At 69.5% G+C, this 55,477-nt stretch carries 53 protein-coding genes and 1 other RNA gene (2 of these 54 only partly in view); 27 read left to right on the plus strand and 27 right to left on the minus strand.

Annotated elements, in window-relative coordinates; translation table 11 throughout:
* Together dnaE and A4W93_RS08130 are read left to right on the plus strand one after the other, a co-directional pair.
* A protein-coding gene (gene dnaE / locus A4W93_RS08125; RefSeq protein ID WP_085750140.1) for a DNA polymerase III subunit alpha crosses the window boundary here: on the plus strand, positions 1 to 3,069 show its 3' portion. The gene continues 435 nt to the left of window position 1, outside the view; 3,069 of the gene's 3,504 nt are visible here — the last part of the coding sequence; its start codon lies beyond the left edge, outside the window; it ends in the stop codon at positions 3,067 to 3,069.
* A 139-nt stretch (positions 3,070 to 3,208) separates the two neighbouring features.
* Positions 3,209 to 3,694, plus strand: coding sequence for a hypothetical protein (locus A4W93_RS08130; protein ID WP_407081703.1), 486 nt, complete (start codon positions 3,209 to 3,211; stop codon positions 3,692 to 3,694).
* Between the two features lie 67 nt (positions 3,695 to 3,761).
* Here the strand turns inward: A4W93_RS08130 and A4W93_RS08135 are convergent, their stop codons facing one another.
* A complete protein-coding gene (locus A4W93_RS08135; RefSeq protein ID WP_085750141.1) occupies positions 3,762 to 4,496 on the minus strand; it encodes a GntR family transcriptional regulator in 735 nt (244 codons plus the stop codon).
* Between the two features lie 131 nt (positions 4,497 to 4,627).
* Here A4W93_RS08135 and A4W93_RS08140 point away from each other — a divergent pair, with 131 nt between their 5' ends.
* From A4W93_RS08140 to A4W93_RS08165, 6 genes are all read left to right on the plus strand, one after another.
* Positions 4,628 to 6,016 carry an NAD(P)H-dependent oxidoreductase gene (locus A4W93_RS08140; RefSeq protein WP_085750142.1) on the plus strand — a complete coding sequence of 463 codons (1,389 nt, stop codon included), beginning with the start codon at positions 4,628 to 4,630 and terminating at the stop codon, positions 6,014 to 6,016.
* A gap of 67 nt (positions 6,017 to 6,083) precedes the next feature.
* Entirely contained in the window at positions 6,084 to 7,085 is a 1,002-nt protein-coding gene (locus A4W93_RS08145) for a Bug family tripartite tricarboxylate transporter substrate binding protein (RefSeq protein WP_085750143.1), read from the plus strand.
* 14 nt (positions 7,086 to 7,099) lie between these two features.
* Complete coding sequence (locus A4W93_RS08150; protein WP_085750144.1) at positions 7,100 to 7,573, plus strand: tripartite tricarboxylate transporter TctB family protein; 474 nt, start codon at positions 7,100 to 7,102, stop codon at positions 7,571 to 7,573.
* A gap of 12 nt (positions 7,574 to 7,585) precedes the next feature.
* Positions 7,586 to 9,091 (plus strand): tripartite tricarboxylate transporter permease, encoded by a 1,506-nt coding sequence (locus tag A4W93_RS08155; RefSeq protein ID WP_085750145.1) that lies wholly within the window; start codon positions 7,586 to 7,588, stop codon positions 9,089 to 9,091.
* Between the two features lie 27 nt (positions 9,092 to 9,118).
* A complete protein-coding gene (gene otnK, locus A4W93_RS08160) occupies positions 9,119 to 10,366 on the plus strand; it encodes a 3-oxo-tetronate kinase (protein WP_085750146.1) in 1,248 nt (415 codons plus the stop codon).
* A complete protein-coding gene (locus A4W93_RS08165) occupies positions 10,366 to 11,049 on the plus strand; it encodes a class II aldolase/adducin family protein (RefSeq protein WP_085750147.1) in 684 nt (227 codons plus the stop codon). Before otnK ends, A4W93_RS08165 begins: the two co-directional genes overlap by 1 nt.
* 3 nt (positions 11,050 to 11,052) lie before the next feature.
* Here A4W93_RS08165 and A4W93_RS08170 read toward each other — a convergent pair whose 3' ends face one another.
* Complete coding sequence (locus A4W93_RS08170; protein WP_237357724.1) at positions 11,053 to 12,018, minus strand: GlxA family transcriptional regulator; 966 nt, start codon at positions 12,016 to 12,018, stop codon at positions 11,053 to 11,055.
* Positions 12,019 to 12,088: 70 nt separating this feature from the next.
* Between A4W93_RS08170 and A4W93_RS08175 the strand changes: the two genes are divergently transcribed.
* Complete coding sequence (locus A4W93_RS08175) at positions 12,089 to 13,204, plus strand: DJ-1/PfpI family protein (protein WP_085750149.1); 1,116 nt, start codon at positions 12,089 to 12,091, stop codon at positions 13,202 to 13,204.
* On the opposite strand, the gene A4W93_RS08180 is transcribed toward A4W93_RS08175, so the two are convergent.
* Genes A4W93_RS08180 through A4W93_RS08190 form a run of 3 tightly spaced genes read right to left on the minus strand, consistent with a single transcriptional unit; the run spans position 13,205 to position 14,958 of the window.
* Positions 13,205 to 13,897 carry a flagellar basal body L-ring protein FlgH gene (locus A4W93_RS08180; RefSeq protein ID WP_085750150.1) on the minus strand — a complete coding sequence of 231 codons (693 nt, stop codon included), beginning with the start codon at positions 13,895 to 13,897 and terminating at the stop codon, positions 13,205 to 13,207.
* Positions 13,898 to 13,927: 30 nt separating this feature from the next.
* Positions 13,928 to 14,470 (minus strand): hypothetical protein, encoded by a 543-nt coding sequence (locus A4W93_RS08185; protein ID WP_085750151.1) that lies wholly within the window; start codon positions 14,468 to 14,470, stop codon positions 13,928 to 13,930.
* A gap of 8 nt (positions 14,471 to 14,478) precedes the next feature.
* The gene (locus A4W93_RS08190) at positions 14,479 to 14,958 is read right to left on the minus strand and encodes a hypothetical protein (protein WP_085750152.1); all 480 of its coding nucleotides are present in this window, start codon (positions 14,956 to 14,958) and stop codon (positions 14,479 to 14,481) included.
* A gap of 186 nt (positions 14,959 to 15,144) precedes the next feature.
* Here A4W93_RS08190 and A4W93_RS08195 point away from each other — a divergent pair, with 186 nt between their 5' ends.
* From A4W93_RS08195 to A4W93_RS08205, 3 genes are all read left to right on the plus strand, one after another.
* On the plus strand, positions 15,145 to 15,885 hold the full coding sequence (locus tag A4W93_RS08195) for a response regulator (protein ID WP_085750153.1): 741 nt from the start codon (positions 15,145 to 15,147) through the stop codon (positions 15,883 to 15,885).
* On the plus strand, positions 15,882 to 17,024 hold the full coding sequence (locus A4W93_RS08200; protein WP_085750154.1) for a sensor histidine kinase: 1,143 nt from the start codon (positions 15,882 to 15,884) through the stop codon (positions 17,022 to 17,024). The genes A4W93_RS08195 and A4W93_RS08200 overlap by 4 nt, the downstream gene beginning before the upstream one ends.
* 77 nt (positions 17,025 to 17,101) lie before the next feature.
* Positions 17,102 to 18,376 (plus strand): patatin-like phospholipase family protein, encoded by a 1,275-nt coding sequence (locus tag A4W93_RS08205; RefSeq protein ID WP_085750155.1) that lies wholly within the window; start codon positions 17,102 to 17,104, stop codon positions 18,374 to 18,376.
* A 21-nt stretch (positions 18,377 to 18,397) separates the two neighbouring features.
* Here A4W93_RS08205 and A4W93_RS08210 read toward each other — a convergent pair whose 3' ends face one another.
* The 13 genes from A4W93_RS08210 to gyrA all read right to left on the minus strand — a co-directional run bounded on the left by A4W93_RS08210 (position 18,398) and on the right by gyrA (position 33,231).
* On the minus strand, positions 18,398 to 18,763 hold the full coding sequence (locus tag A4W93_RS08210; RefSeq protein WP_085750156.1) for a ComEA family DNA-binding protein: 366 nt from the start codon (positions 18,761 to 18,763) through the stop codon (positions 18,398 to 18,400).
* 151 nt (positions 18,764 to 18,914) lie between these two features.
* Positions 18,915 to 19,910 carry an ADP-glyceromanno-heptose 6-epimerase gene (rfaD, locus tag A4W93_RS08215; protein ID WP_085750157.1) on the minus strand — a complete coding sequence of 332 codons (996 nt, stop codon included), beginning with the start codon at positions 19,908 to 19,910 and terminating at the stop codon, positions 18,915 to 18,917.
* Positions 19,907 to 20,863, minus strand: a complete 957-nt coding sequence (gene rfaE1, locus A4W93_RS08220; protein WP_085750158.1) for a D-glycero-beta-D-manno-heptose-7-phosphate kinase — start codon at positions 20,861 to 20,863, stop codon at positions 19,907 to 19,909. Before rfaE1 ends, rfaD begins: the two co-directional genes overlap by 4 nt.
* 1 nt (position 20,864) lies before the next feature.
* The gene (gene lapB / locus A4W93_RS08225; RefSeq protein ID WP_085750159.1) at positions 20,865 to 22,022 is read right to left on the minus strand and encodes a lipopolysaccharide assembly protein LapB; all 1,158 of its coding nucleotides are present in this window, start codon (positions 22,020 to 22,022) and stop codon (positions 20,865 to 20,867) included.
* Entirely contained in the window at positions 22,012 to 22,332 is a 321-nt protein-coding gene (locus A4W93_RS08230) for a LapA family protein (RefSeq protein ID WP_085750160.1), read from the minus strand. Before A4W93_RS08230 ends, lapB begins: the two co-directional genes overlap by 11 nt.
* A 72-nt stretch (positions 22,333 to 22,404) precedes the next feature.
* Positions 22,405 to 22,800, minus strand: a complete 396-nt coding sequence (locus A4W93_RS08235; RefSeq protein ID WP_237357725.1) for an integration host factor subunit beta — start codon at positions 22,798 to 22,800, stop codon at positions 22,405 to 22,407.
* A 47-nt stretch (positions 22,801 to 22,847) separates the two neighbouring features.
* Positions 22,848 to 24,566: a 30S ribosomal protein S1 gene (rpsA, locus tag A4W93_RS08240; protein WP_085750161.1), complete on the minus strand. Its 1,719-nt coding sequence runs from the start codon at positions 24,564 to 24,566 to the stop codon at positions 22,848 to 22,850.
* Positions 24,567 to 24,710: 144 nt separating this feature from the next.
* Positions 24,711 to 26,723, minus strand: a complete 2,013-nt coding sequence (locus A4W93_RS08245; RefSeq protein WP_085750162.1) for a bifunctional 3-phosphoshikimate 1-carboxyvinyltransferase/cytidylate kinase — start codon at positions 26,721 to 26,723, stop codon at positions 24,711 to 24,713.
* A 58-nt stretch (positions 26,724 to 26,781) separates the two neighbouring features.
* Entirely contained in the window at positions 26,782 to 27,666 is an 885-nt protein-coding gene (locus tag A4W93_RS08250; RefSeq protein ID WP_085750163.1) for a prephenate dehydrogenase, read from the minus strand.
* Between the two features lie 56 nt (positions 27,667 to 27,722).
* Positions 27,723 to 28,829 (minus strand): prephenate dehydratase, encoded by a 1,107-nt coding sequence (gene pheA / locus A4W93_RS08255; protein WP_085750164.1) that lies wholly within the window; start codon positions 28,827 to 28,829, stop codon positions 27,723 to 27,725.
* A complete protein-coding gene (serC, locus tag A4W93_RS08260) occupies positions 28,822 to 29,928 on the minus strand; it encodes a 3-phosphoserine/phosphohydroxythreonine transaminase (protein ID WP_085750165.1) in 1,107 nt (368 codons plus the stop codon). The genes pheA and serC overlap by 8 nt, the downstream gene beginning before the upstream one ends.
* A gap of 43 nt (positions 29,929 to 29,971) precedes the next feature.
* Complete coding sequence (locus A4W93_RS08265; protein ID WP_085750166.1) at positions 29,972 to 30,607, minus strand: hypothetical protein; 636 nt, start codon at positions 30,605 to 30,607, stop codon at positions 29,972 to 29,974.
* The gene (gyrA, locus tag A4W93_RS08270; RefSeq protein WP_085750167.1) at positions 30,604 to 33,231 is read right to left on the minus strand and encodes a DNA gyrase subunit A; all 2,628 of its coding nucleotides are present in this window, start codon (positions 33,229 to 33,231) and stop codon (positions 30,604 to 30,606) included. Before gyrA ends, A4W93_RS08265 begins: the two co-directional genes overlap by 4 nt.
* Before the next feature lie 269 nt (positions 33,232 to 33,500).
* Here gyrA and ompA point away from each other — a divergent pair, with 269 nt between their 5' ends.
* The 5 genes from ompA to A4W93_RS08295 all read left to right on the plus strand — a co-directional run bounded on the left by ompA (position 33,501) and on the right by A4W93_RS08295 (position 37,030).
* Complete coding sequence (gene ompA, locus A4W93_RS08275) at positions 33,501 to 34,154, plus strand: outer membrane protein OmpA (protein ID WP_085750168.1); 654 nt, start codon at positions 33,501 to 33,503, stop codon at positions 34,152 to 34,154.
* Positions 34,155 to 34,259: 105 nt separating this feature from the next.
* A complete protein-coding gene (ubiG, locus tag A4W93_RS08280) occupies positions 34,260 to 34,961 on the plus strand; it encodes a bifunctional 2-polyprenyl-6-hydroxyphenol methylase/3-demethylubiquinol 3-O-methyltransferase UbiG (RefSeq protein WP_085750169.1) in 702 nt (233 codons plus the stop codon).
* Positions 34,958 to 35,626: a phosphoglycolate phosphatase gene (gph, locus tag A4W93_RS08285; RefSeq protein WP_085750170.1), complete on the plus strand. Its 669-nt coding sequence runs from the start codon at positions 34,958 to 34,960 to the stop codon at positions 35,624 to 35,626. Before ubiG ends, gph begins: the two co-directional genes overlap by 4 nt.
* Before the next feature lie 15 nt (positions 35,627 to 35,641).
* Positions 35,642 to 36,012, plus strand: a transfer-messenger RNA (tmRNA) gene (ssrA, locus tag A4W93_RS08290).
* A 94-nt stretch (positions 36,013 to 36,106) separates the two neighbouring features.
* The gene (locus A4W93_RS08295) at positions 36,107 to 37,030 is read left to right on the plus strand and encodes a class I SAM-dependent methyltransferase (protein ID WP_085750171.1); all 924 of its coding nucleotides are present in this window, start codon (positions 36,107 to 36,109) and stop codon (positions 37,028 to 37,030) included.
* 12 nt (positions 37,031 to 37,042) lie between these two features.
* On the opposite strand, the gene A4W93_RS08300 is transcribed toward A4W93_RS08295, so the two are convergent.
* A complete protein-coding gene (locus A4W93_RS08300) occupies positions 37,043 to 37,369 on the minus strand; it encodes a hypothetical protein (RefSeq protein WP_085750172.1) in 327 nt (108 codons plus the stop codon).
* Positions 37,370 to 37,485: 116 nt separating this feature from the next.
* Here A4W93_RS08300 and A4W93_RS08305 point away from each other — a divergent pair, with 116 nt between their 5' ends.
* Complete coding sequence (locus tag A4W93_RS08305) at positions 37,486 to 37,812, plus strand: hypothetical protein (protein WP_085750173.1); 327 nt, start codon at positions 37,486 to 37,488, stop codon at positions 37,810 to 37,812.
* Here A4W93_RS08305 and A4W93_RS08310 read toward each other — a convergent pair.
* Genes A4W93_RS08310 through A4W93_RS08325 form a run of 4 tightly spaced genes read right to left on the minus strand, consistent with a single transcriptional unit; the run spans position 37,785 to position 42,355 of the window.
* A complete protein-coding gene (locus A4W93_RS08310; protein ID WP_085750174.1) occupies positions 37,785 to 38,603 on the minus strand; it encodes a YkgJ family cysteine cluster protein in 819 nt (272 codons plus the stop codon). The two genes, A4W93_RS08305 and A4W93_RS08310, sit on opposite strands and share 28 nt — an antisense overlap.
* Positions 38,600 to 39,385, minus strand: coding sequence for a MetQ/NlpA family ABC transporter substrate-binding protein (locus A4W93_RS08315; protein ID WP_085750175.1), 786 nt, complete (start codon positions 39,383 to 39,385; stop codon positions 38,600 to 38,602). Before A4W93_RS08315 ends, A4W93_RS08310 begins: the two co-directional genes overlap by 4 nt.
* Positions 39,382 to 40,356: a formylglycine-generating enzyme family protein gene (locus tag A4W93_RS08320; RefSeq protein WP_237357786.1), complete on the minus strand. Its 975-nt coding sequence runs from the start codon at positions 40,354 to 40,356 to the stop codon at positions 39,382 to 39,384. The genes A4W93_RS08315 and A4W93_RS08320 overlap by 4 nt, the downstream gene beginning before the upstream one ends.
* A 58-nt stretch (positions 40,357 to 40,414) precedes the next feature.
* Complete coding sequence (locus A4W93_RS08325) at positions 40,415 to 42,355, minus strand: arylsulfatase (RefSeq protein WP_085754083.1); 1,941 nt, start codon at positions 42,353 to 42,355, stop codon at positions 40,415 to 40,417.
* A 210-nt stretch (positions 42,356 to 42,565) separates the two neighbouring features.
* Between A4W93_RS08325 and A4W93_RS30020 the strand changes: the two genes are divergently transcribed.
* The gene (locus A4W93_RS30020; protein ID WP_169726522.1) at positions 42,566 to 42,736 is read left to right on the plus strand and encodes a hypothetical protein; all 171 of its coding nucleotides are present in this window, start codon (positions 42,566 to 42,568) and stop codon (positions 42,734 to 42,736) included.
* On the opposite strand, the gene A4W93_RS08330 is transcribed toward A4W93_RS30020, so the two are convergent.
* Together A4W93_RS08330 and A4W93_RS08335 are read right to left on the minus strand one after the other, a co-directional pair.
* On the minus strand, positions 42,733 to 44,400 hold the full coding sequence (locus tag A4W93_RS08330; protein ID WP_085750177.1) for a Na/Pi cotransporter family protein: 1,668 nt from the start codon (positions 44,398 to 44,400) through the stop codon (positions 42,733 to 42,735). The genes A4W93_RS30020 and A4W93_RS08330 overlap by 4 nt on opposite strands.
* Before the next feature lie 91 nt (positions 44,401 to 44,491).
* Complete coding sequence (locus A4W93_RS08335; protein WP_085750178.1) at positions 44,492 to 45,697, minus strand: GGDEF domain-containing protein; 1,206 nt, start codon at positions 45,695 to 45,697, stop codon at positions 44,492 to 44,494.
* A gap of 137 nt (positions 45,698 to 45,834) precedes the next feature.
* On the opposite strand from A4W93_RS08335, the gene A4W93_RS08340 reads away from it, so the two are divergent.
* From A4W93_RS08340 to ntrC, 7 genes are all read left to right on the plus strand, one after another.
* Positions 45,835 to 46,647 carry a TIGR00266 family protein gene (locus tag A4W93_RS08340; protein ID WP_085750179.1) on the plus strand — a complete coding sequence of 271 codons (813 nt, stop codon included), beginning with the start codon at positions 45,835 to 45,837 and terminating at the stop codon, positions 46,645 to 46,647.
* 43 nt (positions 46,648 to 46,690) lie between these two features.
* Positions 46,691 to 47,572: an EI24 domain-containing protein gene (locus A4W93_RS08345; RefSeq protein WP_085750180.1), complete on the plus strand. Its 882-nt coding sequence runs from the start codon at positions 46,691 to 46,693 to the stop codon at positions 47,570 to 47,572.
* Positions 47,573 to 47,579: 7 nt separating this feature from the next.
* Positions 47,580 to 48,398, plus strand: coding sequence for a competence/damage-inducible protein A (locus A4W93_RS08350; protein WP_085750181.1), 819 nt, complete (start codon positions 47,580 to 47,582; stop codon positions 48,396 to 48,398).
* Between the two features lie 263 nt (positions 48,399 to 48,661).
* Entirely contained in the window at positions 48,662 to 50,077 is a 1,416-nt protein-coding gene (glnA, locus tag A4W93_RS08355; protein ID WP_085750182.1) for a type I glutamate--ammonia ligase, read from the plus strand.
* 208 nt (positions 50,078 to 50,285) lie between these two features.
* Positions 50,286 to 50,816 carry a hypothetical protein gene (locus A4W93_RS08360; protein WP_085750183.1) on the plus strand — a complete coding sequence of 177 codons (531 nt, stop codon included), beginning with the start codon at positions 50,286 to 50,288 and terminating at the stop codon, positions 50,814 to 50,816.
* Complete coding sequence (glnL, locus tag A4W93_RS08365) at positions 50,813 to 51,910, plus strand: nitrogen regulation protein NR(II) (protein WP_085750184.1); 1,098 nt, start codon at positions 50,813 to 50,815, stop codon at positions 51,908 to 51,910. Before A4W93_RS08360 ends, glnL begins: the two co-directional genes overlap by 4 nt.
* Positions 51,911 to 51,953: 43 nt before the next feature.
* Complete coding sequence (gene ntrC, locus A4W93_RS08370; RefSeq protein WP_085750185.1) at positions 51,954 to 53,507, plus strand: nitrogen regulation protein NR(I); 1,554 nt, start codon at positions 51,954 to 51,956, stop codon at positions 53,505 to 53,507.
* Positions 53,508 to 53,599: 92 nt separating this feature from the next.
* On the opposite strand, the gene xth is transcribed toward ntrC, so the two are convergent.
* Positions 53,600 to 54,376, minus strand: coding sequence for an exodeoxyribonuclease III (gene xth, locus A4W93_RS08375; RefSeq protein ID WP_085750186.1), 777 nt, complete (start codon positions 54,374 to 54,376; stop codon positions 53,600 to 53,602).
* Between the two features lie 115 nt (positions 54,377 to 54,491).
* On the opposite strand from xth, the gene cysC reads away from it, so the two are divergent.
* Positions 54,492 to 55,088 (plus strand): adenylyl-sulfate kinase, encoded by a 597-nt coding sequence (gene cysC, locus A4W93_RS08380; protein WP_085750187.1) that lies wholly within the window; start codon positions 54,492 to 54,494, stop codon positions 55,086 to 55,088.
* On the opposite strand, the gene A4W93_RS08385 is transcribed toward cysC, so the two are convergent.
* Positions 55,060 to 55,477, minus strand: partial view of a Crp/Fnr family transcriptional regulator gene (locus tag A4W93_RS08385; RefSeq protein ID WP_085750188.1) — the 3' portion only. It continues 176 nt past the right edge of the window; only the last 418 of its 594 coding nucleotides appear in the window; the start codon falls outside the window, past its right edge; its stop codon occupies positions 55,060 to 55,062. The genes cysC and A4W93_RS08385 overlap by 29 nt on opposite strands.

Consider the following 55,477-nt stretch of genomic DNA (forward strand, 5'->3'; position numbering starts at 1 on the left):
GACACCGAACGTGCGAAGGCCATCGCCACGCGCCTGTCCGACCTGTTCCCCCAGCGCTTCTACATCGAGCTGCAGCGTGCCGGCCTGCCGGGCCACGAGCCGCACGTGCGCGCCGCGGTGCCGCTGGCGGCCGAACTCGGCCTGCCGGTCGTGGCCACGCACCCGCTGCAGTTCCAGACGCCGGAGGACTTCGAGGCCCACGAGGCCCGCACCTGCATCGCCGAGGGCGAGACGCTCACGAACCCGCGCCGCGTCAAGAAGTTCACGCGCGACCAGCACTTCAAGACGCAGGCCGAGATGGAGGCGCTGTTCGCGGACGTGCCCACGGCCATCCGGAACACCGTCGAGATCGCCAAGCGCTGCAGCCTGACGCTCGTGCTCGGCAAGCCGCGCCTGCCGGACTTCCCGGTGCCCGAGGTCGAGGGCCGCCTGATGGAGCCGGAAGAGTACTTCCGCTACGTCTCGCACGAGGGCCTGAAGGAGCGGATGATCCACCTGTTCCCGGACCCCGCCAAACGCGAGGCCGAGAACCCCCGGTATGTCGAGCGGCTCGACTTCGAGATCAACACGATCCTGAAGATGGGCTTCCCCGGCTACTTCCTGATCGTGGCGGACTTCATCATCTGGGCGAAAGGCCACGGTTGTCCCGTGGGGCCGGGCCGGGGTTCCGGCGCCGGCTCGCTCGTGGCCTACGCGCTCAAGATCACCGACCTCGACCCGCTGCGCTACAACCTGCTGTTCGAACGCTTCCTGAACCCGGAGCGGGTGTCGATGCCCGACTTCGACATCGACTTCTGCCAGGGCAACCGCGACCGCGTCATCGACTACGTGAAGGACAAGTACGGCCGCGAGGCCGTCAGCCAGATCGCCACGTTCGGCACCATGGCGGCGAAGGCCGCGCTGCGGGACGTGGGCCGCGTGCTCGGCATGGGCTACGGCCACGTCGACGGTGTCGCGAAGCTCGTGCCGGCGCCGCCCGGCAAGACCGTGACGCTCAAGCGCCCCGGCGACAAGCCCGACCCCGGCATCATCTACGCGCGCACCGAGGCGCCCGAGATCGAGCAGCGCGAGAAGAACGAGGAAGAGGTCGCCGAACTGCTGGCGCTGGCCGAACGCGTCGAGGGCATGGTGCGCAACATCGGCATGCACGCGGGGGGCGTGCTGATCGCCCCGGGCAAGATCACCGACTTCTGCCCGCTCTACATGCAGCCCGGCAGCGACAGCGCCGTGAGCCAGTACGACAAGGACGACGTGGAGGCCATCGGCCTCGTGAAGTTCGACTTCCTGGGCCTCGCCACGCTGACCATCCTCGAACTCGCGAAGGACTACATCCGCGCGCGCCGGCCCAAGCAGGAGAACTTCGCGTTCGAGAACATCCCGCTGAACGACCGCGCGTCGTACCAGCTGATGAGCGAGGGCAAGACGGTCGCCGTGTTCCAGCTGGAATCGTCCGGCATGCAGCGCATGCTGAAGGATGCGAAGCCCAGCGTGTTCGAGGACATCATCGCGCTGGTGGCGCTGTACCGCCCGGGCCCGATGGACCTGATCCCGAGCTTCTGCGCCCGCAAGCACGGGCGCGAGGAGGTCGAGTACCCGCACCCGCTGATGAAGTCGGTGCTGGAGGAGACCTACGGCATCATGGTCTACCAGGAGCAGGTGATGCAGGTGGCCCAGATCGTCGGGGGCTACTCGCTCGGCGGCGCCGACCTGCTGCGCCGCGCGATGGGCAAGAAGAAGCTCGAGGAGATGGTGGCGCACCGCGCGACCTTCGCCGAGGGCGCGGGCAAGCAGGGCATCGAGGAGCCCAAGGCCAACGAGATCTTCGACCTGATGGAGAAGTTCGCGGGCTACGGCTTCAACAAATCGCACGCCGCGGCCTACGCGCTGCTCGCGTACCACACCGCGTACCTGAAGGCGCACTACCTCGCCGAATTCACCGCGGCCAACATGAGCGTCGCGCTCGACGACACCGACAAGCTCAAGATCTTCCACGACGACGCCGTCAAGCTCGGTCTCACGTTCGAGCCGCCCAACATCAACACCTGCAACTACCGCTTCGAACCGGTGGCCGACAAGGTGGTGCGCTACGGCCTCGGGGCCGTGAAGGGCACGGGCCAGAGCGCGGTCGAGGCCATCATCGAGGCCCGCGCCGAAGGCGGTCCGTTCAAGAGCATCTTCGACTTCGCCGCGCGCGTGGACCGCAGCCGCATCAACAAGCGCACCGTCGAGGCGCTCATCAAGGCCGGCGCGTTCGACCTGCTGCACCCGGAGCGCTCCCAGGTCGTCGCGAGCATCGGCCTCGCGTTCGAATACGCCGACACCCAGGCCGCGCACGCGGACCAGGGCGGCCTGTTCGACTTCGACGACTCGCACGGCGCGTCCACCACCGAACCCGACCTCGTCGAGGCCAAGCCGTGGAGCATCAAGGAGCGGCTGAGCCTCGAGAAGATCGCGCTCGGCTTCTACCTGTCGGGCCACCTGTTCGACCAGAGCGGATCCGAGGTGCGCAAGTTCGCGCGCCGCGAGATCGCCGACCTGATCGACACGCGCGAGCCGCAGGTGCTCGCGGGCATCGTGGGTGACCTGCGCGTCATCAACGGCCAGCGTGGCCGTGTCGCGATCTTCAAGCTCGACGACAAGAGCGAGATGATCGAGGCGGTGGCCAACGAGGAACTGCTCAACGCGAACAAGGACCTGCTGAAGGACGACGAGCTGATCATCGTGCTCGGCAAGGCGCAGCCCGACCGCTTCTCGGGCGGCATGCGCCTGAACGTGCAGCAGGTGTGGGACCTGCCCACCGCGCGGTGCCGCTTCGGCAAGTACCTGCGCGTCGAGGTCAACGGCAGCGTGCCGCCGGTGACCGAGGTGCTGCGCGACCACCCGAGCCGGCGCGTGGAAACGGAAGAGGGCACCGTGACGCAGGGCCTGCCGGTGCGGCTCGTGCTGCACCGCGAGGGCGCGTCCGGCGAACTGGACCTCGGGGACGAGGGGCGGTTCTATCCGTCGGATGCGGCGCTCGAGCGGTGGCTCGAGGGCAGCCACGGAAAGTCCACCGTCGTCTACGACTGAACTGGCCGCACGTGCACAGTGCACACGTCGGCTGACGACTGTGCACATTGTGAAAGTGATTGAAAGCACGTCATCGCCCCCCGAACTCTTGCCGTTGTGGAGGTGTCGTACCTGACATGAAGTTGAAGGAGAAAACCGAATGATGAAGAAGATCCTGATGGCCGCCGGCCTGGCCGCGGTCAGCCTGCACAGCATGGCGAGTCCCAACGTGGGTGTGTCCGTGAGCGTCGGCCAGCCGGGCTTCTACGGCCGCATCGACATCGGCAACGCGCCGCCCGCCGCGGTGATCTACCCGCAGCCCGTGATCATCCAGCAGCCGCCGGTCATCGTCGCGCACCGCCCGCCGATCTACCTGCGCGTGCCGCCGGGCCACCAGAAGAACTGGCGCAAGTACTGCGGCCGCTACGAGGCCTGCGGCCAGCCGGTGTACTTCGTGCGCGACGACTGGTACCGCGACCACTACCGCCGCCCTGCGCCGCCGCCGCGCGTGGTCTACCGGGAGGATCGCCGCGACTGGCGCGACGATCGCCACGATGACCGGCACGACCGCCATGATCGGCATGACCACCGCGACGACCGTGGCCATCACGGCAACGGTCATGGCAAGGGCCACGGCCGCGACTGATCGCATCGCACGTTCCCATGCAAAAGGGCGGCCTTCGGGCCGCCCTTGTCGTTGGTGCGCCGCGCCCTCAGGCCGGCGATGCCGAGCGTGCCCGGCGCGGGCGTTTCGCCTCGCCCGCCGTGTCGCCCCCCACCGCACCGAGCTCCTGCTCGAGCACCTTGCGCGACACGGCCCAGCCGCTGCGGTGGTGTTGGCGCAGGATCTCGCGCAGCATCGGGCCCGCGCGCTTGCGCAGTGCGTCGAGGATGTGCTCGTGCTCGCGCACGGCTTCCTGCCAGCGCTCGTTCTTGCGGTTGCCCGCGTAGCGGTAGCGCCGGATGCGCGCGCACTCGGCCGCGTAGATGCGTGACAGCACCGGGTTGCGCGCCGCGTCCACCACGCGCTGGTGGATGGCCTGGTTCAGCACGAAGTAGGTCATCAGCTCGCCGTCGTGGTGGGCCTGCACCATGTCCTTGTGGAGCTTCTCCACCTCGGCGACCTCGGCGTCGGTGATGAACTCGCACGCGGGTTCGGCGGCCATGGTCTCCAGGCCGATCAGCACCTCGATGGAGGCGGCCACGTCCGTCACCGACAGCGCGGTGACCACCGCCCCGCGGTTCGGCTCGATGGTCACGAGCCCCTCGGCTTCCAGGATCTTGAAGGCCTCCCGCAGCGGCGTGCGCGAGATGCCCTCGAGCTGTTCGCTCATCAGCCGCTCGGAAATGCGCTGCCCCGGCGTCAGGGCGCCGGAGACGATCAGTTCGCGCACGCGGCGCGCGGCGAGCAGGGTGCGTTTGCCACGGTCCTGGCCGTTGGAGTTCATGGGGGCATCGGTCACGGATTGCATTCAAAGCGAAGGATACACGGTCCCGGGTTAGGGGTTCTACGGAGTTGGATGGTGTGGATTGCATGCAAAATCGCGCCAACCCCTTCCCCGATCTTCATTCCCCCGCCATGAATCACCTGACCTATTTCGCGTCCGCCACTCGCCCCGCCGAGACCTGTGTCGTGGGCAGCGGCGGGTTCGGCCGCAGTTTCCTGGCCCAGGCGCGGCGCATTCCGCTGGTCAACGCACGGGTCGCGGTGGACCGTGAAGCCGCCATCGCGGTGGCCGCATTGCATTCAATCGGCATTCCGGCGGAGCAGATCGCCGTCTGCACGACCCGCACCGAAGCCGTGGCCGCCTGGGACCGCGGCCAGTACATCGCCGCCGCCGACGTCGCCCTCCTCACCGACCTCCCGCTCGACCTGCTGATCGAGGCCACGGGCCATCCCGAAGCGGGTGCCCGCCACGCGCGCCTCGCGATCGAGGCCGGCTGGCACGTGGCGCTGGCGTCCAAGGAAGTCGACAGTGTCATCGGCCCCGAACTCGCCCGCCAGGCCCAGGCCCGCGGCAAGGTGGTCACGCCGGTCGACGGCGACCAGCCATCGCTGCTGATCGGCCTGATCACGTGGGCGCAGACGCTGGGCCTCGAGATCGTCGCTGCCGGCAAGTCGAGCGAATACGACTTCGTGTTCGACGCCGCCGCCGAGTCGATCGACAGCAACGGCCGCACGGCGGCGGTGCCCGGCTTCGGCGCGTTGTGGGACCTGGCCGATGGCCACGTGCCCTCGCTCGCCGCCGCCCGGTCCACGGCATGCGCGGCGCTGCCGCAGCGCGCGGTGCCCGACCTGTGCGAACTGCAGGTCGTCGCCAACAGCACGGGCCTCGCGCCCGACACCCCGGCGCTGCACGCTCCCATCGCCCGCATCACCGAAGTCCCGACGATGTTCGCGCCGGTGTCGGAAGGCGGCATCATGGAAAAGGCCGCGTCGCTCGACGTGTTCCACTGCCTGCGCGCGCCGGGCGAGGTGAGCCTCGCCGGGGGTGTGTTCGTGATCGTGCGGTGCGATGATGCGGAGACGTGGGACCTGCTCCTGGGCAAGGGCCACGTGCTGAGCCGCGATGGCCGCCGCGCCATGATGTACATCCCTCGTCACCTGCTGGGCCTGGAAGCCGCCACGAGTGTGCTCGACGCGGTGGTGCACGCGCGCTCCACCGGCGCCCAGCAGCCGCGCCCGACCCTCGACCTCGTCGTGCGCGCCACGCGGAACCTGCTGGCCGGCAGCGTGCTCGAAATGGGGGGGCACCACCACAGCATCGACGGCACGGCCGCCGAACTGGTGCCCGCCGCGCCGCTCGGCGCCGGCGTGCCGGTGCCGTTCTACCTCGCCGCGAACCGGCGCCTCGTGCGCGACGTGGCCGCGGGCCAGGCCATCTGCTTCGACGACATCGAGGTCGAGGCCCACTCCGAACTCCTCGCGCTGCGCCGCCAGCAGGACGCCGCCTTCTTCCCCGGGTGACGACGCACCCGCGCCTCGCTCTCCGACCCGGCCCCGGCCGGTCACTCTCCCTGGAACAGGAACCGACATGACCTTCTCCCGATTCGCCCCCTTCGCCGCCATCGCCCTGGCCGCGACCTCGCTGTCCGCCACCGCGGCGGGCTGGCAGCCGAACCGCCCGGTCGAGTTCATCGTCACGGCCGGCCCCGGCGGCGGCACCGACCAGTTCGCCCGCGTGATCCAGTCGGTGGTGCAGAAGTACAAGCTGATGCCGGTGTCGGTCATCGTCACGAACAAGAGCGGTGGCGCCGGCACCGAGGCGCTCGTCTACGCGAAGTCGGCCAAGGGCGATCCGAACAAGCTCGTGTTCTCGACGAACCTCGCCTACCTGATGCCGATGATCACGAAGGTGGGCTACAGCACCGACGACATCGTGCCGGTGGCCATCCTCGCGGCCGACGAGTTCCTGCTGTGGGCCAACGCCGACGCGCCGTACAAGAACGCGAAGGACCTGCTCGACGCGGCCCGTGCGAAGAACGGCACGTTCATGATGGGCGGCGCCCAGTCCCGCGACACCGACCACATCCTCACCCGCCAGATCGAGAAGGCCACTGGCGTGAAGCTCACGTACGTGCCGTTCAAGTCCGGTGGTGAAGTGGCGGTGCAGCTGTCCGGCGGCCACATCGGCGCCAACGTGAACAACCCGTCCGAGAACGTGTCGCACTGGCGCGCCGGCAAGGTGCGTCCGCTGTGCGTGTTCGCGAAGCAGCGCCTGCCCATCAAGGCCAAGGTCACCAGCGACATGGGCTTCGGCGACGTGCCCACCTGCAAGGAGCAGGGCATCGCCGTCGACGAGTTCCGCATGCCGCGCACCGTGTGGACGGTGGCGGGCACCACGCCCGAGCAGGTCAAGTACTACGAGAACCTGATGGCCCAGGTGCGCTCGAAGCCCGAGTTCCGCGAGTGGCTCGAACGCGGCCTGCAGAGCGACCTGTACCTGACCGGCGCCCCGCTGCGTTCGTACATCGCCAACGACATGGCCAAGCACAAGGTGCAGTTCAGCGAAGACGGCTGGCTGCTGAAGGACTGAGCGAGTTCGTCGAGATGTCGATCCAACGCCAACGCATGGAGGTCGCGGTCGCGGCCATCCTGGCCGCCTTCTCGGGCGCCGTGATCCTCGGCAGCCTGCAGCTGGCGCACGGGTGGGGGGCCACGGGCCCCGAGTCCGGCTACTTCCCGCTGCGCCTCGGCGCGCTGCTGATGATCGTCAGCGTGCTGCTGCTGGTGCAGGCCGTGCGCAAGCCGGTCGAGGGCGCGTTCGCCACCGGCGAGCAGCTGCGCCGCACGGCCTCGATGTTCGTGCCCACCGCGCTGCTGGTGGCCGCGATGCCCTTCACCGGCCTGTACGTGGCGGCGTGCGTGTACCTCGTCTACATGGCGCGCACGCACGGCGGCTTCCCGTGGTGGAAGTCCCTCCTGCTGGGCGTCGGCTCGACGGCCGTGTTCTTCGGCGTGTTTGAGCTGTGGTTCGGCGTGCCGCTCGTCAAGGGCCCGCTCGAGACGTGGCTCGGCTACTGAGGACCTGATCGCATGCTCGAACAACTCCAACACCTGGCCGGCGGCTTCGAGACCGCCTTCAGCATCTATCACATCGCCTTGATGGTGGGCGGTGTGCTGCTCGGCATCCTCGTCGGCGTGCTGCCCGGCCTCGGCGCCCCGAACGGCGTCACGCTGCTGCTGCCGCTCACGTTCACGATGGACCCGGTCTCGGCCATCATCCTGCTGTCGTCGATGTACTGGGGCGCGCTCTTCGGCGGCTCCACCACGTCCATCCTCTTCAACATCCCCGGCGAACCCTCGTCGGTGGCCACCACGTTCGACGGCCACCCGATGGCACGCCACGGCGACGCCGCGAAGGCCCTGGCCACCGCGTTCCTGTCGGCGGGCTTCGGCGCGCTGGCCGGGGTGATCGTCGTCACGCTGATCGCCAACACCATCGCCGACTTCGCGCTGAAGTTCAGCCCGCCCGAGTACTTCGCGGTGTACCTGCTGACCTTCTGCAGCTACGTGGGCATGAGCGGCGGCGCCGCGCTCAAGACGATGGCCTCGCTGCTGATCGGCCTGTCGCTCGCCACGGTGGGCATGGACACGGTCTCGGGCGAGATGCGCCTGACCGGTGGTGCCGATTCGCTCGTGGGCGGGGTCTCGTTCCTCGCCGCGGTGGTGGGCCTCTTCGGCATCGGCGAACTGCTGGTGACGGTGGAGGAGGGCCTGAAGTTCGACGGCCTGAAGGCGAAGATGAGCTGGCGCGTCGTGTGGCAGACCGCGAAGGAGATGCCGCGCCACGCCGTGACCCTCGTGCGCTCCACGCTGATCGGCTGCTGGATGGGCATCACGCCGGGCGGTCCCACCGCCGCGTCGTTCATGTCGTACGGCATCGCCAAGCGCTTCTCGAAGAAGCGCGCCAACTTCGGCAAGGGCGAACCGGAAGGGGTCGTGGCGCCGGAGGCGGCCGACCACTCGGCCGGCGTCTCCGCACTGCTGCCGATGCTCGCGCTCGGCGTGCCGGGCTCGGCCACGGCAGCCGTGATGATGGGCGGCCTGATGATCTGGGGCCTGCAGCCCGGCCCGATGCTGTTCATCGAACAGACCGACTTCGTCTGGGGCCTCATCGCCTCGATGTACATGGCCAACGTGGTGGCGGTGGTGCTGGTGCTCGGCACGATCCCGCTGTTCGCCGCGATCCTGCGCGCGCCGTTCGCGATCATCGGTCCGCTGATCATCGTGGTGTGCCTGATCGGCGCGTACACCATCGGCGGCAAGATGTTCGACGTGTACCTCGCGCTCGGCTTCGGTGTCATCGGCTATGTGTTCAAGAAGCTCGACTATCCGATCGCGCCGCTGATCCTCGCGATGGTGCTCGGCGACAAGTCGGAAGACGCGTTCCGCCAGTCGATGCTGCTGTCCGAAGGGTCGCTCGGCGTGTTCTTCGGCAACGGCCTCGTCGGCACGATCACCGTGCTCGCCCTCGCGCTGCTGGCCTGGGGCACGTGCGGCGGCCTGTTCTCGCGGCGCCGCGCGGCGGTGCCGGTCTGATTTCCATTCACGAACCAGGGTAACGACATGATCCTCGGTGTCATCGCCGACGACTTCACCGGCGCCTCCGACATCGCCAGCATGCTGGTGCGCGCCGGGCTGCGCACCGTGCAGACCATCGGCCTGCCCGACGGCCCGGCGCCCGATGCGGACGCGGTGGTGGTCGCGCTGAAGAGCCGCACCGCGCCCGTCGCCGACGCGGTGCGCGAGTCGCTCGCCGCGCTCGCGTGGCTGCGGGCCGCCGGTGCGCAGCGCTTCTACTTCAAGTACTGCTCCACGTTCGACTCCACGGCCGAAGGCAACATCGGCCCGGTGACCGACGCGCTGATGACGGCGCTGGGCACCGACATCACGGTGATGTGCCCGGCACTCCCCGAGAACGGCCGGACGGTCTACGCGGGTCACCTGTTCGTCGGCGACACGCTGCTGTCGGAGTCGGGCATGCGGCACCACCCACTCACGCCGATGACCGACGCCAACCTGCTGCGTGTGCTGCAGCCGCAGGTGCCGGCGGGCCAGGGCATCGGCCTCGTGCGGCACGGCACGGTCGCGAAGGGCGCCGACGCGGTGCGCCGCGAACTCGACACGTTGCGCGCCCGGGGCGTGCGCTACGCCGTGACCGACGCGGTGGACAACGCCGACCTGAAGGTGCTGGCCGAAGCCACGTCGGACCTGCCGCTGGTGACCGGCGGCTCCGGCCTCGCGCTGGGCCTGCGGGCCGAGGCCCCGCGCACCGATGCCACCTCGCTGCCCCCGGTCGGTGGCCACGCCGCCGTGCTGTCGGGATCGTGTTCGGTCGCCACCAACGCGCAGGTCAACGACTGGATCGCGTCGGGCCGCCCGGCGTATCGGATCGATGCGATGCAGTTCGGTGCGGACGGGGCCCCGGACCCGGCCGAGGCCGCGCTCGCGTGGGCCGCGCCGCGGCTCGCGGGCGGACCCGTGCTGATCTATGCGACGTCGACGCCGGACGAGGTGCGTGCGGTGCAGGCGCACTTCGGCGTCGAGCAGGCCGGCGTGCTGGTGGAGGACTGCCTCGCGCGCGTGGCCTGCGGCCTCGTCGACCTCGGCGTGCGCCGGCTCGTCACCGCGGGCGGCGAGACCTCGGGCGCGGTCGTCAACGCACTCGACGTGAACCAGCTGCGCATCGGCCCGACCATCGACCCGGGCGTGCCCTGGACCCACGCCGAGCAGCGTGGGTTGCTGCTCGCGATGAAGTCCGGCAACTTCGGCACGGTGGACTTCTTCGCGAAGGCGCTGGGGCAGGTGGCCTGATGGACACGCGCCAGCTCGCCCTGCGCGAAGAGATCTGCCGCGTGGGCCGCTCGCTCTTCGAGCGCGGCTACGTGCACGCCACCGCGGGCAACATCAGCGTGCGGCTGGACGACGGCGCGGGCGGCGGTCACCTGATCACGCCCACCGACGCCTGCCTGGGCGCGCTCGACCCGGCGCGGCTCGCGTGGGTCGACGCCGACGGCGTGCAGCGCTCGGGCGACCGCGCGAGCAAGACGCTCGCACTGCACCGGTCCATCTACGCGGCCGACCCGGCCGCGCGGTGCGTGATCCACACGCACTCGACCCACCTCGTCGCCACCACGCTCACCGGCGCCTGGCGGCCCGACTGCCTGCTGCCGCCGATCACCCCGTACTTCGTGATGAAGGTGGGGCGGGTGCCGCTGGTGCCGTACCACCGGCCGGGCGATCCCGAGGTGGCTCGGCTCGTCGCCGGGCTGATCACGTCGGCGCGAGCGTCGTCGGCGCCGATTCGCGCGGTGATGCTCGACCGCCTCGGCCCCAACGTGTGGCACGACTCGCCGGCGTCGGCGATGGCGGTGCTGGAGGAACTGGAGGAGACGGCGCGGTTGTGGCTGCTGTCCGGTCGCGTGGCCACGCCGCTCGACGAGGCCCGGATCGACGAACTGCGCCGCGTGTTCGGCGCCGCGTGGCCGGCGGCTTGAGCGTCAAGCGGACCGCCGCCGCCACGCCTGCGGCGTGACCCCGTGGCGGCGTGCGAATGCGCGCTGCAGCGCATCCACCGATCCGAATCCGCAGCGGCTCGCGATGCGCTCCTGCGGCCAGCCGCTGTCGTCCAGCAGGCGCGAGGCGGCGGTGACCCGCGCGTCCGCGACGAAACGCGCGGGCGTGCTGCCCGTCTCGGCCACGAAGGCTCGCGCGAAGTGCCGCGGGCTCATCGACACGCGTTCGGCCAGCGCGTCGACGGACAGGTCCGCGTCGAGGTTCGTGTCGATCCAGGCGAGCAGGTCGCGCAGCCGGTGGCTTGCACCGGCTTGCGCCTCGAGCGCCGCGCTCAGCTGCGGCTGGTCGGCGCCGCGCAGCATCGGCAGGGCGAGGGTGCGAGCGATGTCCATCGCGAGGTCGTGGCCCAGGTCTTCCTCCACGAGCGCGAGCGCCAGTTCGATGCCGGTGGTCACGCCCGCCGAGGTCCACACGGGCCCGTCGCGCACGTAGATGCGTTCGCGCAGCACGGTGGCCTGGGGCCTCAGCGCCTGCAGCAGGTCGCACACGCGCCAGTGCGTGGTGGCCTCGCGGCCATCGAGCAGGCCCGCCGCGGCGAGGGCGAACGCGCCGCTGCAGACGCTCGCCATGCGCCGCGCCCGCGGGGCCGCCTGACGCAGCCAGCGTGCCACGCCCTGGTCCACGATGGCCGAGCGCATGGCGGGTTCGTCGCCACCGGCCACGATGATGGTGTCCACGGCCGCGGGCAGTGCGGCGAGGGCGCGCGTGTCTCCGAGGCTCAGCCCGCTGTTGGTGGCGACGGGGCCGCCGGCGGGCGACGCCACATGCAGGCGGTAGCGGCCCGGATGCAGGGCCTCGGCCTTGCTGAAGACGCTGGCCGGTCCCGCCACGTCGATCACCTCCACGCCGTCGAACGCCAGCAGCACCACATCGGCCGTGGCAGGAATCACGGCTCCGCCGTCATGGCGCGGGCCGCGGTCGCGCCCTAGGCTCGGATCATCGGGTTCATGGAGTGTGGCCATGGGGAAGGTGTTCCGGTTCGTGCTGGTCTCCAGTATCGCCATGCTGCTGGGCGGGGCCGCAACGGCACTGCCGGCGGCAGGGGATGCGGACCGCGACCGCCAGGTGTTCGTCGACGCGATGGCGCCGCACGGTGCGGCCCGGCCGGTGGTGGCGGTGCTCGCGCTGAACGAGGGCACGGAGATGACCGACCTGCTGCTGCCCACCGCGGTGCTGCGCCGCGCGGACGTGGCCGACGTCGTGGTGGTGGCGCCGCGGGCCGGCGAGGTGGCGCTGTACCCGGCGCTGCGCGTGCGGGGGGCGATCTCGTTCGAGGACTTCGCGCGGCGGTACCCGGCCGGGGCCAGCCATGTGGTCGTGCCCGCGATGGTCGACGACGACGATCCGGCCGTGACGGGCTGGCTCCGGCAGCAGGCCGCGTCGGGCGCGCGGGTGATCGGGGTCTGCTCGGGCGTGCGCGTGGTGGGCCGCGCCGGCCTGCTCGATGGCCGGCGCTTCAGCGGCCACTGGTACGACCGGCGCACGCTGCTGGAGCGCCACCGCGGGGCCGTGCACGTGCCCGACCGCCGCTACGTGGTGGACGGCCCGGTGGCCACCACGACCGGCATCACGGCGTCGGTGCCGGCGATGCTCGCGCTGGTCGAGGCCCTCGGCGGACCTGCGCGCGCCGCGGCGCTGGCGGGCGAACTGGGGGTGTCCGACTGGGGCCCGTCACACGACAGCGCGGCCTTCGGCCTCGACACGCCGCGGGCCTTCCACTACCTCGTGAACAAGGCCGCCTTCTGGCGGGGCGAGACGCTGCAGGTGGACGTGGCGGACGGCGCGGACGAAGTGGCGCTGGCGCTGGTGGCCGATGCCTGGGTGCGAACGGGGCACGTGTCGCTGGTGGCGGTGTCGGACGCGGCGGCCGTCACATTGCGCAGCGGGCTCGTGCTCGCCTCCAGTCCGCCCGTTGCGGGGCGGTCCCGTGTGCCGCGGGAGACGGCCCTGCCTCCGGTGCGGCAGCTGGACCGCGCGTTGTGCGAGATCGGCGAGCGCCATGGCGACGCCCGGCGGGACTGGGTGATGCAGGAGATGGAGTACCCGATGCCGGAGGGCGGCTTGTGCGGTCGCTGATCACCACACCGTCATGCTGCTCGTGAGCACGCGCTGCAGCCAGTTGCGCGTGGCCGCCTCCGACACATCCCCCTGACCGACCAGCTCGACCCGCGCGTTGACCGCGTCGGCCGAGGCGACCACGTTCCCCGGCCGGATGTCCCGCGGGTTCACGATGCCCGAGAAGCGCAGCGTGCTCGTGCCGCCGTTCATCGCGACGCTGCGTTCGCCGGCCACGACGAGGTGGCCGTTCGGCAGCACGTTGATCACCGAGGCGGCGAGCTGGCCCGTGAAGCTGCTGCTGTTGCCGGTGGCGCCGCTGCCCTTGAATGCATCGCTGCCCGAGGCCGAGGCGTCCAGGTTCAGCAGCGAGCCCAGCACGCCGGTGGCCGACTTGGAGCCGGGGCCCTTCGAGGCCACCGAGTTCTCGCGGCTCGTGTCGGTGTTGACCTCGCGCTTGGCCTTCACGGTTTCGGCGATGTCGACCTTGAGGGAGTCACCGACGCTGCGGGGGCGCACCTCGCCGGAGAACAGCGACGTGCTGGCCATGTTCGCCTGGAAGATGCTGCCGTTGTTGTGCCGCTCGATCGCCAGGGGCGGCGTGAACGGCGGGGCGATGACCGGGCCGCTGACGAGCGGGGTGGGGGAGGCGCAGCCGGTCACCAGGGCCAGCAGGCCGGCGGCACCCGCGAGTTTCCGGAAAGAGTATTTCATGGGGTCACCTGGAATATTTCAAAACTGAAATCAATTCTCGAATCCGGTCATCAGCGCCACGACCACGGGAGATATCTTGCTGCGCGTGGTGGCCCATTTGCCCATGCCGAACACGGCATCGAGTTCGTATTGGCTGCTGGAGAGAATCTGGCCGTCGGCGGTCTGCAGCGTGAGCGAGGCGGCCGTCAGATAGGGGCGATGTTCCGCCTGGAACGGCGGAATGCCCCACTCCATGGCCGTGGCGTATCGCAGCCAGACGGCGCAGCTCTCCGGGGAGACGCCGGTGTCGTAGATGCGGCTGTCGATCTGGAGGGTGCGGAGCTCGGCCTGCAGTGCGGGCAGCACATCCGGGACCGGGGCCTGGCGGTTGAGTTCGATGCAGAGGGACTGGACGGGGGCGTGTTCATGGCGGACGGTGTGGCTGGCCTTGCTGGGGCCGAAGGCGATGGCGGTGCTGGTGGCGGTGGCCGTGGCCTTGAGCAGTTCGATCGCGGGCACGGGCGTGAAGATCGCGCAGGCGGTCTGCGTGGCGCCGGCCACCGCGGCCAGCAGGGTGAAGAGGAAGCGGCGCATCGCGGGGCTCACACGACGTCGTCGATCAGGCCCGCCAGCCCGGCGGCACCCAGCAGGGCGTAGCCGGCGACGTTGCTCGCGGCCGTCATGAGGCCGTCGGTGACGGCGCCGGTGGCGTTGCCCACCACGTCGCCCACCGCGTCCGCGGCGTTCTCGACCGAGTGGGCGAGCTTCACGCCCTGGTCGTAGACGGCCACCGCGGCGTTCGCCACGGACGACAGGCCGTCCTCGACGAAGTCGACCGCGTCGCCGACGGTCTCCGAGACGCTGTCGGCTGCCGACGCCAGCTCCTTCATCGCCGCCTGGCTGAACGACACGACCGAACTCGCGGCCGGCACCGCGGCCTGCGCCACGCCGATGGCCGAAGCCGCGACCGGCCCGTACTTCGCGGTGTTCCTCTCGAATTCGGACGGGGCGGCGCGCTTGCACGCGGCGGTCTGGGCGGTGGAGGCGGCGGCCCCCGACGGGAGGAAGTTGATGCTGCTCATGTGGGCTCCGTGGATGGGTGAGGAAATGGTAGGAGCCGACCTTTTCCGAAAGCGGGAGATAAGGGGGGAATACGCCTTTCATCTTGGGATCCGGGAAACCTAACTTGACGCGAATTGATATATGGTGTCGGGCTCGAAAGGGCGGTGAAATACTGTGTCCATAATGAAATCGGCGGGATATCCGGAATGCGGATTCATGGGGTGGGGGCTTCACCGGTGAGCCGCTGCCTGCTCGTCGACGACGACACCGCGCTGCTCGACGCCGTCGCCCCGTACCTCGGCGGGTTCGGCTTCGCCGTGACCGCGGTGGAGACCGGCGCGGCGATGCGTCAGGCCGTGATGGCGCAGGAGTTCGACGTGGTCGTGCTCGACGTGCTGCTGCCCGACGACAACGGCCTCGAGCTGTGCCGCTGGCTGCGGCGCACGCACACGACCCCGCTCGTGATGCTCACGGCCCAGGGCGATCCGTTCAGCCGCGTGGTGGGCCTCGAGATGGGGGCCGACGACTTCGTGCCCAAGCCGTTCGAGCCGCGTGAACTCGTCGCGCGCCTGAACGCGGTGCTGCGGCGTGTGTCGCGCGAGGGCGGCGCCACGGCCGGGACGGTGCCCGCGCGCAGCGAGCGGTTCGCGGGCTGGTCGTTCGACCGCCTGTCGCGGGTGCTCGTGTCGCCGTCGGACGAGGTGGTGCCGTTGTCGAACGCGGAGTACCGGCTGATGACGGTGTTCGCCGACCATGCCGGCCAGGTGCTGAGCCGCGAGCGGCTCGTGGAACTCACCACGTCGCCCGGGGCGGACGTGAACGCGCGCAGCGTGGACCTGATGGTGTTCCGCCTGCGGCGCAAGCTTTCCAGCGGACCGGCCGACCGGCCGCTGATCCGCACCGTGCGCGGCGCGGGCTACCTGTTCGACGGCGGGGCCGGCCCATGAGGGTGCGCTGGCGGGACACGCTGTTCCGGCGCCTCTTCGTGCTGATGTGCCTTGCCCTCGTGGGGAGCCACCTCGTGGCGCTCGCGTGGATGTCGCGCACGCCGGAGCCGCCGGCCGGCCTGCCGCCGCCCGCGGCGGGGCCCTCCACGTGGCGGGGCCCGTCACTGCCGCCGCGGCTCGATGCCGGCGAGCGGCTCTTCATCGGCCCGTGGGTGGACCCGTGGCCGCTCGGCGCCGCGGCGGCCGCGCCGCCGCCGTCCCGGTGGGAGGCCTGGGGCCCGCGCGTCCTCGACGTGCTGCTGCGCGGCCTCGTGATCGCCGTGGCCGCGTGGTGGGGCGCCCGCTGGCTGTGCGGCCCGATGCACCGCCTCGCCGCCGCGAGCCAGGGCCTCGCCGATTCGATCGGCCGCCATGAACGGGTGCCGGCGCTGGACGAGGGGCCGGGTACGGAGGAAGTGCAGGAGACCGCGCGGCGCTTCAACGCGATGGCCCGCCGGCTCGACGCCCAGTTCAAGGAGCGGGGCCTGTTCGTGGCCGCGATCTCGCACGACCTGCGCGCGCCCCTCGCGCGGGTGCGCATGCGCCTCGAGACCTGGGAGCACGAGCCGCTGCTGCGCCGGTGCATCGCCGACGTGCAGGAGATGAACGACATGATCGACGCGGTGCTCGAGGTGTTCCGCGCCGAGGGCGTGGCGGAACCGGTGCGCCGCACCGACGTGACGGCGCTCGCGCGGGCGCTGCGCGACGACCTCGTCGAGCAGGGCCACCGGGCGACCCTGCGCGGGCCGGTGGCGATGGCGCCGCTGCAGCCGGCCGCGTTGCGCCGGGCACTGTCGAACCTGATGGGCAATGCGGTGCGGCATGGCGGCCGCGCGGACGTGAGCGTGCGGCTGACCGACACCGAGATCGTGGTGCACATCGACGACGCCGGCCCCGGCATTCCCGAGAGCCAGCTGCAGGCCGTGTTCGAGCCGTTCTATCGCGCGAACCGCGAGCGCGCGGGCGCCGGCCTCGGCCTCTACATCGCCCGCGAGCTGGTGCAGCGGCAGGGCGGACGGCTGACGCTGCAGAACCGCTCCGAAGGCGGGCTGCGCGCGTCGGTGGCGCTGCCGCGCGAAACCCCCCGCCTGCTCGGGTGACACCGGGGTGATGCCCGGCCGCAACGCACCGGGCGGACCCTGATCCACCGCCGCGTGCCGCTGTCTACACTGAGGCCATGCCGAACCCCGACAACATCAAGAACAGCGGCGGCGACGAGGCCGTGACCGGCCTGATCCTCACCGGCGGTGGGGCCCGCGCGGCCTACCAGGTGGGGGTGCTGAAGGCGGTGGCGCAGATCCGCCGGGACGCCGCGCCGTGGCGCAAGGACAACCCGTTCCCCGTGATCACCGGCACGTCGGCCGGCGCCATCAACGCGGCCGCGCTGGCGTCCCACTGCGACGACTTCGACAACGCCGTGGCCCAGCTCTGCAACGTGTGGGAGAACTTCCGCGCCGAGCAGGTGTACCGCAGCGACGCGCTGGGCGTGATCCGCACGGGCGCGCGCTGGCTCACGATGATGTCGCTCGGCTGGGTCATCGCACGGTGGCGCCGCGCGCGGCAGCGCTCGCTGCTCGACAACGCACCGCTGGAGGACCTGCTGCACCTGCTGGTGCGCGTGGACCGCCTGAAGGCGCTGATGAAGTCGGGCCACCTGCAGGCGTTGGCCGTGACCGCGTCGAGCTACAACTCGGGCACGCACGTGACGTTCTACGATTCGGTGAAGGACTTCGTGCCCTGGAACCGCTCGCAGCGCGTGGCCGTGCGCGACACCATCACCGTGCCGCACCTGCTGGCCTCGGCCGCCATCCCGTTCGTGTTCCCGCCGGTGCAGCTGGGCTTCGACGGCGGCACCGAATACTTCGGCGACGGCTCCATGCGCCAGAGCGCGCCCATCTCGCCGGCCGTGCACCTGGGGGCCAGCCGCATCCTCGTGATCGGTGCCGGCCGCATGCACGAGCCGCCGGGCCAGCGCAAGGTGAAGGGCACGTACCCGAACCTCGCGCAGATCGCCGGCCACGCGCTGTCGAACATCTTCCTGGACGCGCTGGCGGTGGACGTGGAGCGCCTGCAACGCATCAACAACACGCTGGCGCTGCTGCCCCCCGAGGCGCTGGCCAACACCAGCCTGCGGCCCATCGACGTGCTGGTGATCGCGCCGTCGGAACGGCTGGACGACCTGGCCGCCAAGCACCTCGACAGCCTGCCCGCGCCGGTGCGCGCGCTGCTGCGCGGCGTGGGCGTGTCGGGCAAGGGCAGCGACGCCCGGGGCGCGGCGCTCGCCAGCTACCTGCTGTTCGAGTCGCCGTACACCCGCGAGCTGGTGGCCCTGGGCGTGTCCGACACGCTGGCCCGCCGCGACGAGGTCACGAAGTTCTTCGGGTGGGAGCGCCGGGCCGTGCCGCGTTCGCCGGTGCAGGACAGCGGCTTCTACACGGCCGAACTCGAATGACCCCGAAGGCGGCGGACGGCGTCAGGACTTCGTCTCCTTCTTGTCCCCGCCCTTGTCGGCCGCCTTGCCGTACTTGCCCTTCTTGTCGGCCTTGCCCGCGTTCTCGGACGGCGTGAAGGTGCTGCCGTTGACGGTGAGGCCTTCCTTCGAGAAGCGGGCGGCGTTGCCTTCGCCGACGCCCTTCACGCGGTCGACCAGGTCGCCCCAGTCCTTGAAGGGGGCCTTCTTGCGCTCGTCGAGGATGCGGGTGGAGACGCCGGGGCCGATGCCCTTCACGGTCTCGAGCGTGGCCTGGTCGGCCTTGTTGACGTCGACGGCGGCATGGGCGCCGATGGGGGCGGTGGTGGCCAGGACCACGGCGAACATCCACAGCAGTTTCTTCAGCATGACAGGTCTCCGGAAAGGTGGGTGAGGTCGGGGGACGCGGCCTCTCCGCATCCCTGGACGTCACTCTAAGAACGGCACCTCCCGGCACCGCCCTGTTCCGACCCCTCGAAAGCCGGTGCCTTCGCACCGGCTTCGCCGAGCTCGACTTTCCTCAGGCCTTCTGCTGGCTCAGCCACTCCACGTAGCGCTTCGCACCCGTCGCGACGTCGGCGAACGCGTGCTTGCAGCCGGTGGCGCGCAGGCGCGTGTCGTCGGCCTGCGTGTACGACTGGTACTTGCCCACGAGCGCGTCCGGGAACGGGATGTACTCGATGAAGCCCTGGCTCACGAGGTCGGCCAGCGGCAGGGCCGGCGCGCCCTTGAGCGCGCGCGACGCGTTGACCACGGCCACGGCCACGTCGTTGAACGGTTGGGCGCGGCCCGTGCCGAGGTTGAAGATGCCGCTCTGGCCAGGGTTCTGCAGGAACCAGAGGTTCACGGCGACGACGTCGTCCACGTGGATGAAGTCGCGCGTGTGGCCGCCCGGGCCGTATCCGCCGTACTCACCGAACAGCTTGACCTTGCCGGTGTCGCGGAACTGGTTGAAGTGGTGGAACGCCACCGAGGCCATGCGGCCCTTGTGCTGCTCGCGCGGGCCGTACACGTTGAAGTAGCGGAAGCCCGCGACCTGCGACGTGGCCGTGGGCAACATGCGCCGCACGACGTTGTCGAACAGCAGCTTCGAGTAGCCGTACACGTTGAGCGGCTGCTCGAAGGCGGGTTCCTCGCGGAAGGTCTCGCTGCCGCCGTAGGTGGCGGCCGACGACGCGTACAGCAGGCGCACGCTCTGCGCCTGGCAGGCGTCGAGCAGGCCCTTGGAGCACCGGTAGTTGGTGTCCATCATGTACTTGCCGTCGTGCTCCATCGTGTCGGAGCAGGCGCCCTGGTGCAGCACGGCGTCGACCTTGCCGAACTCGCCGCGGGCGAAGCGCCCGTAGAACTCCGAGCGGTCGAAGTAGTCGCTGAGGCGCGCGCCCAGCAGGTTGCGGTACTTCGGGCCGTCCGTCAGGTCATCGACGGCGATCACGTCGTCGATGCCGATGGCGTTCAGGCCGTGGACGAGGTTGCTGCCGATCATGCCGGCGGCGCCGGTGACAACGACTTTCATGCTGAAGCTCCCGGGAACAGTTCGTCGTACGACACGGACGCCGTGCCGAACTTGCCCACCACGATGCTGCCGGCGCGGTTGGCGATGGGCATGGCCTCGCGCAGCGGCAGGCCGGCGGCCAGCATCACGGCGAGGGTGGCGATCACGGTGTCGCCGGCGCCGGTGACGTCGAACACCTCGCGTGCCTGGGCCGGCACCTGGGTGTGGCCTGCGGCATCGAAGAGCGACATGCCTTCCTCCGACCGCGTGAGCACGAGGCCCTCGAGGCCCAGTTCGACGCGCAGCTTCTCGGCGCGCTCGTGCAGGTCGGCTTCGTTGCGCCACGTGCCGATCACCTGGGCCAGTTCGGCCCGGTTCGGCGTGATGGCGGTGGCGCCGGCGTAACGCGTGTAGTCGCTGCCCTTCGGGTCGACCAGCACGGGTTTGCCGGCCGCGCGGGCCAGCTCGATCATGCGCGGGATGTGGGTGAGGCCGCCCTTGCCGTAGTCGGAGAACAGCACGGCGTCGTACCCGGGCAGCACGCGCTCGAAGTCGGCGAGCATGCCGTGCAGCACCTCGTGGTCGGGGGCGTTCTCGAAGTCGATGCGGATGAGCTGTTGCGCGCGGCCGATCACGCGCAGCTTCACGATGGTGTAGAGCTGCGGGTCGTGGCCGAGGAGGGTGGACACGCCTTCCTTCTCGAGCAGCTGCTGCAGCTTGCGGGCCGGTTCGTCGTCGCCCACCACGGTCAGCAGCGTGGCCTGCGCGCCCACGGTCTTCGTGTTGAGCGCGACGTTGGCCGCGCCGCCGAGGCGCTCCTCCTCGCGGTTGACGCGCACGACGGGCACCGGGGCCTCGGGCGAGATGCGTTCGACGGCACCAAACCAGTAGCGGTCGAGCATGGCGTCGCCGACCACCAGCACGCGGGCGGCCGCGACTCGCTCGCGAGAGACGGGATGAGCGGGATGGGTCATGTCAGAGGTCCTCCAGCCGCTGCGGCGGGTAGCTGTCCCAGCTCAGGCAGCCGGGGCATTGCCAGAAGTAGTGCTGGGCCTCGAAGCCGCAGGCGGCACAGCGGTAGCGCTGCAGGGGCTTGGCGGCCCGGCCCACGGCATCGGTGACGCTCTGGGTTTCCGGGGCCGTCAGCGGGGTCGATTCGGTGGTGGTCTGGCGCAGCAGCGCCTGGGCCGCGGACAGCGTGGGCTGTTCCTGCAGGTGGCGGAACAGGCGGCCGCGCTGCGCTTCCGGGGCGGGGTCGAGCATCGAGATGGCGGCCAGCAGGTCCATCGTGGGCGCGCGGCCGTACAGCTCGCGCAGGCGCTCGAGGGCCTGGGCCTGCTGGCCGGCGGCGATGGCGCTCGTGGCGTAGTCGCGGGCGACGAGGTTGAACGCCATGGGCTGCACCACCAGCAGTTCGGACCAGGCCGACAGCGCCGCCGCGTGGTCGCCGCGCTTGGCGGCGCGCTGGCCGGTCAGGGCGAGCGGTCGGGCGAGGTGGGGGGCGGCCAGGCGGGCGTGGCGCAGCGCGGTGTCGCCGTCCTCGGCGTGCTGGCCGGCGTCGGCCTCCAGCGCCAGTTCGCACCAGTAGTGCGCGATGCGGTTCGAGAACGACCCGGTGCCGCTGCGCTCGAGCTTCTGGGCCACCTCGACGGCGGCCCGCCACGCGCGCGAACGCTCGTGCAGCGTGAGCAGCGCGAGGCGCGCCTCGGTGTCGAAGGCACTGCCGTCGAGCGCCTGGTAGGCCTGCTCGGCGCGGTCGAACAGGCCCGCCTTCATGAAGTCCTGGGCGAGCGCGTACTGGGCGCGGTCGCGGTCGGCCTGGGCGAGGTCGGCACGGCCCAGCAGGTGCTCGTGCACCCGCACCGCGCGCTCGTACTCGCCGCGGCGGCGGAACAGGTTGCCGAGGGCGAAGTGCAGCTCGGTGGTGTCGGGGTCGTGCTGGACGGCCTCGATGAACGCGTCGATGGCTTTGTCCTGCTGTTCGTTGAGCAGCAGGTTCAGGCCCTTGAAATAGGCCTTCGGCGATTCATGCTGCTCGCGTTTCCACTGGCGCAGGTCGAGGCGGGAGGCCAGCCAGCCGAGCGCGAACGCGAAGGGCAGGCCGAGGAGAATCCACTGGAGGTCAAACGCCATGGCGTGGGGGATCGGTGTCGAGCGGTGGCGGGATGTCGGCGGGAGCGGCGGCCCGCGTCAGGTCGTCCTCGGCCTCGACGGCGGCCTGGTGACGCTTGGCCACGCGCCGGTGGCGCCACCAGCTGGGCGCCATCGCGAGGCCGCCCACGAGGCAGCCGAGCGTGAACGCCGCGAGCACGATGAACACCATCGGCGCGCGCCACTCATGGCTGAAGAACCAGCGGATGCCGGCTTCGTGCTGGTTGTTCAGCGCGAACGCGAACAGCGTGAAGAAGAGGGCGGCTCGAATGAGCCAGACAAGAATTCGCATCGCAACTCCCGGAGCGATTCTAGGTCGAACACGACCTGCACGATGGCGTGGTGACTCGGGTCACCAGCGACGTCAGGCGTCCTGCGGATCGATGGACGACTTCGGGGGGGAGATGACGAGGACGTCGTCGGCCGGCGTGGCGGCGGGGACGGCGCTCGGGGCGGCAGGCGTTGCACCTTCCACCGGCACCTGGGCATCGACGGCTTCGCGAAGCGCCTTGCCCGGCTTGAAATGAGGAACGAGCTTCTCGGGGATCACCACCTGCTCGCCGGAACGGGGATTGCGCCCCATGCGCGGCGGTCGGCGGTTGATCGAGAAGCTGCCGAACCCGCGGATCTCGATGCGATGCCCGCGCGCAAGCGCGTCGGACATCGCGTCCAGGATGGTCTTGACGGCGAACTCGGTGTCGCGATGGGTCAGCTGGCTGAATTGTTCAGCCAATTGGGTCACGAGGTCGGATCGAGTCATTCAGTCCTGCTGAGGGTTCCCGGGGTTCGGCGACAGAGCGACGGCGATCAGCCGTTGTTCTGGTTGTCGAGCTTGGCACGCAGCAGCGCGCCGAGGCTCGTGGTACCGGCGTTCTCACGTTCGCTGGTGGCCGACAGGCGCTGCATGGCTTCCTGCTGGTCGACGTTGTCCTTGGCCTTGATCGACAGCTGGATCGAACGCGTCTTGCGGTCGACGTTGATGATCATGGCGTTGACTTCGTCGCCTTCCTTCAGCACGTTGCGGGCGTCTTCGACGCGGTCACGGCTGATTTCCGAGGCGCGGAGGTAACCCGTCACGTCGGCGTTCAGCTCGATCTCGGCGCCACGGGCGTCCACGGTCTTGACCTTGCCGGTCACGGTCTGGCCACGGTCGTTGACCGAGGTGTAGGACGTGAACGGATCGGAGTCCAGCTGCTTGATGCCCAGCGAGATGCGCTCGCGCTCGACGTCGACGGCCAGAACCACGGCTTCGACTTCCTGGCCCTTCTTGTAGTTGCGAACGGCCGTTTCGCCCGGCTCGTGCCACGACAGGTCGGACAGGTGCACCAGGCCGTCGATGCCAGCCGACAGGCCGACGAACACGCCGAAGTCGGTGATGGACTTGACCGGGCCCTTGACGCGATCGCCGCGCTGGACCGTGCCCGAGAATTCTTCCCACGGGTTGGTCTTGCACTGCTTCATGCCGAGGCTGATGCGGCGCTTGTCTTCGTCGATCTCGAGGACCATGACTTCGACTTCGTCGCCCAGGGACACGATCTTGTTCGGAGCGACGTTCTTGTTCGTCCAGTCCATTTCCGAGACGTGCACCAGGCCTTCGATGCCCGGCTCGATCTCGACGAACGCGCCGTAGTCGGCGATGTTCGTGATCTTGCCGAACAGGCGGGTGCTGTTCGGGTAGCGGCGCGACACACCGTGCCACGGATCGTCACCCAGCTGCTTGATGCCCAGCGAGACGCGGTTCTTCTCGGCGTCGAACTTGAGGACCTTGGCTTGCAGCTCTTGACCGACCTGAACGACTTCGCTCGGGTGGCGGACACGGCGCCAGGCCATGTCGGTGATGTGCAGCAGGCCGTCGATGCCGCCGAGGTCCACGAACGCACCGTATTCGGTGATGTTCTTGACCACGCCGTTGACGATGGCGCCTTCGGACAGGGTGCTCAGCAGCTTGCTGCGCTCTTCGCCCATCGAGGCTTCGACCACGGCACGGCGCGACAGCACGACGTTGTTGCGCTTGCGGTCGAGCTTGATGACCTTGAACTCCATGGTCTTGCCTTCGAACGGGCTCATGTCCTTGACAGGGCGCGTGTCGAGCAGGGAACCGGGGAGGAAGGCGCGGATGCCGTTCACGAGGACCGTCAGGCCACCCTTGACCTTGCCGTTGACCGTGCCGCTGACGAATTCGCCGGATTCCAGCGAGTTCTCGAGCGACAGCCACGAGGCGAGGCGCTTGGCCTTGTCGCGCGACAGGATGGTGTCGCCGTAGCCGTTCTCGACGGCATCGATGGCGACGGAGACGAAGTCACCGACCTGGACTTCGAGCTCGCCTTGGTCGTTCTTGAATTCTTCGATGGGCACGTAGGCTTCGGACTTGAGGCCTGCGTTCACGACGACGAAGTTGTGTTCGACTCGGACGACTTCCGCGGTGATGACTTCACCGGTGCGCATCTCCGACTTGTTCAGAGATTCTTCGAACAGGGCGGCAAAGGATTCCATTCCTTCGGCGGCGGCGTTTTGGGTTTGGGGCATGGGGGACGATCCAGTTGCAGCTTGCGCTGCGGGTTAGGTTGGACATTCCGTCGCCCCGGTGCGCATGAAGCGCGAGGAGGGAGGGCGACGGGACGAACGTTGGAATTCGGGGTGGACGGGGCCTTTTTCAAGGCCCGCGGCAACTCAGAACGCCTGCTTTGCTTCCCACCACTCCAGCACCTGGGCGACACATTGGTCGACCGTGAGCTGGGAGTTGTCGAAGAGCTTGGCATCTTCGGCCGGCTTGAGAGGCGCGACGGTGCGGGACTGGTCTCGCAGGTCGCGCGCTTCCAGATCGGCACGCAGACTGTCGATATTAGCCGGAATTCCCTTAGAAATCAATTGCTTATGCCGGCGCTCGGCCCGCACGGCGGCGCTGGCTGTGACGAACACCTTCAGGTCGGCGCCGGGGAAGATCACCGTGCCCATGTCGCGGCCGTCGGCCACGAGGCCCGGCACCCGGCGGTGGGACAACTGCAGCGCCTTGAGGGCGTCGCGCACGCTCGGGAAGGTGGACACGCGGGACGCCATGGCGCCCACGTGCTCCTGGCGCAGGTCGTCGCTCACTTCCACGCCCGCCAGCCAGATCTGGTGGCCGGTGAACTTCAGCTGCAGGCCGGCGGCCACGCGGGCGAGGCCCGCCTCGTCGGTGTCGGTCACCCCGGCCTGCATCGCAGCCAGGGCGGTGGCGCGGTACAGCGCACCCGAGTCGAGGAAGTGGTAGCCGAGGGCGATGGCCACGGCGCTCGCGAGCGTGCCCTTGCCGGAGGCGGTGGGGCCGTCGATGGTGAGCACCGGCACGTCGGCCGAGTCAGCCTCGACCACGTCGAACAGGGCCTCGAAGTAGTCCGGGAAGGTCTTGCCCACGCAGCGCGGGTCGAGGATGCGCACCGGCACGTGGCCCGCGGGGCGGGCCAGCGGGTTGAACGCCGCCAGCGAGAAGCACATCGCGATGCGGTGGTCGTCGTAGGTGTGGATGGACGCGGCCGACCAGCGCTCGGGTGCGGCCACCTCGATGAAGTCGGCACCCTCGACCACCCGGGCGCCCAGCTTGCGCAGCTCGGTGGCCATGGCCGCGATGCGGTCGGTTTCCTTGACGCGCCAGCTGGCGATGTTGGTCAGGCGGGTGGTGCCTTCGGCGAACAGCGCCATGACGGCCAGCGTCATCGCGGCGTCGGGGATGTGGTTGCAGTCGAGGTCGATGGCCTTCAGCGGCCAGGCGCCGCGGCGCACCTCGAGCCAGCCGGGGCCGCTGGTCACGTCGGCGCCCATCGCGCGGGCGGCGTCGACGAAGCGGATGTCGCCCTGGATGGAGTCGTCGCCCACGCCCTCGATGCGCACCGCGCGGCCGCCGTGGGCCGCGATGGCACCCAGCGCGACGAAGTACGAGGCGGACGAGGCGTCGCCTTCCACGTGGATGTCGCCGGGCGAGCGGTACCGGCTGCCCTGGGGGATCGTGAAACGGGCCCAGCCGTCGCGCCGCACCAGGATGCCGAAGCGGGCCAGCAGGTTCAGCGTGATCTCGATGTAGGGCTTGGACGTCAGTTCGCCCTCGACCTCGATGGTCACGGGGCCGGCGTCGGAGACGAGCGGCAGGCCCAGCAGCAGCGCGGTGAGGAACTGGCTGGAGACGTCGCCGCGCACGCGGATGGGGGCGGACGTGTCGAGCGGGGCCGAACCCGGGCGCAGGCGCAGCGGCGGGTAGCCCTCGTTGCCCAGGTAGTCGATGGGGCAGCCGAGCTGGCGCAGCGCATCGACGAGGTCGCCGATGGGGCGCTCGTGCATGCGCGGGATGCCCTTCAGCTCGAACGTGCCCTGCTGCGTGGCGGCCAGCACGGCCAGCGCCGCGGTGAGCGGCCGCATCGCGGTGCCGGCGTTGCCGAGGAACAGGTCGGCGGTCTTCGTGGACAGCTGGCCACCGAGGCCCGTGATGTGCCAGTCGGGTCCCTGGGCCGCGACGCCGCAGCCCAGCGCCCGCAGCGCGTCGAGCATCACGCGGGTGTCGTCGGAGTCGAGCAGGTCGCGCACGACGGTCGTGCCCTCGCTCAGCCCCGCGAGCAGCAGCACGCGGTTCGAGATGCTCTTGGAGCCGGGCAGGCGGACCGTGCCCCGGGCGGCGCGCAGCGGGGGGACGGTCAGGAAGGGGATCGAGAACATGGCGGCGCGTTCGACGAGCGAAGAGGAATGAGGGGGCGGGCCGTGCGGCTCGCCCCGGTCAGCGGCCGGAGCCGGGTTTGGTGGCACCCATCTGCCAGTTGGCACGGGCTTCCGAGGCGTTGCGGATCAGGTCCTCGAGCGCCTCGACGTTGCCGGACTTCATCACGTGTTCCATCGCGTCGAGCGTGTGCCGGAAGCGCATGGACTGCTTCAGGATCTCCTCGCGGTTGGCCATCAGCACGTCGCGCCACATTTCCGGGTCGCTGGCGGCGATGCGGGTGAAGTCGCGGAAGCCGGGGCCCGCGAGCGACAGGAAGTCGCGGCCGGCCGGCTGCTTGGCCACCGAGCTGAAGAACGCGAACGCGAGCATGTGCGGCAGGTGGCTCACGGCGGCGAAGGCGGCGTCGTGGTTCTCCGGCGTCATGCGCAGCACCTGCGAGCCGATGGCCGACCACACGTCGGTGGCCTTCTGCACCAGGTCCGGGTCAGTCTGGGGCAGCGGCGTGATGATGACCTGGCGGCCGGCGTAGAGCGAGGCGTCGGCATGGGCCACGCCCGACACTTCCTTGCCGGCGATGGGGTGGGCCGGCACGAACGAGCCGACACGGTCCTTCAGCACGCGGCGGGCCGCGTCGACCACGTCGCGCTTCGTGGAGCCGACGTCCATGAACAGCACGCCGGGTTCGACGAGGTGTCGGATGGCGCGGAAGGTGGCCTCGCTGGCGGACACCGGCACCGACATCAGCACGATGTCGGAGCCCGACACGGCGAGCAGCGCCGATTCGGCGGTGTCGTCGATCACGCCGAGCTTCTTCGCCTTCTCGGTGGTGGACGGCGACTTGCTGTAGCCGATGACCCGCTTGACCAGGCCGGCGCGCTTCAGTGCGAGCGCGAACGAACCGCCCATGAGGCCGCAACCGATCACGCCAAGCTGGTTGAACATGGTGCGGTCGCTCTCCGGGGGGGTTGGCGGAAGGGGTTGGGGCTTGGTGCGACGGATCAATGGACGTCGACCGGGTAGGTGCCCAACACCTTGAAGAAGGCGCAGACGCTCCGCAGCGCCGTGAGGGCCGCGGCGAACTGGGGCTGCTCGGGGTGTCCCTGCAGGTCGATGTAGAAGTAGTACTCCCACTGGCCCGACCGGGCCGGACGCGACTCGAAGCGGGTCATCGAGACGCCGTGCTCCTTGAGCGGCACGAGCATGTCGTGCACGGCGCCCGGGCGGTTCGTCACCGACACCACGAGGCTCGTGCAGTCGTTGCCCGATGCGGCCGGCTGGGGCTGGCGCTGCGGATGGGCGACGATGGCGAAGCGGGTGCGGTTGTGCGGATCGTCCTGGATGGCCGGGGCCAGCGTGTGCAGGCCGTACTCGGTGCCGGCGCGGTCGCTGGCGATGGCGGCGAGCTTCGGGTCGGCCGCCGCCAAACGCGCGCCTTCGGCGTTGCTGGAGACCGGGCGGCGCTCGACGTTGGGCAGGTGGTTGCTGAGCCAGCCGTGGCACTGGGCCAGGGCTTGCGGGTGCGCGCACACGGCTTCGATGCCGTCGAGCGAGTTGTCCTTGCGCAGGAGGTTGTGCAGCACGAAGAGGCTGGTCTCGCCCACGATGTGCAGCGGCGTGGTGAGGAACAGGTCGAGCGAACGCGCGACCACGCCCTCGGTGGAGTTCTCCACCGGCACCACGCCGAAGTCGGCGGCGCCGGCGGACGTGGCGCGGAACACCTCGTCGATGCTGGCGCACGAGACGCGTTCGATGGACGAGCCGAAGAAGCCGAGCGCGGCCAGTTCGCTGAACGTGCCGGCGGGGCCGAGGTAGGCGACGCGCGTGGGCGCCTCGAGGGCGCGGCAGGCCGACATGATCTCGCGCCAGATGGGCGCGACGCTGTCGGACTTCAGCGGGCCGGGGTTGGCGGCCTTCAGGCCGTCGATCACCTGGGCTTCGCGTTCCGGGCGGAAGGCGACGGAGCCTTCCTTCTTCTTCAGCTCGCCCACGTCCTGGGCGAGGCGCGCACGGCGGTTGATGAGGTCGAGCAGTTCGCGGTCGACAGCGTCGATGCGGGTGCGAAGCGCCAGCAGGTCGGGGTTCGGGGGAGTGGTGGGATCAGCCATGGCGGGTGGCAAATTCTCGCATGTGGCTCACCAGGGCCTCGACCCCGGCGTACGGGATGGCGTTGTAGAGGCTCGCGCGCATGCCGCCGACGGACTTGTGTCCCTTCAGTTGCAGCAGCCCCTTGGCCTTGGCTTCGGCCAGGAAGGATTCGTTGAGCGATTCGTCGGCCAGGAAGAACGGGACGTTCATGCGCGACCGGCAGGCCTTGTCGACCTTGTTGACGTAGAAGCCCGAGCCGTCGATGTAGTCGTACAGCAGCGTGGACTTGGCGATGTTGCGCGCCTCCATGGCCGCGACGCCGGTGAGGCCGCCTTCGGTCTGGCGCTTGAGCCACTGGAACACGAGGCCGGCCATGTAGATGCCGAACGTGGGCGGCGTGTTGAACATCGACTCGTTGTCGGCGACGACCTTGTAGTCGAACGCGGACGGGCAGACGGGCAGGGCGTGGCCCAGCAGGTCGTCGCGCACGATGACGATGGTGAGGCCGGCGGGGCCGATGTTCTTCTGGGCTCCGCCGAAGGCGAGGCCCACGCGCGACCAGTCGGTGGGGCGCGAGGCCACGTTCGACGAGAAGTCGACGACGAGCGGCGCCTTCGAGCCGAGCGCGGCGAGGTCGGGCAACGTCTGGAACTCGACGCCGTGGATGGTCTCGTTGCCGCAGACGTGCACGTAGGCGGCGTCGGCGCTCAGCTGCCACGACGCGGGGTCGGGCAGCGTGGTGTGCTGCGTGGCCGCGTTGGAGGCCGCGAGCTTCGAGGTGCAGTAGCGCTGCGCCTCCTTGTGCGACTTCTGCGACCACGAGCCGGTGACGACGAAGTCGGCCACCCCGCCCCGCGAGAGGTTCATCGGCACGATGGCGTTTTCCGCGAGACCGCCGCCCTGCATGAACAGGATGCGGAAGTTCGCGGGCACGGCCAGCAGTTCACGCAGGTCGGCTTCGGCCTGGTGGTAGATGGCACCGAACTCGCGTCCGCGGTGGCTCATCTCCATCACGCCCATGCCGCTCCCGTGCCAGTCGAGCATTTCGGCGGCGGCCTGGGCCAGCACCTCGTCGGGCAGCGCGGCCGGGCCGGGAGCGAAGTTGTAGGGGCGTGTCATCGTGTCGGGAACGTCGGGGAAGGGTGGGGGACTGCGGTCCGGCTTACTTCTTCGGCTTGGAGGCCGCGGCGGCCGGTGCCTTGCCCTTCGCGGGCGCTTCACCGTTGGCCGGCAGGCCCAGCGTGGAGGCGACCTGCTGCTCGAGCGTCTTGAGCTTGGGCTCGAGCGACGGGCGCAGTTCGGTCACGAGCTGCTGGGTGAAGGCGTTGCCCAGTTCGGGCAGCGCGGCCTGGTACTTCTTGTAGGCCGGGGCTTCGAGGGCGACGAGCAGCGCGCGCAACTCGTCTTCCGAGAAGCGCTCGTTCAGCATCGGCAGCAGGGCGGTCTGGCCGAGCTTGGCGGCCTTGTCCTTCGCGATGGGGCCCACCTCGTCGGCGTACTGCTTGGCCAGGCCTTCGATCTTCGTGATGGCGGCTTCGCGCTTGTCTTCCGGCACGCGCGGCAGCGCCTGCTGGGCGGCGCCCATCATCTGGCGCAGCGGCTGCTCGGCGAGGCCGCGGGCCATGCTTTCCAGGCCGGGCTGCTGCAGCGCGACGAGGCGGTCGAGCAGCGCCTTCTTGGCGGCGCTCGGGGCCGCGACGGGCGCGGGCGCGGCGGCCGGGGCTTGCGGAGTGACCTGGGCGTTGGCCTGGGTCACCGCAGCGCCAGCGAGCAGCGCGATCAACAGGGATTTTTTCATGCTTCGGTCTCGTCAGTGGGCGGCTCTTCACCTGCCTCGGGGTTGGCATCGTTTTCCGCGATGCGTTGCAAACCAATGAGCTTGGTTCCGTTATCGAGTGCGATCAGGGTCACGCCTTGGGTGGCGCGGCCCAGCTCGCGGATCTCGCTCACACGGGTGCGCACGAGCACACCCTTGTCGGTGATCAGCATGATCTCGTCGGCCGGACGCACGAGGGTGGCCGCGACCACCTTGCCGTTGCGCTCGGACTGTTGGATCGCGATCATGCCTTTGGTTCCGCGGCCATGGCGCGTGTACTCGACGATGCTGGTGCGCTTGCCGTAGCCGTTCTCGGTGGCGGTGAGCACGCTCTGCGATTCGTCCTCGGCCACGAGCATGGCGATCACGCTCTGGCCTTCTTCCAGCGTCATGCCGCGCACGCCGCGGGCGTTGCGGCCCATCGAGCGCACGTCGTCCTCGTCGAAGCGCACGGCCTTGCCGCCGTCGCTGAACAGCATCACGTCGTGCTTGCCGTCGGTGAGGGCCGCGCCGATCAGGAAGTCGCCTTCGTCGAGGTCGACCGCGATGATGCCGGCCTTGCGCGGGTTGCTGAATTCGTCGAGCGACGTCTTCTTCACCACGCCCTGGGCGGTGGCCATGAACACGTAATGGTCGGCAGGGAAGCTGCGGAAGCCGTCGGTGAGCGGCAGCACCACGTTGACCTTCTCGCCCGGCTGCAGCGGGAACATGTTGACGATGGGGCGGCCGCGCGAGTTGCGCGAGCCCGTGGGCACTTCCCACACCTTGAGCCAGTAGACACGGCCGCGCGTGGTGAAGCACAGGATGTAGTCGTGCGTGTTCGCGATGAACAGCTGGTCGACCCAGTCGTCGTCCTTCGTCTGCGTGGCCTGCTTGCCGCGGCCGCCGCGCTTCTGCGCGCGGTACTCGGAGAGCGCCTGGCTCTTGATGTAGCCGGTGTGGCTCAGCGTCACGACCATGTCGGTGGGCGTGATCAGGTCTTCGGTGCCGAGGTCCTGCGCGTTGTGCTCGATCTGGCTGCGGCGCGCGCCCAGCTTGGTCTGGCCGAACTCGAGCTTCAGCGCGGTGAGTTCGTCGCCGATGATGGTGGTCACGCGCGAGGGCGTGGCGAGGATGTCGAGCAGGTCGGCGATCTGCGCCATCACGTCCTTGTACTCGCCGACGATCTTGTCCTGCTCGAGGCCGGTCAGGCGCTGCAGGCGCATCTGCAGGATTTCCCCGGCCTGCTCTTCGGACAGGCGGTACAGGCCGTCGCCCTGCAGGCCGAACTCGCGCAGCAGGCCTTCCGGGCGGTAGGCGTCGAGGCCGCCCGGGGTTTCGCCGGCGGCACGCGTCAGCATCTCGCGCACGAGCGAGGAGTCCCACGACTTGCTCATCAGCGCGGTCTTCGCGGCCGGCGGCGTGGGCGAGGTCTTGATGGTCTCGATGAACTCGTCGATGTTCGCGAGGGCCACGGCGAGGCCTTCGAGCAGGTGGCCGCGCTCGCGGGCCTTGCGCAGCTCGAACACCGTGCGGCGATGGATGACCTCGCGGCGGTGTTCGAGGAACACCGAGATCAGGTCCTTCAGGTTGCAGAGCTTCGGCTGGCCGTCGATCAGGGCCACCATGTTGATGCCGAACGTGTCCTGCAGCTGCGTCTGCTTGTACAGGTTGTTCAGCACCACCTCGGGCACTTCGCCGCGCTTGAGCTCGATCACCACGCGCATGCCGGAACGGTCGGACTCGTCCTGGATGTGGCTGATGCCTTCGATCTTCTTCTCGTGGACCAGCTCGGCCATGCGCTCGAGCAGGGTCTTCTTGTTCACCTGGTACGGGATCTCGTCGACGATGATCGCCTGGCGGGCGCCACGGTCGATGTCCTCGAAGTGCACCTTCGCGCGCATCACGACCTTGCCGCGGCCCGTGCGGTAGCCCTCGCGCACGCCGCTCGTGCCGTAGATGATGCCGGCCGTGGGGAAGTCGGGCGCCGGGATGATCTCGATCAGCTCGTCGATCGTGGCGTCGGGGTTCTTCAGCAGGTGGTGGCAGGCGTCGACGACCTCGTTGAGGTTGTGCGGCGGGATGTTGGTGGCCATGCCCACCGCGATGCCGCCGGAGCCGTTGACCAGCAGGTTGGGCAGCCGCGTGGGCATCACGAGCGGCTCTTTCAGCGAGCCGTCGTAGTTGGGGCCGAAGTCGACGGTTTCCTTGTCGAGGTCGGCGAGCATCTCGTGGGCGATCTTCGAGAGGCGGATTTCCGTATACCGCATCGCGGCGGCGTTGTCACCGTCGATCGAACCGAAGTTGCCCTGGCCGTCGACCAGCATGTGGCGCAGGGAGAAGTCCTGGGCCATGCGCACGGCGGTGTCGTACACCGATTGGTCACCGTGCGGATGGTATTTACCGATCACGTCGCCGACGATACGCGCCGACTTCTTGTACGGACGGTTCCAGTCGTTGTTCAACTCGTGCATCGCATACAGCACGCGCCGGTGGACGGGCTTCAGGCCGTCGCGGGCATCAGGCAGTGCACGACCCACGATCACGCTCATCGCGTAGTCGAGGTAAGAACGCCGCATTTCCTCTTCGAGGCTGATGGGCAGGGTTTCCTTGGCGAACTGAGTCATTCGGTCTCGGCGGAAGGCTGGGCGGACAGGTCAGCGCAAACGGGTTGCTTGCGCAATCCGCGATTCTAATTCGCCCGCGATGTCGTGCGTGAGCAACAGAGCCCCTGACAAAGTTCAGCCCCACGACCAAAATCCAGCTGGCTCAATACCCTATGGCACAATCCGCCGGGTCGGTGGGTGATCCCCGAGAAATCGAGGCCTCGCCTGAAAATTTCCGATTCCGGTTTGGACGTCTTGCAGAACACTGCACCTTCCTTGAGAGGAGAATCATGAAGAAACTCAATAAAGTCGCATCGCTCTTCGCAACGGCCGCTCTCGCCGTCTCTGCATCCGGTGCATTCGCCCAAAGCAACTGGGTCAACAACTCCGGCCAACCCTGGAAGAACGGTACGAACGAATACTGCTGGCGCAACAACTTCTGGACGCCGGCCACTGGCGTTCAGGGTTGCGACGGCGTGCCGGCCCCGGCCGCTCCCGCTCCGGTCGCCCCGGCCCCGGTCGCTCCGGCTCCGGTCGCCCCGGCCCCGGCTCCGGTCGTGCCGGTCGTGCCCGCCGCTCCGGTGAGCGAGAAGGTCACGTTCGCCGCTGACGCCTTCTTCGACTTCGGCAAGTCCACGCTGAAGCCGGAAGCCCGCGAGAAGCTGGACGACCTGGTCTCGAAGACCAAGGACGTGAACCTCGAAGTCATCATCGCCGTCGGCCACACCGACTCGGTGGGTTCGGATGCCTTCAACCAGAAGCTGTCGGTCTCGCGCGCCGAGTCGGTCAAGAAGTACCTGGTCTCCAAGGGCATCGAAACCAACCGCGTCTACACCGAAGGCAAGGGCAAGAAGCAGCCCGTCGCCGACAACAAGACCGCCGAAGGCCGCGCGAAGAACCGTCGCGTGGAAATCGAAGTGGTTGGCACGCGCAACCGCAAGTAATCGCTCCGGCGATCGCTGCTCAGAACCCCGCCCCGGCGGGGTTCTTTGTTTTGGAAACCCCGCTCAGGCGGGGTTTTCTCATTTCTGCGGAGGTACCATCAGCGGATGACGAATGCCGATCCCCAGGAGCTCGCCAAGTTCGGCGACCTCGCCCACCGGTGGTGGGACCCCGAAAGCGAGTTCCGCCCGCTTCACCAGATCAACCCGCTGCGCCTCGACTGGATCGACGGCCTCGCGCGCCTGAACGGCAAGCGCGTGCTCGACGTGGGCTGTGGCGGCGGCATCCTCGCCGATTCGATGTCGCGCAAGGGCGCCGACGTGCTGGGCATCGACCTGGCCACCAAGGCGCTGAAGGTCGCCCAGCTGCACGCGATGGAAGCGGGCACGCCCTCGGTGCGCTACCGCGAGGTCGCGGCCGAGGCCCTGGCCGCCGAGTCGCCCGACACCTTCGACGTGGTCACCTGCATGGAGATGCTCGAGCACGTGCCCGACCCGTCGTCCATCGTGCGCGCCTGCGCCACGATGGTGAAGCCGGGCGGCTGGGTGTTCTTCTCCACCATCAGCCGCAACCCCAAGGCCTTCCTGTTCGCCATCCTGGGCGCCGAGTACCTGCTGAAGCTGCTGCCCAAGGGCACGCACGAGTACGCGCGGTTCATCCGCCCGAGCGAACTCGCGCAGTGGGCCCGCGAGACCGGTCTCGACCTGCATTCCACGCGGGGCATGGAACACAACCCGCTGACGGGCCGCTACTGGCTGTCGGGGGACACCAGCGTCAACTACCTCATCGCCTGCAGGCGGCCGGCATGAGCGGCGTCGTCCTCCAGGCCGTGCTGTTCGACCTCGACGGCACGCTGATCGACAGCGCCCCCGACCTCGCCGGCGCCGGCAACGAGATGCGCGCCGCGCGCGGCCTCGAACCGCTGCCCTACGAGACGTTCCGGCCGCTGGTGGGCACCGGCGCACGCGGGATGGTGAAGGTCGCGCTCGACGTCACGCCGGAGGACCCGCAGTTCATCGAGTTGCGCGACGAGTTCTTCAGCCGCTACGAAGCCCGCATGACGCGCGAGACGGCGCTGTTCCCGGCCATGCGCCCGGTGCTCGACGTGCTGAACGCGCGCCGCCTTCCGTGGGGCATCGTCACCAACAAGTCGCAGCGGTTCACCACGCCGCTGGTGAAGGCGCTGGGCCTCGACGCCGAGGCCGGCACGGTCGTCTGCGGTGACACCACCCCGCACGCGAAGCCGCACCCCGAGCCGCTGCTCGAGGCCGCCCGCCGCTTGAACCTCGACCCCACGGCCTGCATGTACGTGGGCGACGACCTCCGCGACGTGGTGGCCGGGCGTGCCGCGGGCATGCGCACCGTGGCGGCCTCCTGGGGCTACCTGGGCGCGGGCGAGCACATCACCGAATGGGCCGCCGACCACGTCATCGATTTTCCAGGCGATCTCTTGAAACTCCCCGGGATGGCCTAAACTACTCACTTCCCTGGGGCCGACCTGGCTTCGACGCGGGTGCGGAGTTGGATCAGGGCATGCCGAGGACCAGTCACCTCGTAAATCCATCTGGATCAAAGTAACTGCGAACGACTCTACGTACGCCCTCGCCGCTTAATACCGGTGAGCTTCGCAACGGTTGGCCGATGGGCCGGGCCTGAGGGGCAACCCGAAGGCTGCGAAGTCATACACATTGGCTCGTTCCTTGGTGGGTCACTCACCAGGGAATCAAATCAAGTGACTCGGTTCCTGGGTAGCGTGCTGCTGCGCGACCCAGGGGCTCAAAACCAAATCAGACAGCTAAGCATGTAGAACTGCCCGGCAATGGCTTGCGGACGCGGGTTCGATTCCCGCCGGCTCCACCATACAAAGGTCTGACTGTCCGATCAGACCGGATGAAGGCTCGAAGTGTCGATGACACCTCGGGCCTTTTTTCTGTTCGCACTCCATCCCTCTGCCATGCAGCTCCTCCTGGACGCCATCGCCTCTGCCGCGCTTCCCACCGATGCCCGGCGCATCTTCCACGGCCGCGGCGGCCTGCACCCCGGCTGCGAGCACTGGGCCCTCGACGTGTACCCACCCGTGTGGGTGCTGACGAGCTTCCAGCCCGCGACCGAAGAGGAGCTCACCACCATCGGCACCGCCCTCGAACAGCGTTGGTCGCAGGTCGCGCCCGGCCAGCCGCTGAACTGGGTCTACCAGTGCCGCCACGAGGGCCAGGCGGTCACGCGCGTGATGGCGGGCGCCGTGCCCGAGCCGCACTGGGTCACGGAGGAGGGCGCGCAGTACAAGGTCAACGTGGGCCGCGGTCAGAACCATGGCCTGTTCCTCGACATGGCGAACGGCCGGCGCTGGGTGCGCGACCATGTGACGACGCACCCCGGCATCCGTGTGCTCAACCTCTTCGCGTACACGTGCGCGTTTTCCGTGGTGGCACTGCAAGCCGGCGCGAAGCAGGTCATCAACCTCGACATGAGCCAGGGCGCGCTCGGGGTGGGCCAGCACAACCACCGGCACAACGGCCTCACCGGTGCGAGCTTCATGGCGCACGATCTGTTCAAGACCTGGGGCAAGGTCACGCGCAGCGGCCCCTACGGCCTCGTGATCGTCGACCCGCCCAGCTACCAGAAGGGCAGCTTCGTCGCGACGAAGGATTACGCGCGGCTGCTGCGCCGGCTCTTCGATCTCATGCTGCCGGGTGGGCACGCGCTGCTGTGCCTCAACGCCCCGGAACTCGGCGTGGACTTCCTGCAGGACCAGGTGCGCGAACTCGCGCCCGAACTGGAATTCGTCGAACGTGTGGCGAACCCGGCGGTGTTCGCGGACGTGGACGACCAGCGGTCGTTGAAGGTGCTGGTGTACCGGGCGCCACCGCTGGCCTGACGCCGCCCGCCGTCAGTCGCAGCGGTAGGCGCGGCCGCGGGTGGTGGTGGAGTCGAGCACCTGCGACGATTCCAGCCAGACCAGGTGGGTGGCACCGAGCGCGGCGGCCTTGTTGACCACCTCGCGCCGCGCGCCCGCCCGTGCGGCGCCGGCGAAGGTGCCCGCCCCGGACACGCTGCTCACGTCGTCCAGGTACTTGCAGTTGGCGACCTGTTCGGGTGTCGCATCCACCACCTCGTGCTCGGCCTTCGGCGTGCTCGGGCGGGTGGGAGCCTGGGTTCCGCAGGCGGCGAGGAGCGTCACGATCAGGGTCGTCGCCGCGGTGCTGGTGATGCGCATGGAATGCTCTCCCGGGGGCATGTCGTTGTGGGGCGTCTGGTCGTGGCATCGTAGCCCGGGTCGGCCGCTGTCGCTACGATGGTGTCGGGGCCCTTCCACATTCCGGAGACATTTCGATGCACAAGATGCTGCTGACGCTCGCGGCCGGCCTGACGTTCGCGGGGTGCACCACGGGTCCCGGCATCCAGCCGATGTCGGGGGCGCCGGGCGTGTACTTCCTCGTGCGCGAGTCGCCCACGCAGTACCCGCCGGCCGACAAGCTCGCCGACGAGTCGCGCGCCGAGGCCGTGGCCTACTGTGACGCACGGGGCGGCGACCTCGAGGTGCTGGAGGCCCAGGCCTCGAAGGGTTGGAACATGACCGGCAACGTGCCGATCTTCAAGATGCGCTTCCGCTGCCCGCCCCGCGCGGCGGCTCAGGCGGCCTCGGCGGCGTCCAGGTAGGTTTCGGTGCGGAGGGCTTCGGCCGCCGTCGCGGTGGCGGCCACGCCGCCGCGTGCCAGCGCCGCTTCCAGCCGCTCGTAGGCCGCGGCGTACGCGCGGAACTCCTTCGTCACGGGCTTGTCCCGCGGGTGTTTCCGGGCCAGGCCCTCGTCCACCTTGCGGTCGAGCAGCACCCGCTGCCGCCGCACGTAGCGCAGGCACCGCCGGCGCGCCGCATCGGACCTCGCCGCCAGCACGGCCAGCACCGGCACCAGCGGCAGCGTGACCACGTCGCCGGCCGCGGGCGGAGCCATCTGCCCGCGCAGCAGGGCGGAGACCGCGCCGCCCCATTCCTGCGTCTCGCGGTCGAGGGCGCCACGGTGCCCGTGCAGCTGCGTGCGGTAGCCGGGGTCGGCGACCTCGCCGTCGGCCACCAGCACGGGCAGGCCCTCGCGCCGGCCCGGCACGATGCACTCGGCGCCGACGTAGCCGGCACCGGTCGTGCGGCTGAACAGCACGACGTGCTGGCGGTCGTCGGCGTGGTGCGGGTCGAGCGGCACCGTGCCGCACATCGCGGGCTTGCGGTTCGTGTGGATGCCGCACAGGCCGTCGGGCAGGCGGGCCGGGCAAGCCTCGAGCGACGGGAAGTCGAGCGCCATCGTCGCGAGCGAAAGGCCCGCCGGGTCGCACCGCACGCCCAGCGCGCCGACGAACAGGTCCTCGTGGTGCAGCAGTTCGGGCACCGTCATCGCCGGCGGCGAGTTGCAGCACTTGCCGCAGGCCGTGCAGTGGAACGAGACGGTGGTGTTCACCAGGGCCTGCGCACCGAGTCCTGGTACTGCGCCAGGATGAACCGCTTGACCGGCTCGCTGCGGTACGACGCCACCAGCGTGTGCACCCAGCCGGCGGCGCGGTCGCCGTCGCGCACGGCCAGCACGCCGGCCCACGGGGTGCGGGCGTCCTCGAGGCCGATGGAGTCGCGTGCCGGCATCAGCTGAGCGCGCACCGCGTGCGGGCGGTCGATGACCGCGGCGTCCAGGCGGTGCAGCGCGTCGGCGAGACGGTCCTGCGGCAGGGGCACGAGCTTGAAGCCGTAGCGGATGCCGGTCACGTCGCGCGGCGTGGCCGTGAGGCCCGAGCCGTCGCGGAGTTCGACGAGGCCGTGGTTGTGCAGCAGCACGAGCGCGCGCGACGCGGCGGCGCGTTCGCGAGGGATCCCGATCGACGCGCCGCGCGGCAGCTGGCGGACCGAGGCGACGCGCCGCGAGTAGATCGCGACGGGCAGGGTCACGGTGGCGGCCACCTCGACGAGCGGCGCGGGCTGGCGGCGGGGTTCCGCGGCGAAGGCCACGGCGTCCTGGAAGCAGGCGGCGTCGAGCCGGCCCCCGGCCACGTCGTCGTTGATCGCGCGGCCGCCTTCGCGTTCGACGAGGCGCAGCGCGAGGCCCTGCGCCGCGGCGACGTCGCGCACGACCGCCATGATCTCGGCATGCGGCCCGGGCAGCACGCCCACGGCAACGTCGCGCGGGGCGGTCGCGAACGCCGGCCGCCACAGCGCTGCCGCGCCGGCGAGCAGGCAGGTGCGGCGCTTCATCGCGTGTCCCTCGCGACGGTGCGGAAGCCGATGTGGGCCGTGGCGAGGTCGGCCTCCTGCGATTCGCGGGCGGACGCGCGGTAGCGCACGCAGAAGTCCGGCGAGCACAGGTACGAGCCGCCCTTGATGACCATGCCCTGGTTCGGCTTGTGGAACGGCGCGGCCACGGCGGCGGTGTCGCCGTTCATGTGCGGCTGGTGCGGGCCGGTGTACGGGTCGCGGGTCCACTCCCACACGTTGCCGATCATGTCGTGCAGGCCGGCGGGGCTCGCGCCGTAGCAGCCGACCGGGGCGAGGCCCGCGTGGCCGTCCTGCTTCGCGTCGAACGCGGGGAAGATGCCCTGCCAGTAGTTCGCGGTGGGTTTGCCGGCGCCGTCGCGCGGGGCGGCGTCGAGCGTGTCGCCGCGCTGGCCCAGCTTGGCGGCGTACTCCCACTCCACCTCGGTGGGCAGGTCGCGGCCGAGCCAGCGCGCGTAGGCGAGGGCGTCGGCCTGGGTGACGAAGGTGACGGGCACATGGCCCATGCCATCGATGGTGCTGCCGGGTCCGCCGGGGTGCTGCCAGTCGGCGCCCTTGACGAAGGTCCACCACGCGTAGGGGCGGGCGTTCATCTCGGCGTCGGTGGGTTGGTGGAAGACGACCGCGCCGCCCTGGCGCTCCGCCTCGGTGACGTACGCGGTGGCTTTCACGAAGGTGGCGAACTGGGCGACGGTGACCTCGGTCTGGTCGATCCAGAACGACGGCACCTTCACGGGCTTCGACGACGCGGGGCGTTCGTCGGGGTAGCCCTTGGTGCTGCCGAAGCTGAAGTCGCCGCCGGGCACCCGCACCATGCCGGCGCTGGTGTCGGCGCCCCAGCCGGCCGGGAGGCCGCCATAGGCCGCGCACTGCGCCTCGGTGCCGAGAGCCGCGCGCAGCGGCGTGGGGGCCGCGGTGGAATACAGCGCGAAGCCGCTGCCGGTGAGCGCCACGGCGCCCACGGCAACGGCCACGCGCCAGCGCGTGGAGAAGGTCACGCTGGCGCTCCCGTCAGTAGTAGCCGACCGGGCGCAGCGGTTCGACACCGCCCACCGACGTCATGTACGTCTTCCAGTCGGTGACCAGGCCCTTGAGCACGTCGGGATTCGTGGCGGAGAGGTCGTTGTTCTCGCCCCGGTCCTTCGTCAGGTCGTACAGCTGCCAGTGGCCGTCGGCCGGGCCGTGGGGCGGCTCGGTCCACAGGGCCTTCCACTTGCCGTCGGTGCTCGTCACGTAGGCGCGGCCGTAGGACTCGTCCGCGAACGGCGCCTTGCGCACCGAGGCCGACGAGTTGCCGAGCAGCACCTGCAGCAGCGACTGGCCCGTGACCGGGTAGACGTAGCGGCTGTCGTAGACGACCTTGCCCTTGTTCTGGTCGACACCCGTGATCGCGTTGATGCTGGGCGGCGCGGCCTCGGTGGGCAGCTTGGCCTGGCCCGCGTCGAGGAACGTGGCCGTCAGGTCGACGATGTGCGTGAAGGACGTGAAGTTCCCGGCCGCCTTCGCCTGGTGGGGCATGCGCACGATCAGCGGCGTGCCGACCCCGCCTTCGCCGAAGTGGCCCTTGGTCTGGCGGAACGGCGTGGCGCTCACCTCGGCCCAGCGGATGCCGTACTGCAGGCGTTTGGCCGACGTGAGGCCGTTGTCGGTGCCGAGCGTCGCGTACACCGCGTCGGCGGCGTTCGCCTCGTCGGTGGCCTTCGGGTCGGTCGAGGCCGACGCGATGGGCCAGCCCTCGGCGCCGTTGTCGGACTGGAACACGATCAGCGTGTTCTCGTACTCGCCGATGTCCTTCAGGTGCTGGATCAGCACGCCGATGTTGTGGTCGAGGTTCTCGACCATGCCGGCGTAGATCTCCATGTAGCGCGCCTGCGCCTTCTTCTCGAGCGCGGTCAGGCTGTCCCACTTCTTCGACACGCGGCCGGCGCCGTGGTCCACGTACCCGTCGGCGGGGCCGTTGACGGCGTTGATGTACTTCGCGCTCGCGGTGCCGTTGTTGGCCGAGGCCGGTGAGGACGTGAGCGTCTCGGGGTCGGTGGCGTACGGCGTGAAGTCCTGCGGGATGATGCCCAGCTGCTTCTGCTTCGCGATGCGCGCGGCGCGGATCGCCTCGTAGCCTGCGTCGTAGCGGCCCTTGTACTTGCTGAGCCAGGGCTCCGGCACCTGCAGCGGCCAGTGGGGCGACGTGTACGCGGCGTACGCGAAGAACGGCTTGCCGTCGCCCTTGTTGGCGTCGATGTAGCTGATCAGGCGCTGCGTGTAGAAGTCGGTGGAGTAGCTGCCCGTGCCGGGCTGACCCGGTTGCCCCGGCTGGATGTACGCGCCGTTCTCGGTGTAGTTCTTCGACGTGGCGGTCTCGTGGAAGTAGTGGTTGCTGGCCGCGCCGCCCATCAGCGCGAAGCTCTTCTCGAAGCCCCACTGGTCGGGGGTGTGGCCGGCGGTGCCCAGCGGCACTGGCGTGGCGGGCGTCGCGATGTTCGAGCCGAGGTGCCACTTGCCGGCCATGTACGTGTGGTACCCGGCGTCCTTCAGCAGCTGGGCCACCGACAGCGAGCGGTCGTTCAGGTAACCCTCGTAGCCGGGCAGGCCGCGGCGCTCGTCGTTCGGCGCGCCCATCGTGCCTTCGCCGACGAGGTGGTGGTCGGTGCCCGAGATGAGCATCGAGCGCGTGATCGCGCAGACGGTGCCGGTGTGGTGGTTCGTCAGCAGCCGGCCGGAGGCGGCGAGGGCGTCGAGGTGGGGCGTGCTGATCTCGCCGCCGAATGCGCCGACGTCCGAGTAGCCGAGGTCATCGGCCATGATGAACAGGATGTTGGGGCGCTTGGCGAGCGTGGCCGGGGGCGGGGTCGTCGCCACGGTGTCGTCGTCGCTGCCGCCGCAGCCCTGGAGCGCGAGGCTCAGGGCGACGAGGCCGAGGGCGGTCTTCCGGAAGCGGTGCCTGCGGAGGGGCATCTTCTGCTGCATGGGGAACAAGGTGGGTGAAAGGGCTCGCAGCCTATCGCCCGGTCTGTCGCGCACGAAGCACAAAAATCGCGGACCCTCATGCGTTTCCTGTCGGCGGCGCAGCGCGTTGCCCTACACGACATGTCCGGCTTGTCCGCTCCCGCGGGCCGCGGCCGGTGGCGAAGATGCGATCGGCATCGACCACACAAGGAGAGCGACATGTCATTCGCCCTGTACCTGACGGGCTTCGTCATCTTCATCGCCGGCGTGGCCTGGGGTCTCGTGACCGCGGGCGTGCCGGGGCTCTACGTGGCCATCGGCTCGGTGATCCTGCTCGGCATCGGGATGTTCACCGGGGTGTCCCGCACCCGCGGCAAGGATCCCTCCTAGGGCTCGTCGACCAGGTCGGCGAGTTGCGACGACCGGATGCGCGTCTTCGACAGTGCCCCGTGCGACTCCAGGATGGGGTACGCGATGGAGCAGATCAACGAGTTGATGCGCTTCAGGTCGCTGATCAGGTCGATGTGCAGCGAGCTGGTCTCGATGCTCTGCGCGGTGTTGCCGCGCAGGCGCGCGAGGTGGCTCGCGGCGTACTCGTGCTCGAGGTCGCGGAAGCGCGCCTTCTCCTCCAGCAGGCGCTGTGCGTCGCGCACGTGGCCGCCGAGGAACACGCTCATCGCGAGCCGCAGGTTCGTGAGCAGCACCTCGTGGAGGTGCACGATCTCGGCCATGCCCGCGTCGGAGAAGCTGCGGTTCTTGCGCACCTTCTTGTCCTCCACGTCCTGCAGCACCCGCTCGATGGTGTCGCCCACCTGCTCCATGTTGATGGTGAACGACATGATGTCGGCCCAGCGCCGGCCCTCGCGTTCGGACAGCGCCTCCTGGGACACCTGCGTCAGGTAGAACTTGATGGCGGCGTAGAGGTCGTCCACCGTGTCGTCCATCTGCCGCAGCTGCTCGGCGAGCTGCAGGTCGTTGTTGCGGATCACGGGCAGCATGCCGCGCAGCATGGTCTCCACGATGTCGGCCTGGTGCAGCGCCTCGCGCGCGGCGCAGCTGATGGCGAGCGACGGCGTGGCGATGGCCATCGGGTCGAGGTGGCGCGGCCGGGTGTTGCTGGCGCTCGGGTCCACGGACGGCAGCAGCCGGTTGACGAGCCGCGCGACGGGGGCGGTGAAGCCGATGAACAGCACCGCCAGCGCGAGGTTGAACGCGAGGTGGAAGGTGACGACCTGCTGGTGCACCGTGTCGAAGTGGTCCTGCAGCAGCACGTGCACCTGGCCCATGAACGGGATGGCCACCAGCACGCCGATCAGCTTGAAGAGCAGGTTGCCGAGCGGCAGCCGGCGCACCTCGGGCGAGGCCTTGCCGGTGGCGACCAGGGCCAGCAACCCGCTGCCGACGTTGGCGCCCAGCACGAGGCCCAGCGCGACGGGCGTGGTGAGCAGCCCCGTCTCGGCGAGCGTGGCGGTGAGCAGCACGATGGCCAGGCTCGAGTACGAGACCACGGTGAGTGCGGCGCCCACCACGATGTCGAGCAGGATCTCGTTGGGCAGCGCGACCAGCAGCGCCCGCACGGCCGGCGAGGCGGTGAGCGGGCGCGTGGCTTCCACGATGAGGTGCAGCGCGAGCGTGATGAGCCCGAGGCCGATCAGCACCCGGCCGATGCGTCCGGCGGCGCTCGCCTGCCGGCCGGTGAACATCACCACGCCCACGAAGATCAGCAGTGGCGACAGCCACGAGAGGTCGAACGAGAACACGACCGCCATCAGGCTGCTGCCGACGTCGGCCCCCAGCATGACCGCGAGCGCGGCGGTGGTGGTGACGAGGCCCTTGCCGACGAACGAGGCGACGATGAGGCAGGTGGCGGTGCCGGACTGGACTACCGTGGTGACCCCCATGCCGGCCAGCATCGCCCGGAAGCGGTTGCCGAAGCTGCGCGAGAGCACCTGCCGCAGGTTCTCGCCGAACACCCGGAGCACTCCGGTGCGCACGATGTGGGTGCCCCACACGAGCAGGGCGATGGCGGCGAGCAGGTTCAGCAACGACTGCATGGAGGCGGCGGGCTCCTGAAGGACATGAACCGGGGACCAGCAAATGCCGGGCCCGCCCCGAGTCTAGTCCTCGGGGCGCCGGAGCGGGGAATCACATCGGCATCAGCCCCAGGGGCATGCTTTCGGCGAACACCGGGTTCTCGTTGTCGCCGGTGGCGATCACCGCGCAGCTGCGGCCCTGCCGCTTCGCCTCGTAGAGGGCCTGGTCGGCACGGTGCAGTGCAGCATCGACGGACTCGCCCGCCTCCACGCGCACCACGCCGAAGCTCAGGCCGAGCGGCATCTGGGGCCGGCTGGCGAGCGGGTCGACGATGCGCGAGGCGACCGCGACGGCCTCCTCCACTGTCGTGTGGGGCAGCACCACGACGAACTCGTCGCCACCGATGCGCCCGGCCACGTCGCCCACGCGCAGCGTGTCGCGCAGGCTGCGGGCCACGTCGCACAGGGCCTCGTCGCCGGCCTTGTGCCCGAAGCGGTCGTTGATGCCCTTGAAGTGGTCGATGTCGAACATCAGCAGCGAGGCGCCGTGGGCCGCCCCCGGAGACGCCAGCAGCCGGCCGGCCAGTTCGTGGAAGTGGCGGCGGTTGGGCACCTGGGTCAGCATGTCGATGTTCGCGAGCTCGCGCAGCTGCCGCTGCGATTCGCCGAGGTCGTGCTGCGTGCGCTCGTACGTGAGCAGCAGCGCGAGGTACACCATCACGAGCGACAGCATCACCGGGATCACCGCGCCGGCCAGCAGCAGGACCTGGGCCGAATCCGGGTCGTGCCGGACGATCACGCTGTGGACCATGCGCCACACGTGCATGCCGCACGAGACGAACAGGGCCACGCTGAGCGTCTTCAGGCCGGCGCTGGTGGCGTAGCCGTCCAGGCGGACGAGGAGGGCGGCGGTGTAGAGGGCCAGCGCGCCGGCGGCGAACGAGAACGCGGCGATGCGCCACATCAGGTCGGCCTGGGAGATCCAGGTGCTCAGCCAGAGCAGGTACCCACCCACCAGCAGCGCCCAGTCGAACGCGGCGGGCAGGGTCATCTCCTTGCGCTGGTAGAAGCGGCGCAGGCCGGCGAGCAGCAGCACCGGCCACTGCAGCACGAGCAGGTTGGCGACCGGCAGCACGGCGGGGTGGGTGTCGCGCAGCAGGTGCAGGCCGAGGCCGAGGGCGGCGAGGGCCTGGGCGGCCGTCCAGTGGAAATACCCGCGGTAGATGCGCTGGGAGAACGCGAAGAGCGTCATCAGCCCCGCCGACATGGCCATGGCCAGCACGGAGCACAGCAGCAAGGTGGGCGGGTGGAAGGTCATGGCCGATGTCAGAATCGATGGGTGATTCTCCGGCGTGACTCTCGCGGTGGCTTCCCCCGTATGTGCGAGAAACGCCGGTGGCGCACCCCCCAAAGGGAGGAAAGTCCTCCCTCACAACGACTTGCGGAGAGATTGACGTGGCAATGGATGTGGTGGATTTCGAGATCAAGGGCTCGGAGATGCAGTTCGTCGAGGTCGAGCTCGACCCGGGCGAGGCGGCGGTGGGTGAAGCCGGCAGCCTGATGTACATGGAGGCCGGCATCGGCATGGACACCGTCTTCGGCGACGGGTCGGCCCAGCAGGGCGGCTTCCTCGGCAAGCTGCTCGGGGCGGGCAAGCGCCTCGTGACGGGCGAGTCGCTCTTCACGACGGTCTACACGAACCAGACCTCGCGCAAGCTGAAGGTCGCGTTCGCGGCGCCGTACCCCGGCAAGATCCTCCCGATGGACCTGTCGAAGCTCGGCGGCACCCTGATCTGCCAGAAGGACGCGTTCCTCTGCGCGGCCAAGGGCGTGTCGCTCGGCATCTACTTCCAGCAGAAGATGTCGGTGGGCTTCTTCGGCGGCGAGGGCTTCGTGATGCAGAAGCTCGAGGGCGACGGCCTCGCGTTCGTCCACGCGGGCGGCACGGTGGTCCGGCGCGAGCTGCAGGTCGGCGAGACGCTGCTGATCGACACGGGCTGCGTGGTCGCGTTCACGCCCAACGTCAACTTCGAGATCCAGTACGTCGGCAAGATCAAGACCGCGCTCTTCGGAGGCGAGGGCCTGTTCTTCGCGAAGGTGACCGGCCCGGGCACCGTGTGGCTGCAGAGCCTGCCGTTCTCGCGCCTGGCCTCGCGCGTGTTCGCCGCGGCGCCGCAGCGTGGCGGCAGCCGCGAGGAAGGTTCGGTGCTCGGCGGCTTCGCGGGTGGCGGCATCCTCGGGGGCATTCTCGGCGGCGACGACGAATGACACCGGGCCGGCGCTTCGTGCGCCGGCCCGTTATCCTCCGCGCATGACCTTGTTCATCGATTCGCTGTGGCGCGCGGCCGCCTACTGCCTGCACGTGCGGGTGATCCTGTACTCGCTGCTGCCGCTGGCGCTGATGGTGGCCATCGCGTTCGGGGCCGGGTGGTTCTTCTGGGAGCCGGCGATGGATGCCGTCTCCGCGCTCCTCGGCTCGTGGCACCTCGTGCACGCGGCCCACGACTGGCTCGCGAGCGTGGGCCTCGCCGGGCTGAAGTCGGTGCTGCCGCCGCTGCTGGTGCTGCTGCTCGCCACGCCGGTGATCGTCGTGCTCTCGCTGCTGGCGGTGGCCACGATGATGACGCCGGCGATGGTGCGCCTCGTGGCGTCGCGCCGGTTCGCCACGCTCGAGGCGCGGCACGGCGGCTCGTTCCTCTACTGCGTGGTGGGCGGTTTCGGGGCCACGCTGGTCGCGCTGCTGGCCATCGTCGTGTCGATGCCGTTCTGGCTCATCCCGCCGCTCGTGCTGCTGCTGCCGCCGCTGATCTGGGGCTGGCTCACGTACCGCGTGATGAGCTACGACGTGCTGGCCGACCATGCCACGCGCGACGAACGTCGCGAGGTGATCCGGCGGCACCGCCCCTTCCTCTTCGCCATCGGCGTGATCACCGGCTACCTCGGTGCCGCGCCGTCGCTCGTGTGGGCTTCGGGCTGGGTGTTCGTCGCGGCGGCGCCGGTGCTGATCCCCGTGGCCATCTGGATCTACACGCTGGTGTTCGCGTTCTCGGCGCTCTGGTTCGCGCACTACGGGCTGTCGGCGCTGCAGGCGCTGCGGCTCGAACAGGCCGCGGCACCGGTGCCCGCCCCCACCACGCCGGTCACCGAGCCGGGCGACCAGGCCACGCTGCCTCCCCTACTTCCTCCCCTGTGAGACTGCCATGAACTTCGGCCTCATCATCGTCGGCGACGAGATCCTCTCGGGCAAGCGCCAGGACAAGCACCTGCCGAAGGTGATCGACCTGCTCGCGGCGCGGGGCCTCTCGCTGGCCTGGGCGCGGTACGTGGGCGACGACCCGGACCGCATCGCCGCGGACCTGCGGGACGCCTTCGAGGGCGCCGCGCGCGACGGCGACATCGTCTTCAGCTGCGGTGGCATCGGCGCCACGCCCGACGACCACACGCGGCAGAGCGCGGGCCGCGCGCTCGGGCGCCCGCTCGTGCTGCACCCCGAGGCCCGCGACCTCATCCACCAGCGCATGCGCGAGGTCGCGGCCGAGCAGGGCCAGCCCTTCGAGCCGGACCGGGACGACAACGTCCACCGCCTCAACATGGGCGTGTTCCCTGAAGGCGCCGAGATCATCCCGAACCCCTACAACCGCATCGCCGGTTTTTCGGTGAAGGCGGGTGACGGCGGCGTCTGGTTCGTCCCGGGCTTCCCGGTGATGGCGTGGCCGATGATCGAGTGGGTGCTCGACGAGCGCCTGAAGCACCTGCACCGCACGGACGCCCAGCGCGAGCAGTCGGTCATCGTGTTCGGCGCGATGGAGGCGACGCTCACGCCGCTGATGGAAGAGATCGAGGCGCGGTTCGCCGGCATCAAGGTCTTCAGCCTGCCGAGCGTGGACCACCCGGAGTGGGGCCGCCACATCGAACTCGGGGTGAAGGGCACGGGCGACGGGGTGGCCGCGGCCTACCGCCACCTGCTTGACGGCCTGCATGATCATGGTGCAAAGTTGGGCCCCGAGTTGGTGCGTTGACGCAAGTCGAAACGCACCAAAAAGGTGTGATTCGGGCGACTTCCAGCCTTCCAGTGAACGATCCGCGCGCACATTGACGTCAATCGCGCCGCGGGGCCGCGCATCGCCTGCAAAAAGCAGCGTGATCACGCCCGCGGTATGGTCATGACGGGCATGCTTTCTGCTACATTCCTGTGCGCATTTCGGGGCCCCTGCCGGCCCCGGAAAGCTCGTTCAACATTTCGAATCCACCCCGCCCAAAAGCGCCTCGCTAGGAGTTCCTGATGGCAAAGACCGTCGCCGACGTGATGAACATGGTGAAGGAAAACGAAGTCAAGTTCGTTGACTTCCGCTTCACCGACACCCGCGGCAAAGAGCAGCACGTTTCCGTGCCTGTCTCGCACTTCGATGAAGACAAGTTCACGTCGGGCCACGCCTTCGACGGCTCCTCGATTGCTGGCTGGAAGGGCATCGAAGCCTCGGACATGCAGCTGATGCCCGATCCCGAGACGGCCAACATCGACCCGTTCTTCGAAGAACCCACCCTGATCCTCACCTGCGACGTGATCGAGCCGGGTGACGGCAAGCCGTACGAGCGCGATCCGCGTTCGCTGGCCAAGCGCGCCGAAGCCTACATGAAGGCCTCGGGCCTGGGCGACACCGCCTTCTTCGGCCCGGAACCCGAATTCTTCGTGTTCGACAACGTCCGCTGGGGCAACGACATGTCGGGCTGCTTCTCGAAGATCGAATCCGAGGAAGCCGCCTGGAACACGGGCAAGGAATACGAGCACGGCAACTCGGGCCACCGCCCGGCCGTCAAGGGCGGCTACTTCCCCGTGCCCCCGGTCGACAGCGGCCAGGACATGCGCTCGGAAATGTGCCTGGTGCTCGAGTCCCTCGGCATCCCGGTCGAAGTGCACCACCACGAAGTGGCGAACGCCGGCCAGATGGAAATCGGCACGAAGTTCAACACGCTCGTGCGTCGCGCCGACTGGGTCCAGCTGCAGAAGTACGTGATCCAGAACGTCGCCCACTCGTACGGCAAGACGGCCACGTTCATGCCGAAGCCGATCGTCGGCGACAACGGCTCGGGCATGCACGTCCACCAGTCCGTGTGGAAGGACGGCAAGAACCTGTTCGCCGGTGACGGCTACGCCGGTCTGTCCGAGTTCGCGCTGTTCTACATCGGCGGCATCATCAAGCACGCCCGTGCCCTGAACGCCATCACGAACCCCGGCACGAACAGCTACAAGCGCCTGGTGCCTGGCTTCGAAGCCCCGGTGAAGCTGGCCTATTCGGCCAAGAACCGCTCGGCCTCGATCCGCATCCCGTACGTGGCGAACCCGAAGGGCCGTCGCGTCGAAGCCCGCTTCCCGGATCCCCTGATGAACCCGTACCTGGGCTTCTCGGCCATGCTGATGGCCGGCCTGGACGGCGTCGAGAACAAGATCCACCCGGGCGAAGCCGCCAGCAAGGACCTGTACCACCTGCCGCCGGAAGAAGACAAGCTGATCCCGACGGTCTGCCACAGCCTCGACCAGGCTCTGGAATACCTCGACAAGGACCGCGCGTTCCTGACGAAGGGTGGCGTGTTCACCGATGCCTACATCGATGCGTACATCGACCTGAAGATGCAGGAAGTCACCCGCTTCCGCATGGCGACCCACCCGGTCGAGTTCGACATGTACTACAGCCTCTGATCCCCCCGGGGATCGACACCCTCCGGGCCGCGCAGGCGGTCCGGTGCGGGTGGAGGAACGAGGGACGGCTCCGGCCGTCCCTTTTTTGTTGGGGTTTGTGCTCGGGAACGTCGCGGCGGCGCGGCGGTCTTCTCCATGGAGGGTCGCGTTCGGCCACAATGGAGCGATCTCCCGCCTCACACGGGGCGTTGAACGGAAGGTGAAGTGCATGAGTCGAATTGGCGTGAAGGCAACGATCGCCGTGGTGCTGGCGACGGTCGGTGCGGGCGCGTTCGCGCAGAGCGAATCGGGCAAGCCGGTCTACCGCTGCCCGGGCAATCCGGTGCTCTACACCGACAGCCTCTCGGCCCGCGAGGCCAAGGACAAGGGCTGCACGACGCTCGAAGGCACGCCCATCACGGTGATCGCCTCCCCGAAGCGCACCGGCCCGGCGGCCGGGGCCGCCCCGGCCACGCCGCGCGGCGGCTCGACCGAGGGGGGCGGCAACAAGGTGACCGCGGAGGACCAGCGTGCCCGCGACAACGACGCGCGCCGCATCCTCGAGGCCGAGTTGCGCAAGGAAGAGGAAGCGCTGGCCGCGATGAAGAAGGAATACAACAACGGCGAGCCCGAGCGGCTGGGCGACGAGCGCAACTACCAGAAGTACCTCGATCGCACCGCCCAGCTCAAGGCGAACCTCGCCCGCAAGGAAAGCGACGTGGCCGCGCTCAAGCGCGAACTCAGCAAGATGCCCCAGTGAGCGCTTCTCCCCGCACCGCCGGCGCCGCGAGCGCCGTGGCCGCCTGGCAGGCCTTCGATCACCTGGCCACCATGGTGGCCGTCGTCCACCGCGACGGCAACTGCCTCTTCGCCAACTCCGCGTTCGAGAACGTGCTGGGCCTGTCGCGCCGCAACGTGCAGCGCGGCTCGCTGTTCGACTGGTTCGTCGAGTCGCAGCTCGTGCGCGACACCGTGTCGGCCGTCGCGCGCAACGACTTCGCCACCAGCCGTTTCGACGGCCAGCTGCGCCGGCCGCTGCAGGTCCACGGCGACCCGCTCCCGGTCCACGTCATCGTGAACCAGATGGACCGGCCCGACCAGGTCATCGTCGAGCTCGTCGAGATCGAGCAGCAGACCCGCCAGGACCGCGAGGAGCGGGCGCTGGGCCAGGCCCAGGCCAACAAGGAGCTGATCCGCAACCTGGCCCACGAGATCAAGAACCCGCTCGGCGGCATCCGCGGCGCGGCCCAGCTGCTCGAGATGGAAGTCGAGAGCCGGGCGCTCACCGAATACACCCAGGTCATCATCAACGAGGCCGACCGCCTGCAGGCGCTGGTCGACCGGCTGCTGGCGCCCCACCGCAAGCCGCACGTCGTGAGCGACGTGAACATCCACGAGGTGTGCGAGCGGGTGCGGTCACTGATCCTGGCGGAGTTCCCGCGCGGGCTGCAGGTCCGCCGCGACTACGACATCTCGATCCCCGACTTCCGCGGCGACCGCGAGCAGCTGATCCAGGCCGTGCTGAACATCGCGCACAACGCGGCGCAGGCGCTCGTCGAACGCATCGCCCAGGGCGACGCCAACATCATCCTGCGCACGCGCATCGCCCGGCAGGTCACGCTGGGCAAGCAGCGCTATCGATTGGCATTGGAATTGCATATCGAGGACAACGGCCCGGGAGTCCCCGAGTCGATCCGGGATCGCATCTTCTACCCGCTGGTATCGGGACGCGATGGCGGGTCGGGTCTGGGGCTCACGCTGGCGCAGACGTTCGTGCAGCAACACCAGGGCATGATCGAATGCGAGAGCCAACCGGGCCAGACCATTTTCAAGATCGTGATTCCTCTGCCTTGAGCCATCGGGGCTCGTGTCGGGGGAACACAACCACAGGCACGGCATGAAACCCATCTGGATCGTTGACGACGACCAATCCATCCGCTTCGTGTTGGAGAAGGCCCTGGCCCGCGAGGAACTGGCGGTCCGCAGTTTCACCAACACCCGCGAGGTCCTCCTCGCCCTGGAGGACGAAGCGCCCCAGGTGCTGGTCTCCGACATCCGCATGCCGGGCGGCTCGGGCATCGAGCTGCTGACCAAGGTGAAGGAGCGCCACCCCGGCCTCCCGGTCATCATCATGACCGCCTACTCCGACCTCGACAGCGCGGTCAGCGCGTTCCAGGGCGGCGCCTTCGAATACCTGCCCAAGCCCTTCGACGTGCCGAAGGCGGTGGAGCTGATCCGCCGCGCGCTCGACGAAAGCGTGCGCGAGGAGGTCCGCGACGAGCGCATGGCCCAGATGCCCGAGATGCTGGGCCAGGCCCCCGCGATGCAGGACGTGTTCCGCGCCATCGGCCGCCTGAGCCAGAGCATCGTCACCGTGCTGATCACCGGCGAGTCCGGCTCCGGCAAGGAGCTGGTGGCCCATGCGCTGCACAAGCACAGCCCGCGCGCCGCGGGGCCGTTCGTCGCGATCAACACCGCGGCCATTCCGAAGGACCTGCTCGAGTCCGAACTGTTCGGCCACGAGCGCGGTGCCTTCACCGGTGCGCAGACCACCCGGCGCGGCCGCTTCGAGCAGGCCGACGGCGGCACGCTGTTCCTCGACGAAATCGGCGACATGCCCTTCGACCTGCAGACCCGCCTGCTGCGGGTGCTGAGCGACGGGCAGTTCTACCGCGTGGGCGGGCACAACCCGCTGCGCAGCAACGTCCGCGTGATCGCCGCCACCCACCAGAACCTCGAGGAGCGGGTCAAGCTCGGCGCGTTCCGGGAAGACTTGTTCCACCGCCTGAACGTGATCCGCCTGCGCCTGCCCGCGCTGCGCGAGCGGCGCGAGGACGTGCCGGCGCTCGCCCGCTTCTTCCTGCAGAAGAGCGCGAAGGAGCTGGGTGTCGAGGCCAAGCGCATCACCGACAGCGCCCTGTCGCGCCTGATGCAGTTCGACTTCCCCGGCAACGTGCGCCAGCTCGAGAACATCTGCCACTGGCTGACCGTGATGGCGCCCGCGCAGGTCGTCGAGCCGAAGGACCTGCCGCCCGAACTGATGGGTGGCGACCCGATGGCGTTGCCCCGTGCGCTGACCCCGCCGCCCGCGGCCGAGTCCGTGAACGGTGAACACGCGCCCGCCACCGCCATGCCGGCCGCCGCACCCTGGGTGCCGCCGGCCGTGGTCTACCCGTCGAACGCCGACGCCATCGCGGCCTCGCCCGTGATGTCGCCGGGGGGCGCGTCGGTGCCCACGCACTGGCTGGCGGACCTGGAGCGCGAGTCGCGCACCATGCTGCAGGCCGGCCTGCCCGAGGTGTGGGACACGCTGACCCGCAAGTTCGAGGCGCAGCTGATCCACACGGCGCTCGAGATCACGCGCGGGCGGCGCATCGAGGCCGCGCAGAAGCTCGGCATCGGGCGCAACACCATCACGCGCAAGATCCAGGAGCTGGGGCTGGAGGACTGAACCGTTCCTTCATCGGCACTGTCATCCCGGCGCAGGCCGGGACCTTCGGCATCTGCCCAGTGTCCCGGCCTCCGCCGGGATGACACGCTCTTCTACGATTCGAGCGAGATGTCCACCACCACCGGCGCATGATCGCTCGGCCGCTCGTTCTTGCGCGGCACCTTGTCGATCGTGCAGGCGCCCACGTGCGGCTTCAGCGCGTCGCTCACGAGGATGTGGTCGATGCGCAGCCCCTGGTTCTTGCGGAACGCGAGGTTGCGGTAGTCCCACCACGTCCACGGCTTCGGCGGCTGGTCGTCGAAGAGCCGGAAGGCATCGTGCAGGCCGAGGCCCAGCAGGCCCTGGAACTGCGCCCGTTCCTCCGGGGTGCAGTGGATCTGGCCGGCCCACAGCACGGGGTCGTGCACGTCGCGGTCTTCCGGGGCGATGTTGAAGTCGCCCAGCAGCACGAGCTTCGGGTGGCGCACCAGCTCCTCGCCGATCCAGCGGCGGATGGCGTCGAGCCAGGCCATCTTGTAGACGAATTTCTCGGAGTCGGGCGCCTGGCCGTTCGGGAAGTACGCGCCGATCACGCGCACGTCGTCGACGGTGGCGGCGATCACGCGGGCCTGCGTGTCCTCGTGGCCCACGATGTTGCGGACCACGTCGGTGACGGGGCGGCGCGACAGGATGGCCACGCCGTTGTAGGTCTTCTGCCCGAACCAGTGGGACACGTAGCCGGCCGCCTCGAAGTCGGGGCCGGGGAACTTGTCGTCGGTGAGCTTGGTTTCCTGGAGGACCAGCACGTCGGGCCGGTGCGTGTTCAGCCAGTCGAGCACCTGCGGCAGGCGCACGGCGAGGGAGTTGACGTTCCAGGTGGCGATTTTCATGGCGCGGTCACGCGGTGGTGGAACGCGCATTGTCGCGCGAGACGGCCATTGACCCCGGTCACGCGGCCGGCGGAGTCCGTGGGTATCATCCGCCGTCCCCCAAGCCTCCTTCACGATGAGCGATCCCCACGCGAGAACTCCGCCCCCCTGCATCTGGCTGGCGGGCCTGCCGAGTGCGGGCAAGACCACGATCGCGAACGGCCTCGCGGCGCGCTTGGGCGAGATCGGCGTGCGCCACGTGGTGCTCGATGCCGACGAGCTGCGCCGCACGCTCAACGTGGGCCTCGGTTTCTCCCGCGACGACCGGCTCGAGAACGGCCGGCGCATCGCGGTGGTCGCGAAGCTGTTCGCGCAGCAGGGCCTGCTGCCCATCGTCGCGTGCATCTCGCCGTACCGGGTCGCGCGCCAGCTCGCGCGGTCCGTGCTGGAGCCCGCGGTGCCGTTCCTCGAGGTCTGGATCAACACGCCGGTCGATGTGTGCGCCGCGCGGGACATGAAGGGCCTCTACGCCCGCGCGCGGGCCGGAGAGATCTCCAACCTCGTGGGGGTGAACGTGCCGTTCGAGCCGGTGGTGGAGCCGGCCGTGGAGGTGTCCACCGTGTCGCGCACCGTGGCGCAATCCGTGGAGGACGTGCTTCAGGCGCTGCGCGACTTCAGTCCGGCCACGTTCACGCCGGCCACGTTCACGCCGCAGCCTGACGCACCCGTCTGACGATCCGGTTGAAGCCCACCGGCGTGACGCCGAGGTGCCGCGCCAGGTCCTTCTGGGGCACGCGCAGGTGCAGGCCGGGGTGGTCGGCGACAAAACGCCGGTAGCGCGCCTCGGCGTCCAGCGTCAGCAGCTCCCGCTCGCGCTGTTCCTTGCGGGAGGCGTGCACCATCGCCAGCGTGTGCAGCGCCCGTGACCACACGAGGTGGCGCGACGCGACATCCTCCAGCACCGCATGCGGGAGACCCTCGATGCACGACGGTTCGATCGCCGCGGCCAGGAACGTCGTGCGGCCGCCCGGTGCGAGCGCGGCCAGGCTCGCGAAGAAGCCGCCCTCCGCGACGAACGACTTGATCCACTCGGAGCCGTCCTCGCCCAGGTAGGCGAGCTTG

Origin of the sequence: Piscinibacter gummiphilus (assembly GCF_002116905.1) — a bacterium.
Taxonomy (GTDB): domain Bacteria; phylum Pseudomonadota; class Gammaproteobacteria; order Burkholderiales; family Burkholderiaceae_C; genus Rhizobacter; species Rhizobacter gummiphilus.

Bases quoted from the DNA above. Each gene is read 5' to 3' on its own strand.
- A4W93_RS08305 (WP_085750173.1), top strand. From the start codon at position 37,486: ATGCACAAGATGCTGCTGACGCTCGCGGCCGGCCTGACGTTCGCGGGG.
- xth (WP_085750186.1), bottom strand. From the start codon at position 54,376: ATGAAAATCGCCACCTGGAACGTCAACTCCCTCGCCGTGCGCCTGCCG.
- A4W93_RS08130 (WP_407081703.1), top strand. From the start codon at position 3,209: ATGATGAAGAAGATCCTGATGGCCGCCGGCCTGGCCGCGGTCAGCCTG.
- rfaD (WP_085750157.1), bottom strand. From the start codon at position 19,910: ATGAAAGTCGTTGTCACCGGCGCCGCCGGCATGATCGGCAGCAACCTC.
- A4W93_RS08295 (WP_085750171.1), top strand. From the start codon at position 36,107: ATGCAGCTCCTCCTGGACGCCATCGCCTCTGCCGCGCTTCCCACCGAT.
- glnA (WP_085750182.1), top strand. From the start codon at position 48,662: ATGGCAAAGACCGTCGCCGACGTGATGAACATGGTGAAGGAAAACGAA.
- A4W93_RS30020 (WP_169726522.1), top strand. From the start codon at position 42,566: ATGTCATTCGCCCTGTACCTGACGGGCTTCGTCATCTTCATCGCCGGC.
- A4W93_RS08345 (WP_085750180.1), top strand. From the start codon at position 46,691: ATGACCTTGTTCATCGATTCGCTGTGGCGCGCGGCCGCCTACTGCCTG.
- A4W93_RS08140 (WP_085750142.1), top strand. From the start codon at position 4,628: ATGAATCACCTGACCTATTTCGCGTCCGCCACTCGCCCCGCCGAGACC.
- A4W93_RS08155 (WP_085750145.1), top strand. From the start codon at position 7,586: ATGCTCGAACAACTCCAACACCTGGCCGGCGGCTTCGAGACCGCCTTC.
- A4W93_RS08205 (WP_085750155.1), top strand. From the start codon at position 17,102: ATGCCGAACCCCGACAACATCAAGAACAGCGGCGGCGACGAGGCCGTG.
- A4W93_RS08360 (WP_085750183.1), top strand. From the start codon at position 50,286: ATGAGTCGAATTGGCGTGAAGGCAACGATCGCCGTGGTGCTGGCGACG.
- ntrC (WP_085750185.1), top strand. From the start codon at position 51,954: ATGAAACCCATCTGGATCGTTGACGACGACCAATCCATCCGCTTCGTG.
- A4W93_RS08185 (WP_085750151.1), bottom strand. From the start codon at position 14,470: ATGCGCCGCTTCCTCTTCACCCTGCTGGCCGCGGTGGCCGGCGCCACG.
- ubiG (WP_085750169.1), top strand. From the start codon at position 34,260: ATGACGAATGCCGATCCCCAGGAGCTCGCCAAGTTCGGCGACCTCGCC.
- A4W93_RS08190 (WP_085750152.1), bottom strand. From the start codon at position 14,958: ATGAGCAGCATCAACTTCCTCCCGTCGGGGGCCGCCGCCTCCACCGCC.
- A4W93_RS08315 (WP_085750175.1), bottom strand. From the start codon at position 39,385: ATGAAGCGCCGCACCTGCCTGCTCGCCGGCGCGGCAGCGCTGTGGCGG.
- A4W93_RS08180 (WP_085750150.1), bottom strand. From the start codon at position 13,897: ATGAAATACTCTTTCCGGAAACTCGCGGGTGCCGCCGGCCTGCTGGCC.
- A4W93_RS08300 (WP_085750172.1), bottom strand. From the start codon at position 37,369: ATGCGCATCACCAGCACCGCGGCGACGACCCTGATCGTGACGCTCCTC.
- A4W93_RS08250 (WP_085750163.1), bottom strand. From the start codon at position 27,666: ATGTTCAACCAGCTTGGCGTGATCGGTTGCGGCCTCATGGGCGGTTCG.
- A4W93_RS08135 (WP_085750141.1), bottom strand. From the start codon at position 4,496: ATGAACTCCAACGGCCAGGACCGTGGCAAACGCACCCTGCTCGCCGCG.
- pheA (WP_085750164.1), bottom strand. From the start codon at position 28,829: ATGGCTGATCCCACCACTCCCCCGAACCCCGACCTGCTGGCGCTTCGC.
- ompA (WP_085750168.1), top strand. From the start codon at position 33,501: ATGAAGAAACTCAATAAAGTCGCATCGCTCTTCGCAACGGCCGCTCTC.
- A4W93_RS08150 (WP_085750144.1), top strand. From the start codon at position 7,100: ATGTCGATCCAACGCCAACGCATGGAGGTCGCGGTCGCGGCCATCCTG.
- lapB (WP_085750159.1), bottom strand. From the start codon at position 22,022: ATGGCGTTTGACCTCCAGTGGATTCTCCTCGGCCTGCCCTTCGCGTTC.
- A4W93_RS08350 (WP_085750181.1), top strand. From the start codon at position 47,580: ATGAACTTCGGCCTCATCATCGTCGGCGACGAGATCCTCTCGGGCAAG.
- A4W93_RS08245 (WP_085750162.1), bottom strand. From the start codon at position 26,723: ATGTTCTCGATCCCCTTCCTGACCGTCCCCCCGCTGCGCGCCGCCCGG.
- rfaE1 (WP_085750158.1), bottom strand. From the start codon at position 20,863: ATGACCCATCCCGCTCATCCCGTCTCTCGCGAGCGAGTCGCGGCCGCC.
- cysC (WP_085750187.1), top strand. From the start codon at position 54,492: ATGAGCGATCCCCACGCGAGAACTCCGCCCCCCTGCATCTGGCTGGCG.
- A4W93_RS08165 (WP_085750147.1), top strand. From the start codon at position 10,366: ATGGACACGCGCCAGCTCGCCCTGCGCGAAGAGATCTGCCGCGTGGGC.
- A4W93_RS08265 (WP_085750166.1), bottom strand. From the start codon at position 30,607: ATGAAAAAATCCCTGTTGATCGCGCTGCTCGCTGGCGCTGCGGTGACC.
- serC (WP_085750165.1), bottom strand. From the start codon at position 29,928: ATGACACGCCCCTACAACTTCGCTCCCGGCCCGGCCGCGCTGCCCGAC.
- otnK (WP_085750146.1), top strand. From the start codon at position 9,119: ATGATCCTCGGTGTCATCGCCGACGACTTCACCGGCGCCTCCGACATC.
- A4W93_RS08235 (WP_237357725.1), bottom strand. From the start codon at position 22,800: ATGACTCGATCCGACCTCGTGACCCAATTGGCTGAACAATTCAGCCAG.
- gph (WP_085750170.1), top strand. From the start codon at position 34,958: ATGAGCGGCGTCGTCCTCCAGGCCGTGCTGTTCGACCTCGACGGCACG.
- A4W93_RS08210 (WP_085750156.1), bottom strand. From the start codon at position 18,763: ATGCTGAAGAAACTGCTGTGGATGTTCGCCGTGGTCCTGGCCACCACC.
- A4W93_RS08145 (WP_085750143.1), top strand. From the start codon at position 6,084: ATGACCTTCTCCCGATTCGCCCCCTTCGCCGCCATCGCCCTGGCCGCG.
- A4W93_RS08335 (WP_085750178.1), bottom strand. From the start codon at position 45,697: ATGACCTTCCACCCGCCCACCTTGCTGCTGTGCTCCGTGCTGGCCATG.
- A4W93_RS08195 (WP_085750153.1), top strand. From the start codon at position 15,145: ATGCGGATTCATGGGGTGGGGGCTTCACCGGTGAGCCGCTGCCTGCTC.
- A4W93_RS08200 (WP_085750154.1), top strand. From the start codon at position 15,882: ATGAGGGTGCGCTGGCGGGACACGCTGTTCCGGCGCCTCTTCGTGCTG.
- rpsA (WP_085750161.1), bottom strand. From the start codon at position 24,566: ATGCCCCAAACCCAAAACGCCGCCGCCGAAGGAATGGAATCCTTTGCC.
- gyrA (WP_085750167.1), bottom strand. From the start codon at position 33,231: ATGACTCAGTTCGCCAAGGAAACCCTGCCCATCAGCCTCGAAGAGGAA.
- A4W93_RS08330 (WP_085750177.1), bottom strand. From the start codon at position 44,400: ATGCAGTCGTTGCTGAACCTGCTCGCCGCCATCGCCCTGCTCGTGTGG.
- A4W93_RS08175 (WP_085750149.1), top strand. From the start codon at position 12,089: ATGGGGAAGGTGTTCCGGTTCGTGCTGGTCTCCAGTATCGCCATGCTG.
- A4W93_RS08230 (WP_085750160.1), bottom strand. From the start codon at position 22,332: ATGCGAATTCTTGTCTGGCTCATTCGAGCCGCCCTCTTCTTCACGCTG.
- A4W93_RS08325 (WP_085754083.1), bottom strand. From the start codon at position 42,355: ATGCCCCTCCGCAGGCACCGCTTCCGGAAGACCGCCCTCGGCCTCGTC.